The following is a 57,671-nucleotide window of genomic DNA, read 5'->3' on the forward strand; positions in this document are numbered from 1 at the left end:
GCTCGAACAGCGTGCCGGCGCCGGCCTTCTTTACATGACCCTCACGCCATTCAAAGTCCTTTTAGATCCCTTTCGACTCTCATTCGACCACTCTTTTCGAGTAGGCTCACACTCGTTTCCAAGTCAACGACGAGAAGGAGTCGACATGGTCGCGATCGTGGTCGCAGAGAAGCCGAGCGCAGCGAGGAACATGGCCAGCGCCCTCGGCGGGACGAAGGGCAGCTACAAGGGCACGGCCTACGAGGTGGCGAGCCTGAGGGGCCATCTCTACGAGTTCGCCCAGCCACACGCGATGGTGGACTCCTCGCTCGCGGACGCCTATCAGACGTGGGACCTGGGCAACTTGCCGTGGAACCCGCAGGATCTTTCGTGGAGGCGCGAGCCACAGAAGAACGTCGCAGACGTCATCAAGGCTTTGCGTGCGGCGCTCGGCCGCGGTGCCGAGATCGTCATCGCCACGGACCTGGATCCGTCCGGCGAGGGCGACCTGCTCTTCTGGGAGGCGATCGACGAACTCGGCTTCCATGGCAAGCGGTTCAGCCGCATGGAGTTCACCGACGAGTCGAAGGCCTCGATCCAGAAGGCCTTCGAGCAGCGCCGGCCGGTGAAGTCCATGCAGGACGAGGGCGACTACCGCAAGGCGATGTACCGCTCGCAGTGGGACTTCCTCTCGATGCAGTTCACCCGCATCGCCACGGCGATGGGTCGCCAGTCCGGTCAGGACCTCGTGCTGCGCCAGGGCCGGCTGAAGTCGGCGATGGTCTCTCTCGTCGGCGACCAGCAGAAGGCTTATGACGCGTACGTGAAGAAGCCGTTCTTCCAGAACCGCTTCCGCGACGAGAACGACGTCATGTACACGAACCCTGATGAGCCGCGGTTCGACCAGAAGGGCCAGGTGCCGCAGCAGTACGGCCCCTCCCCTGTCGTCCTGGACAGCAAGGCGGGCAAGAAGACCGCGCCGCCGAAGCTGCTCGATCTGGCGTCCCTGTCCTCGATGCTCGTCGGCAAGGGCGTGAAGGCGAACCTGACGCTCTCGACCTACCAGAAGATGTACGAGGACCAGGTCGTCTCGTACCCGCGCACGGAGGACAAGACGATCACGCCCGAGCAGTTCAAGGACCTCGCCCCGCTGGTCGACAAGATCGCCGCCGTGGTCGGCGTCGACGCTGGGCTTCTGACGCACCGCCAGCCCCGGTCCACACACGTGAAGCCCCAGGGCACGCACGGTGCGAACCGTCCGGGCCTGAAGGTGCCTTCTTCGCTGGACGAGGTCGAGCACAAGTACGGCAAGGCCGGACGACTCATCTACGAGATGCTCGCGAAGAACTACCTGGCCATGCTCGCCGAGGACTACCTCTACGAGCAGCAGAAGGGCCACGTGGAGAAGTACCCGGACTTCGTCGGCATCGCCAACGTGCCCAAGAGCCCCGGCTGGCGTGCCGTGTTCGATCCGGACGCCGGCGACGACACGGCCGAGGGCGACGAGAACGAGTCCAGCAAGGGCCTGGGCCGGAACGCTGAGCCGTTCATCTTCGAGGGTTCGAACAAGCGCCCGGAGCACCCGACCATGAAGTGGCTGATGAAGCAGCTGGAGAAGCGCGACGTGGGCACGGGCGCGACCCGTACCTCGACGTATTCGGAGGTCACCAATGGCAAGGCGAAGTACCCGCTGCTGACGGAGAAGGGCCGGAAGCTCAGGCTCGCGCAGGCCGGCGAGATGAGCTGGCGGCTCCTGCCGGGCACGCGCATCGGCGACCTCGGACTCACTGAGAAGGTCTACGCCGACATGCGCGACATCGCCGCCGGGACGGCGACGGCCGAGGAGCGCCTGGCCGTCGTCGCCGACTGGGTACGCGATGACATCGTCACGATGACGAAAAACGCCGCGTCCATGCGCGCCGAGCTGGGCTTGAAGGAGCAGGTAGTCGCTGCGCGCGCCGAAGGTGTGTGGCAGGCCGCTCCGGGCGAGCCGAAGAAGGTCGCCTTCAAGAAGGTCTGGTCGGGCCACGAGTTCAGCGATGACGAGGTGGCGAAGCTGCTCGCGGGCGAGACGATCTCGTTCGAGGCGAGGTCGAAGGCGGACAAGCCGTTCACGGCCACCGGTGCGCTCGGCGGCGGCGACTTCAAGGGCCGCAAGTTCGTCGGGTTCCAGCTGGAGGTGCCCGACAAGCCGACGAAGTGGTCCGGCCGGACGTTCACGCCGGCGGAGGTCACGGCGCTCCTGGCGGGCCAGGCGCTGGAGATCGACGACTTCGTCAGCGCGAGGACCGCCAAGACCTTCGGCTGCAAGGTCAGCTGGGACGCGAAGGCGAAGAAGATCGTCCCCGACTTCGGCTCTGGCGACGAGCCGCCGCGGTCCTGGTGCCAGGTGACTTTTACCGATGCGCAAAGGCGTGACCTGGCGGCCGGCAAGACCATCCAAGGCACGGGGTTCGTCTCGTCGAAGGGTAAGACCTTTGACGCGAAGGTTGCCTGGAAGGAAGAGGGCGGCAAGAAGAAGATCGTGCCGTCGTTCGGCTGATGCCCACACAGGCACTGACGAGCAGCAGCGGGTCCCGGACCTGGGGACCGCTGCTGCCTTTTCACGACAGCGACCGCTGTTATCTAGGGCTGGGCGCAGTTCTCGCAGGTCAGGCAACCGTGGCTGTTGCAGGCACGTTAGGCACGTCGCTGCACCGCTGTTGAAACGATGTCGGACCACCTTGGTTCGGCCGAACCAAGGTGGTCCGACATCGTTTCAGTCGAACATTTCCGACCGGACTGCAGCACAGAGACCCTTGCGCTTCCTATTTTAGGAAGCTACCTTGTTGGTGTGAGATCAGGGGAACAGCCCCAGATCCAGCACCGGAAGGACCCGGGCCCATGCGCATCCTCACCACCTCCGCCGACCTCGCCGCCTTGATGAACACCCACGCCCCGGCAACCCCCGAGGACGCGGCCGAGACTCCCCTCGACTGGACCGGCGGCTTGTGGTTCGGCGGCGACACCTACGAGGTCGACGCCGTCGCCACCACCGCCGACACGCTGGTCCTCACCAACGGCGCCGCAGTCCGCTTCTCGCCCGCCGGCCAGTACTGCGGCGGCGAGGACGCCGGCTGCGGCCACGTCCGCAACGGCGCGGTCGCCTCCATGGCCGCCCACTGGATCCCGGCCGACTTCGAGAAGTGGGACGACGACACGGACTGCACCGAGTGCAACGAGGCCACCTGCGGCGTGATCCGCGACTACCGGTCCGTCACTGTGTGGGACGGCGACGGCTTCAGCCAGCGCGACGTCTACGACACCGTCGAGGACGCGAAGAAGGCTTACGCCGAGGAGGTCCAGGAGGTGACGGAGATGTCCGCTGAGACGGGCCGCCACGTCCACACCGACGAAGACTGACCATCCCACCACCCCTCTCCCGGCCCGCCCTTTTTCCGGGGCGGGCCTCTGCCTTGGAGCCTGTCATGACCGAGCACAAGAAAACCCGCCGCTACACCGACCCGCCGGGCATGCCCGAGGACGAGCGGATGACTCCCGCGGAGTTCAAGGTCGTACGTGAGTTCCTGGGGCTGACCGGTGACTGGCTCGCCGAGCACCTGGGCGTCTCACCTCGAACCGTGCGCCACTGGGAGCAGGGCAAATACGCTATCCCTGATGGCGTCCGCCTGGAGATCGAAGACCTCGAACGGCGCACCGGTGAGTTCGTGACGCGCATCGTCGAAGCGTTGATGGACCTGCCGGACCCGGGCGTAGTCACCTACCGGGACGATGCGGAGTACCACGCAGCACACCCGGAGTCCGAATTCCCCGCGTCCTGGCACCGTGCCGTCGTCGCTCGCGTCGCCCAGGAGGTTCCGGCCCTGTCCATCGCCTATGCCTCAGACGTGCGGGAGCCGGTCGCGTGATCACTGAAGAGTGTGACGCCCCCGCGACAAGCTGCGGGACTGCCACCGGTTGGCGGAAGGGGGGGCGTTGCGTGCGCTGCCGTATCGCTCACAACGCCGAGGCGGGCCGATATCGTGGCCTGACCTCCCAGCAGCGCGAGCACTTCCTTTCGCTGGTGCGAGCGGGACACAGCATCAATGAAGCCGCGACCGCCGCAGGAGTCACGCGGCGTCGACTGGCCGCCGTCAGTGGGACCGATGGCGAACTACGCGCGGCTTTGGACGGGCGCTCCCCGGAAATCCAAAGAGCCGCTCGGTTGGGAGACTATCTGGCCGCCTTGACGCGGACCGGCGGCGACATCCCCCTGGCTGCGGAGGTCTGTGGGATTCCGGAGGGGAGCCTGAAGTACTACCGGAAGACGTAACCGCACTTCGTGGCGGCGGAGGATGCCGTGCTGAGGATGGTCGCGGACTCGGGACCGGCGAATGGGCGTGTGACCGACGCCCAGCTCGACAACATCGCCGAGGCGATCGCAAGCGGTGTGAGCATGAGCCAAGCTGCCCGCGCCAATGGTGTGAACAAGTCGAACTTACGGCTTTACGCGAGGAACCATCCGCGCTTGGCCGCCGTGCTGCCGCCGATTCGTCCCCAGAACAATCGCAGCTACAAGAAGAAGACCCCTGAGCGACTGGAAAGGTTGCGGGAGCTCTGGTCGGACGAGAACCTACCCGTCGCGCAGATCGCGACCGAGTTGGACGTCAGCAAAGCCACCGTGCAGATCTGGGCCGCGGAAATGGAGTTGCGCAGACGTGGAAAGCGCCAGCGTCGCATCGGCGCGGCACCGGCCAGAGGGAGGGCGCTATGACCGCCGCTCCCGGTGTCCAGCCGGAGGAAGACGGACGTGTGCAGTGCCTGGAGTGCAGGCAGTGGTTCCGAGCCCTGCCGGCGCACCTCAACCGGCGTGAGGGCCTGACGGCCGATGAGTACCGTGAGAGACACGGCCTGGCTGCCACGCATCCCCTGGTCAGCAGCGACCTCTCCGAGCGGTGGCGGCAGCAGACCACGGCACGACTGCACGCAGGAGACGTGGTGCCGATCGCCGAGCGGATGCCTCCTGAGGGGAGGGCCGCCGCCGGGCGGGCTGGCACCGCCCGGCATGTAGAGACCTCGTCCCGGCCGGAGGTGCGCGATCGCCACCGCGCTGCGGTCGCCAAGGGCCGTTCCATGGCGCACGCCAACAAGCGCGCGGCCCTGGACGCGCTGGCCACCACCCGGGGGTACACCGACTGGGGGGACCTGATCCGCAGCACCCTCCACCTGAGTGTGAACCGACTCGGGCAGAACGTCGGCCGCGACCCACGGACGATCGCGTACTGGCGCAACGCGATCGTGGGACCCGGCTGGAAGGACCGTGGCGGTCGGCTCCACCCCAAGCGCCAGGCCGCCTACGACCGGCTAGACCAACTGTTCACCGATCGAGGTTGGGGCGACCTGGAGGCTGCCGTGACGGAAGCCGGCAGCCTCAACAAGCTGGCGCGTCTGCTCGGGACCGGTGCGGCCACGCTCCGGGCATGGCAGCTGCACCGAGGCGGCCCACGAAGTGGTTCGGCCGAAACACCTAGCTAGGAGCGTGGGTCAGTAACAGGCAACTGGTCGGGTGGCCGTGAGCGGTGGGATCAGTCGCGGTCGTCCGGTCGGTGCCTGTGAGGCCGGGATGGGGTTCTGCCCGTCGGGTGTGCGGCCTGGTAGGGCCGTGACGGGGCCGGGGCCCGGCTGGTCAGCCGGGCACGGTGGCGAGTCCGGCGGTTCCGGCGTGTCGGAAGATCTTGCGGAGGTTGTGGCAGGCGGCCAGCAGGCGCCACTCGCCGCGGGCGCCGTCTTCGCCGCGTAGGAGGAGCTGGCGGCCGTTCCGGCAGGTCATGATCTGGCCGAAGACGGGTTCGACGATGGCCTTGCGGCGGCTGTAGGCGGTCTTGCCGGGCTTGGTCCGCAGCTTGCGGGCCATCCGCTCCTTCAGTGTGGCGTTCGCTGGTATCCGTCCGCGCGGTGCGGGCGGGACCTGCTCGTCGTGTGCCAGTCGTCCGGTGGCCATGAACGTGTCGGTGCCGCAGGCCAGTTGACGGTCCCTCGCGGCGTTGAGATTGGCCTCGGAGCAGTAGCCGGCGTCGACCAGCGTCTGCTTGGGGTGGCGGCCGGTGTTCCGGGCCGACTGGTCGAGCATGGTGGTGTAGTTCAGCACGTCCGAAGGATTGGTCGTCACGTCGGCGGCGGTGATGACCTGGTGCTTCTCGTCCACGACGGCCTGGGCGTTGTATGCCTGGATGTAGGCGCCGTCGCTGTTCTTCATGATCCGTGAGTCGGGGTCGGTGAAGTTGGCCTGTGCCTTGGGCTTGGGACGCGCCTTCGCGGCGGCCTTGTCCCCGGCGTCGGTGACGGCCTGCTCGTCGCTGATGCCGCCACGTTCCTGACGGCGGCGTTCCTTGTCCTGGGCGTGGGCGCGGGCCTTGTCGGCGGCCTCGGCCTCGATCTGCGCGCGAGCGGCCTGCAGTTTGGCCAGGCGCTTCTCCCGGCGGTCCAGCTCGGCGGGCAGGTCGGTGTCCTTGCCGTCGGCGCCGAACATCTGGTCCTCGGCTTCGTCGGTGGCCTGCGCGTCGGCCAGCAGCGCCTGGGCCTGGGCCTCCAGGGCTGCTGTCTCGGCCTCGATCCGCTCCTCCTTGTCGACCAGACGGCCGTAGCTCATCGCCTTGTGCCTGGAGGCGCCTGCCTCCAGTTTCGTGCCGTCCAGGGCGACGCGGCCCATCGTGACCATGCCGAGTTTCTGCGCGAGGTGCAGCGACTGGGTGAACAGGTCGGCCAGCGCGTCCAGGTGGCGGCGGCGGAACCGGGCGATCGAGCGGAAGTCGGGGGCCTGGTCGGCGGCCAGGAACCGGAACGCGACGTCGTCGGTGCACTTGCGCTCGATCGCCCGCGAGGACCGGACGCCGGTGGTGTAGCCGTAGATCAGCAGCCGCAGCATCAGCCGGGGATCGTAGGGCGGGTAGCCGCGCTTCTCGGTGTAGTCCGCCAGCACCGGACCGAAGTCGAGCACCTCGTCGACCAGGTCGGCGACGAACCGTGCCAGATGGTCCTCGGGCAGCCACTCGTTCAGCGACGGCGGCAGCAGCAGGACCTGGTGCGGGTCGAAGGCCCGAAACGTCTTGTCCACCGCCGCCGGACGGCCCTGCGGCCGCTTCTTCTCGACCGGTTCAACCTCGAACAGTCCGTCCCCACCACGCATATCGTGATCATCTCGCAAGGGAGATCACCAGATCCATGCACCTTGGAGAACTGGTCGCCCGTCTCATCGGTATCTGTCCTCTCAACGCCCGCGCTTCCGGCGCTTGCGCTTGGCCTGCGCCAGGGCGTATTTGCGTTCAGCCTCGTCCTGCCTTCGCTTCTTGGCCTCAGCTGCGGCCGACGACTTGCGCTGTTCAAGTTCCAGCCGTAGCGCTTCCTGAGACGCAGTGCTGTGTCGCCCCTGGGCAACTCTGGCAGCCTCCCTGGCGGCCAGCCTCACGGCTCGCTTCGGGTTATGCCGCACCGGGCGCCGGGTCTCCACGGGAACCGCAGGGTTGGCCTGCGCACGTTCCAGCAGCGCTGTGCCATGGCGTAGCAGGAACTGATACAGCTCGGCGTCCGTGGGTTCACTACCGAACACATGCCGAGTGGCGCGGACCTCGCCTGCCTCGGCGATCTCAAGAACTCCGACCCAGAACGGGGCATCAAAGCAGATCGTCAGGGTCACAGAGGTAGTCATAGAACTCTCCAGTGCATGCCAGCCACCGGCCTGACGAGGCCGGATTCCGGCACACCGGACATCCCTGGAAAGGGCGGATACAGACTGCCGTACTACGACAGCAGCGTCCGGGCTACCAACCGGACCGCGATTTCGTGCGCACGATCAGGCTACCGGAGAATGACCCCAGCACCGCTTCCTGTCCCACCCCCTTCAAGGATCGGAGTCTCTTACTGACCCACGCTCCTAGCTAGTCGACCTGCCAGAACCTCGTTTCGGCCGCAACATAGTTGCTCGCCGAGTGACCGTCAGTCGAAGCGGAAGGCGGAGGATCTGCCCAATTTGTGACCTCGTTACGGTCGTAACGAGGTTGGGCTGAACTCGTGCCTCACGTACCGAACTTGCCTGAAGGAACCAGCAGATACCCGTTAGGCATGTACTCCTGGAGCTACTTGCCAGACGTGCCTAACGGTCAGAGGACACCCCTAGATAACACTCCCTGTCATCGAGCACTCTCCGGAGTCAGGGTGGGTTCCTGGGCAGGCATAGCAGAGCCCTGGGGACGCGACGATGAGGTCGGTCTCCAGGGCTCTCGGGGTCGTACGGGGTGAAGCTCGTTCACCAGCCGATGGTCAACCGGGTGTCCGGGCGAGCGACCCTGGCGCCGACGGCGAGTGAGTCGTCTGCTGTAGTGGCCGGGTGCTAGAAAGTGCGGACGGATTCGATTGTCAGTGGTCTGCACGACCATGGCGTCCATGACGCCGGAACCCTCCCGCTCCGCTGCCGCGCGGCAGATCCCCGTCTGGGCCGCCACCGTCGGACCCGGATGGGCCACTCTGCTCGACCGGCTGCACCACGGCCTGCTGGCCCTGGACGCCGACTACCGGATCGAGTCGTTCGGCACGAAGTTCGGCAGCCTACGCATTACCGTCGCCGACCGCTTCATCAAGGGCGAGTTCGATGGGGAGTTCGCCGACCGGGCCACCGCGCTGACCGACGCCGCCGAGACGGACTCGGAGCACACCTGTGAAGCCTGCGGCGAGCCCGGCCGTATCCGCCTGCGCGGCGACGGGCCGCGGATATGGATGCAGGCCAGCTGCGGCAACTGCCGCGTCCCTGCCTTCTCCCGGTCTGCTTCGCCACCCGGGGCCAACGGCCCAACGTGAAAGGGCGACGTCGCGTCCGCAGCCATCGGCCGGCGCGGTGGGAATCAGGTAGGCGTGTTTACTCCCGGGTCGCCTGTTCGCGGCACTTGCGCTCCTTGTACTTGCGGATCAGCTGTCAGGGGTGGGGGGTTGTAGGCCAGGTCACGGCGGGCAGCGTCCAGGAAGGCGCTCATGGTCTCGGCGCACTGATCGTGCTCCGTGGCGAAGTCGTCCCTGGGGAGCGTGGCCTTGGTGTCGTGAGCGTAGAAGCGCGGGATGGCGGCGAACAGGTCCTCAGCGGCGGCCAGAACAGGAGCCGGGGCACACAGTCGTATGCGATGTTGTCGGCGTCCGCTGAATCCAGAGTTCGGCCGTCGTCGAGAGATGTTGTACAACGGCCGGGTCCGTCTGACTGCCGGAGCAGCTACCGGTTCAGTTGTCCTTCTGCCACCTGTAGTTCGGCGAGGCCCCCTCGGGAGCGGGCAGTTCGGAAGATCCCAGGCCGGAGCCAGGTGCCGACGCTGACGTCCGCGCTGGGCGCTAGCCACACCGGCACCTTGCGAACATCGACCGATGCATGCGGGTGCCGGCCGGACGTGGTGCGAGGCGGAGCTGCCCACGGACGAACATCCGGCTAAGGGGACGCCGTGCGTCGCCGGGCACTACCACTTCCGGCACTCGAAGCGGTCCGTGCTCGATGGGATTCAGGTGCGTCAGGAGATCCTCGACCGGGATGGCCCGGCTGATGCGCTGGCGGTGCTCGACCTGGGCGACGACGTTCCGCGCTTCGAGGCGGTAGCGATGGGCTGAGCGCCTCTGCTTTCGCTGCGCGACTGATCTGTCAGCCGCTCAGACGACACCCGATGACTGGTACTCGCCAGTCCAAGTCATCGGATGTCGCCATTCAAGCACCTTTCATCCTCGATTCAAATGACCTATCTGAGATAGGATGCCATCTACACACCTCATGTATGAGGACTTTTCGATAGAACGAGTAATGGCCATTGAAGTCGCAGGGGGAGTTGAGAGATTCATGGCGAAACTGTCCTATAAGGTGCCGAGTTCGCTGAACAGGAGCTTCCTCGACCACGAGATCACGCTGAGCAAGGGAGGTTGGGCGGCCAGGCCCTCCCCGATCAAGCAGCTGCTCTTCTTCGGCGGCGGCATCCTCGCCGTGCTGTGGTTCAGCACATCGACGTTCGTCGCGAGCTCGGGCCCAGTCGCCATCACGTTCTTCGTTCTTTGGGGACTGGCGGCGATCGCCTACTTCGGCGGGCTGGTGAAGACGAAGGAGCTGCGCATCATGCGCGTGCCGGCTTTCCTGGTTTACCTGCCGCCGAAGGCCCGTCACGTCTTTACGCGCCGCAGCTCGAACCCCACGGACTTCTACTCGATCGTCGGCATCGACGGGATCGACGAGGACGGGCTGATCCGCTTCTCCGACGGCGGTGAAGGCCAGGTCTACCTGGTAGTCGGCTCGGCGAGCTATCTGCTCTTCGACGAGGACCGGGTCGGGATCCTCGATCGGGTCGACTCCTTCTGGCGCAAGGTCGAGACGGCCTGCGAGCACAGCTTCATCACGACGAAGGAACCGCAGCGGGTCTACCACCAGGTGGCGAACCTGGAACGGCGCAACCAGGCCCTGCAGGTCCGCGATCCCGATCTGATCGAGCTGCAGAACGAGCAATACGACATTCTCACGCAGCACGTGGGCGGGAAGTTCACCTCGATCCACCAGTACCTGCTGCTCAAGGGCAAGAACGCCGACGCACTGCGCAAGGGGCACCAGGTCCTCCAGGCCGAGGTCGGCGGCTCGACTCTGATGATCAAGGAAGCCACGATGCTCGACCGCGAGGAGGCCCTGCCGATGCTCCGGGTCTTCTATCAGGGCATCGACGACGAACTGCTCAAGCTCAAGGCGTCGCTGAACTGACCAGCGCCAGGCCGACCACCACGACGAGGAACGAACGAAGGACACCATGGCGCTGATGACGAAAGTCCGGGCACAGCTCGGCATTCCGGGAAAGAAGCCTGACGAGACGAATGAGACCGCGGAGCTTGTGGTCGCTGATCCGCGCGCGGACGGTGCTGCTCAGGCTGAGGGCGTGCAGGACACTGCGGCAGCTGACGGCGCAGCAGATGAGGCCGCCGAGGCGAAGAAGAACTGGTGGCAGCGCCGCCGGGAGGTGAAGCACCTCCAGGGCACGTTCGACGCCTACCCTCACCTGCTCGCGCTGAAGCCGAAGGAGAAGTACCTCTTCCGCTCCGACTACTTCGAGGTCGACGGCTCGGTTGCTTGCATCCTGGCGTACTTCCACGACGACGCCGCGCACGACAACTTCGCCGCCTTCTGGGGTATCGACCGGATCCCGGACGGCCTGGACGAGCGGGTCACCGCCGTCGTGCTTGAGCAGGTCAAGCGGATGGATGAGAAGTGGATCGACTCGTACACCAAGCAGTCGGAGAAGCTGGACCGGCTGGATGCGAACGAGCAGGAGGAGACGGGCACGACCTCCTCCAAGCGCAAGGCCGCGAAGATTTCCGGTGACTTGGGGATCACGATCGCAGAGATCCAGGACGGCGCGAGCTACCTTTCGGTGCACAACCGGCTCTTCCTCAAGGCCCCCGATCTCGCGACCCTGGACGACACGATCGACCGGGTCACGCGTCTGTACATCGACCGATTCGGCACGCTGAAGGCTGCGCCCTACGCAGGCGAGCAGCGTCAGGAGCTCTCGGGCCTGTGGAAGAACAACGAGAAGAAGAAGGGCAAAGGCTTCCACTTCACCTCGACCGAGCTGGCCGGCTCGTACTCGCTGGTGACCAATGGCCTCAACGACAAGGGCGGCGAGTACGTCGGCTACATGGTCGGCGACGTCAACAACAGCGCAGTGCTCATGGACGTCAACGCCTACGACCACCACGCGATCGTCGCCGACACCACGCTCAGCGAGTACCTCGACCGCCAGCGGGTGGCCAACATGTGGTGCTCGAAGATCTCGCAGGCGGCGCTGCTGAACAACGGCCAGGTCGTCCACCTCATCCTCGACGGAGCGAACCTCGACAAGCTCGGCCCGAAGTTCGAGCGGCTCACCTCGCGCGTGGACCTGAATCAGGGCGACGTGAACATGTTCGAGATGTTCGGCGAGGAGGAGGACGAGCTGACGGTCTTCTCCGCCCAGATGGAGAAGCTCAAGCTGATGTTCGAGCAGCTCTACGAGACCAGCGACGGAGCGATCGGCTCGATCATCCGCAGCGCCCTCGAAGACACCGCGACCGATTTCTACATCGAGCAGGGCATGTGGCGGCATAACGCCAAGGATCAGCGTCACCGCCTGCGCGTGGTGAACATCCCGCACACCCAGGTGCCGCGTCTTCAGATGTTCGTCTCCTACTTGGCAACCGCGCACAAGGCGCTGCTGAACTCCAACAAGACCGACCCGGACCAGCTGCGCGCCTACAACGTGCTCAGGGGCATCGCCAACGCGATGCTGAGCACCAACGGCGACCTGTTCAACAACCACACGGCCTCGGCCGTGGACGGGGTCCGGGATTCGCGGCGCGTGGTCTACGACTTCTCGCGGCTCATGCGCCGCGGCAGGGGCGTGGCGATGGCGCAGCTGGTGAACATCGTCGGCTTCGCCGTTGGCAAGCTGGGGCTCGACGACACGGTGATCATCCACGGCACCGAGCACATCGACGACCGGGTGAAGAAGTACATCAAGGGCCAGTTCGACCATATGCACGAGCGCGGCGGCCGGGTGGTCTACAGCTACAACGACGTCGACACGATGCTGGCCGACAGCGACTTCAACAAGTTCGACGCCGCGGACTACACGCTCTTCGGCCCGATGCGCGACGGCACGGTGGCGGAGTACCAGAAGCAGCTGCACCAGCGGATTCCGCCGGATCTCGCCCAGCTCATCACGACCAAGGGCGAGAACCTCACGTACCTGCGCCGGGGCGTCTCCAACGTGGTCTTCCACCTGGACCTGGCACTGGGGATCAACCCCTACCGCGAGGCCCAGCGCAGGCAGGTCCGCCTGGAGGCGGCCAGGGCCGAAGAGGCTGCGCGGATGGACGCGATCATGCACGACAAGCCGGCACCGGGCGCGAACCTCACCAGCATCCGGAAGCACAGCGAGGGCGGCGACGGCGAGGCTGACGCGGGCCAGAGCGACAGGGGCAAGCGCCGCGACGGCAAGAAGAACCTGCAGCAGCCCAAGGACGGCGCAAGGCGGCCAGCGAGGAAGCCCAAGCCGAAGAAGCTGCTCAAGGCATGAGCGAGGTCAGCACTGATACGAAGGCGAGGAGTAGGGGAGAGACGATGAACGGGACGATCACGGCGGTGGCACGGCTGCGTGCCTGGGTCGGCCACGGCGGTGGCGGAGCCCGCCAGGGCAGGCTCGCGCGCGGGCTCGCCCTCGTGCTCCTGGCCGCGCTGTTCGTGCCGGTCCTCATGATGGCGAGCTCTTCGCCGGCGTCCGCGGACGACGAGAAGGAGCGCGACAACTACAGCCTCTACCAGCTGGCTTCGAATGCGAGCTCGTACTTCAGCGAGGAGAACTCGCCGTCGAACGACGAGGACATGCATGAGAACTGGAAGCCGGTCACGAGCCGTCCTTCTTCGGGTGGTTCCATGCTTGGCTACGCCGACCCGGAATTCAGTCTGGGCAATATCGTGGGCTGGTTTTTCGCTGAGGTCTCGGGGTCCTCGCAGACAGTCACGTACGAGACCCTGGCAGCGAAGGACGACAAGGGCAACGCGAAGTACTCGGGCATGCTCGACTACGCGCACTTCGGGGCGGCGAACGCTGACCTCGGCCTGGACACGATGTCCTCGGGCATCGGCGGCCAGATCGTCAGCGTGATCGGAGGCTCTATCATCTGGGTCCTCTACGCCCTGGCGCTGGCGGTCGGCACGCTGTTCTACGTCGTCCTCCAGTTCCTGAAGCTCATCAACCCCTTCATGTGGTTCTACCAGGCGGTCAGGGCGGTCAATCCGACCTTCGCCGACGGGATGACGGGAGGTGACACCGGAGGCGGCGCGCTCTCGGGCCTCCAGCACTGGATCAGCGGCTGGTACGGCCTTCTCGTCGACATCTCGTGGCAGGCGCTGGTGCCGATCTTCATCGGCTTCCTGCTCATCGGCCTGGTCATGTTCAAGAAGATGGACCGCGGCTCGGCGATCAAGAAGCTGATCGTGCGCGTCGTCTTCATCGGCGTCGGCCTGCCGCTCATCGGATCGATGTACACCAGCGTGCTTGACAAGTTCGACAACTCGGTTCTCGGCCAGCATGCCGGTCCGACGCGCGTCGTGCTGAGCACCTATGTCGACTTCGAGGCGTGGATGATGAACGACCGCCTCGGGATCCCGGACCAGGCCACTGTCTCCTGGAACGGCGACCAGGCGAGCTCTGACGCGGTGATGTCGGTGCGCACGAGCGCGCTGGCGATCAACAAGCAGTCCCACGGAGCGACATTCAACGGCATCGGCATCGGCACGAAGGCCAACGACGCCGAGTCGGCCTGGAAGGACGGCACGGTCTCCGTCGGCACCGGTGCGTCGGATGACTTCAAGGCGGTGTTCTCGACCTTCGGGATCATCGGCAAGTACATCGGCAGCAACGAGATCGCAGCTTCCGACTTCGAGTCGGGGATCAAGACCTCGATCACGCAGCTGGACGAGAGCGCGGATGTCAAGAAGAGCTGGTTCGTCGACAAGGACAGCTACGGCGACGTGGAGGAGTTCGGTGAGGAGGAGGGGCCGAAGCCGGTTGATCACCCGGTGATCTCGACCGACGGCACGGGCCTGACCTCCTCTCGTCCCGGCAAGGACTCGACGGTCTTCACAACGACCGGGACGAAGAGCAACTGTGGCTTCACGGTGGGCAAGACGCCCTCCTCGTGCAACCTGTCTCCCCTAGCGGCGTACAACTACCTCAACACCGGGTTCAGCCCCAGCTCGCTGAACATGTACAGCTCGAACAACGCCACGTCCGGCTTCACCCGCGAGAACCACATGGCCGTCAGTCAGGTGGGCACGGGGCCGGCGAAGTTCATGTACTGGTCCAACGCAGCCATGGTCCTGGGTTCCATCGTCCTGCTCGGCTTCTGGTACGCCATCGGCATGCTGGCCGGCGCGATCAAGAGGACCTTCGGCCTCGTGGCAGCCGTGCCGTTCGCGACGCTGGGCGCGATGGCCGCGATCGCCAAGGTAATCGTCTACTCCATGGCGCTGATCCTGGAGGTCCTCGTCACGCTGTTCATCTACCAGTTCGTCGGGGAGTTCCTGATCTCGGTCCCGGACATCATGGCCGGGCCCCTGTCGAGCCTCATGAGCCCGGGCGGCCTGTGGGGCAGCGCTGCGCTCGGCGGGATCATCGTAGTGATCCTGACGCTCATCTCGTCGCTGCTGATCATGGGCATCACCTTCGCTCTGCTGCGGGTCCGCAAGACGGTGCTGCAGGCGATGGACGAGGTGGTCACCAAGCTCGTGGACAAGTTCCTGGAGACCAACACCGCGCCGAAGCCGGACAAGGGTGGGCTGATGCCTGCTCTGGCCACAGGTGCAGGGGCTGGCGCGGGTATGGCTATGGGCAACAAGCTCGCCAACGGGTTCAACAGCAAGACCAGCGGCCCGGCGTCTCCGAGCACGGGCAAGCCCGCGGGCAAGACGGCGTCGACGAACGCCGGTGGCACGAACGGCGACGCCACGGCTCTGACCGCGGGCAAGCAGGCGCTGGCCCTGGAGGGCGGCGAGGGTGGCCCGGGCGATCCGAACAGCCCAACGCTGGACGGTGGTCCTGGTGGCGGTGGCTCCGGTGGCGGAGGCAGTCCTGCTGGTGCTCTGGGCGCGTCTGGCCAGGGCGACGGTCCCGACGACAAGGGCGGTCCGCTGCAGTTGACCAATGGCGGAGCGGGCAGCTCACACTCGGACAAGCAGACGGCACAGAATCTGAGCAATCAGGGCGGCCTGTCGAATCTCGGGTACAACTCGGGCGGCGGCAAGGTCATCCCGGGTGAGGTTCTGGCCTCGTCCACGGAGCCGTCGAGCTCGCGCGGTGGCGCTCAGGGGCAGAGCAGCGCTGACAGCGCTGGTTCTGTTCCGACCAGCGGAGGCCGTAAGGCCGTCGCCGGTCAGACGGGCCCGACGCAATTCGGCACGGGTACCCAGGGTGCGCAGAGCCAGCAGGGCAGCAACCAGCAGGCTGCACCGCAGCGCTTCAGCGGCGGAGCTACTCCTGGTCTTGTGCCTGTCTCTGCTTCCGGGCAGCCGGCCGCGCCGAGCACGCGTCCGACACGCTCCGCTCAGGGCACCCCGGCTCCGAGGCAGCTGGGAGCCGAAACGTCGGCTCCTCGTCCCGTGGCCGCTCCGGTTTCGGGTCAGACTCCGGCTGCGCCTGGTGCGCAGACTCCGGCTCGGACGCAGGCAGCGCGTCAGCCGGGTTCGATCCAGGAGTCGACGCCGACGCCGCGCCAGACGCCCGCCCCGCGGGCTCAGGCTCCGCGGACGTCGGCTTCTGCACCAGCTCCTTCGCCGCAGCAGGCTCCGGTTCCGCGCCCTCGTCCCCGTCCGCGCCGGGTGGCCGATCCGGCTCCTCAGAGCGTGGAGACCCCGGAGCCGCAGCAGCGGCCGGCCGGCGGTCTTCGCCGGGGCCGGCGCGAGAAGCCGCAGGGCTGACCGGGCGAGCGTGGAGGGCTGACGCACCCGGTGAGGACGACCATTGCGATCGTCCTCACCGGGTGCGTCGTCTTTTGCGCGGCAGGAGGAGAAGGGGAAGAGCATGAGACTCGGATCGAGGCTTCGCGGCGAGCTCCCGCGCGGCTGGTGGCGCTCGGCGCGATGGTGGATCACCGGGATCCGCGACCTGGCATTGAGCACTGCGGCGGCCTTGGCCACCGTGGTGTTCGTCGGCGAGATGATGCGCGCTGTGCGGCATCGCGACGAGCCGCGGACTCTGGCGCGCCTGTCCGGCACGTTCGAGGGGTACGTGGCCAGCCTCTTGGTCAACAACGCAGGCTTGGTCGTTCTGGCCACCGTGGCGATCGAGGACGGTCCGCCTGTGGTGCTGACGACGTTGCTGGCTGGGTGGTGTCTGCTCAACATCGCCATCGGTGCCACGGTGTTCGTCGTGGTGGCCCGGTCGAGGATCCGGCAACCGGCAGCGTGGGCTGAGCTGGATTTCGTCGAGCAGCACGCGCCGAAGTACGGCCGGCCACCGGAGACGATTGAGGAGTACCGGGCGCAGCAGCTCCAGGAGTAGGTGTCAGAGAAAAGACAGAACCCCGTGGACGTGATATCCACGGGGTTCTGTGCTGCCTGGGTGGTGCTGCAATCAGCTGTGCTGGTCGCAGTCCTTGGCCATCAAGGCCTTCGCCTGGTCGCTGTCGGCGGGGATGAGCTGGACCTGGTCGATCGAGTAGGCGAAGGTGTACCCGAGTGTAATCATGCTGTTCGACATCGAGATCGAGCCGGTTCCCGGGTCAGTGCCTGTCTGGTCGGAGCCGTTGACGTCGTCCCAGAGCACACTGGTCCGGCTGTCGTTGATCGTGCCGGTCGAGAGAACCTGGTACCGACCCTTGTCGGTCTTGCCGTCCTTGACGATCGAGCCGTGCTTGATGTCGTCGAGGGCCTTCGTGGTCAGCTGGCACTGCTGGTCGCCAGCGGTGACGTTGATGTACGTGATCTTGTGGCCGTCGATGGCGGCGACGCCGCCGCGCGCCCCGTCGGTGATGGAGATGTAGGCACCGTCGAAGCTGGAGGCCTGGCTGCTGCTGGGGCTCTGCGAAGAAGCAGCATCGCTGCTCCCGCTGCAGGCGGTGAGCATGAGAGCACCCGCGGCCAGGGCCGCGGCGGACACGGCGATCCTGGTCCGCGTCGCACGTGCGGTCCTGGTGGAGTTCATGATGTTCTTCCTTCGCTGTGGAGGCTGGGCTGATGGCGTCGGCGGAATCGTAGGCATCTGACGCGGCGACAGCAGGATGAGGACCGCAGCAGCCAGCATCACGACCGACAGCAGCGCCAGGAGCACCACGCTCGCCCCGACGGAGATGTAGCGGGCGCCGCTAACGGCGCTCATGGTCCCGAAGCCGTCGATCATGCCGATCAGGCCGGCGACGATGCCCACGACTCCGGTGGTGATGCGGGACCAGTTCGCCTTGCGGATGACTGCCACGACAGAAGCGGCGATGGCCACGAGCATGATGAAGAGCAAGAAGCCACCCTCACCTCCGGCCTCGTCGCTGAAGTAGTTGACCGAGAAGCCCATGGCTGAAGCGACCGGCATGAACAGCGAGATGATCGCCAGGAATGCCGCGGCGGGAAGGGTGAAGGTGGCCAGCCCCCTCAGCTTGGCCAGTCCCGGACGCGAGGTGCTCTGTTGCATCGAGCGCGCGGCGCTCTGCGCGGCGGGGGCAACGCGGTTGCTGAGGAACTCCTTGGCTCCAGAGTTCTCGACGGCCGGCGCGACCTTGGTGTTGCAGAAGTCCCGGGCACCGTTGACGACTTGCTTGGCTCCGTCGGCCATCTGCTGCATTGACGGATCACGAGGCCGGCGCTCGGGAGCGATCAGTCCGGCATGAACGGCGGCCTGGTACTCGGACATCGTCGGCTCGCGGTGATGCGTCTGCTGGAACTCGGCACCCCACTGCTCGACCGTGACAACGGGCGGAACCTGCGGTCGCGGCGGCACGACCTGTGTTGCTGTTGCATGGCCCTGTGTCGGCTGCTCGGGTAACTGAGGCTGATCCTCAGTCATGATCGCCCCGCTTTCTCTCGTTCAGTCCTGCGTGTCCAGGTGGTGCCCTCTTCACAGGGACCAGCGTCTCGGCTCCACAGTTCCACACTGCATCCCCGAGCCCCGGATCTCGGCCACGCCCGGGAGCCGAAGCTGGCCCCCTTGAGGACCACCTGACCGATTTCCGAGCTTTCTTCTCGTACATCAGCACTTGCGAAGGCATTCGCAAGTGCACTATCAGTATTGCAGATTGATGTACCAGATGTACCACCTTAACGACAGAAAGCCAGCCAAAGTCGCCTATGGATAGGCGACTTTGGCTGGCCAGGACTCAGCTGTCAGGCGTCTTCTCGGAGGTTGTCGAGTCGATGCTCAGTCAGCGCCAGTGCGACTTCGGACTGGTTGAGCGCGTGCTCGCCGTCCTGGATGCGCCACTGAAGACGCTGCATCGGCGGGGCGTCTGCTTCCTGGAGCGCTAGGGCCTGTCCGACGGATCATGTGACTTCTCACGCTCCGGCCCGTTGGCATGTTCATGGGGCGGGGAGATCTTACGAACGGAGAGTGGGCCCGGTTGAAGCCGCATCTGCCGAAGTCCGGGCAGCGCGGTGGCCGTTGGGTCAGTCACCGAAGGGTCATCAACGGGATTCTGTACCGGAACCGGACTGGGGTGCCGTGGCGGGACCTGCCTGCCCGTTTCGGGAAGTGGAAGACGGTATATGAGCGGCACAGACGTTGGTCGGCGGACGGCACGTGGGACAAGATCTACGCGGCCGTCCTGGCCGACGCGGATGCCGAGGGCCGCATCGACTGGTCGATGGTGAGCGTGGACTCCACCACCTGCCGGGCCCACCAGCACGCCGCGGGAGCACGCAAGAGATCCCCGCGGGTGCCGGGAAAAGACGCACGCCCCGGCAGCACCGCCCCGATGAGGGACTCGGACGCTCCCGGGGCGGTCTCACCTGCAAGATTCACCTCGCAGGGGAAGGCGGACGCCGCCCTCTGGCCTTGCTGATCACTCCGGGCCAGTGGGGCGACGCCCCGCAACTCATCCCCGTAATGGAACGTATCCGTGTCGGTCGGCTCAGCGGCGGACGCCCCCGCACCCGACCGGACCGCCTCGGCGGCGACAAGGCCTATTCCTCCCGGCGTAACCGCCGCTACCTGCGGCGACGGCAGATCAAGCACACCATCCCCGAGCCGAAGAACCAGCGGGCGAACCGCCAACGCCGCGGCAGCAAGGGCGGACGGCCCGCCGGCTTCGACAAGACGATCTACAAGCGCAGGAACGAAGTGGAGCGGACGATCAATGCCCTCAAGAACTCCCGGGCCGTGGCCACGAGGTTCGACAAGCGCGCCTACGTCTTCCACGGCACCGTCACCGTTGCCGCGATCCGACTGTGGCTCAGGACGTGATCAGGCGGCCGGGATTCAGAGCCACCGCTGTGCCGACTCGACGCTGTCCCCGACACTGGTGTTGAACGCAATGGCGGCCTGGGGCGCATGGCGCCGGATCAAGTTCACGATCTGTTCGAAGAGCGGAAGCAGCGGCTCGGTCTTGCGGATCCCGCCGCCGACGACCACGACATCCCACGGCTGCTTGGTCAACGATGCGACGAGGGTAGACTCGGCCGATTCGTCGAACACGATCAGCGTCATGGCCGCGTCGATGCCGTGCTCACCGAACCGGGCCAGCTCCGCATCGAGCGCCGCGCGAAGAGCCTCTCCGTCGACGCCAGGTATCGCTTGCGGGTCGTAACCAACAATAAGTGCAGAAGACATGCGGCCAACCTACCGAGCCCTACCCGAACATGATCCGTCGGACAGGCCCTAGGTCACCGAGCTCGCGCAGCTCCGCGTACGCACCCTGCAGTTGCTCCTCGTGGTGCGCCGACCGAACCCTGAGGCGGGCGACCCGCTCTTTCCACCAGCCCACACGCGACTCGCGGTCGAGCGTGGTCTTTCCTTCGAGCCAGGCGCGGAGCTCGACCTGGTCGACGTCGCCGGGGAGCCCGGTGGCAAGGGGTCCTTCGGGTTCCGGCATGTCGATGGGGATGTGCGACAGCAGCATCGCGGGGGTCGTGTCGAGCGCATAGGAGATCGCGACGAGGTCATCGACGGTCACAGGACGAGCGCATCGCTCCATCTCCGCGAGGGCGTCGGCCGAGATCGGGTGATCGAGCATCCGGAGCACATAGGCCAGCTCGTCGACGGTCAGCTCGCGCAGCTGGCGGTAGTGGGTGATGGCGTCGGACACAGCAAGGGACGTGGGAAGGGACGACGGCATGCATCGATCATAGGCGCGCTCGGCGCGGCCCCCGGGTGAATCGTCACATAGTCCTGAGTCGTCGCCACATAGACGCACGACAGATTCCGGGAGTCGTAGCCTCCGCGTTCCCTCGGATTGAGGGTGGGTGCCACAAGAGGCGCAGCTTGGCGAAGAAGCTGAGGTCGGTCTTGTCGTCGCAGCCAGTTCTGCGCATGTCCCGCTCAGTGGCGCTCATTGAGTCGCAGTCGACTATCTATTGAATGACATTTCGACTCGTGTTTTAATAGAGCGACAATAGGCATTCGGTTCACTCTATACAAGGCAGGCAACATGTTCAGGCGCGACTCTTCCGCTGATTGCGGCGCGGTCGTGACCGAGCATGCCTCCTTGCCGAGTCGAGTGCGAGTCTCCACCGCCGCGTCTCGCGCAGTCTCGCTTCGTCCGACATCGCCTTACGGCGCGACGCCATGACGACCGAAACTCAGGCCCCGGCCGCACACCGGAGGAAGGCCGCGTAAAACCACCGGCGCGGGGAGGGGGCTACTCGGACTGCGCATCCGTGCTGCGGTCCGCTTCCACCAAGACTTCCGACCGCGCGTCCGCCGGCCGGAATCCACCACAGAAAACCCAGGAGGGTTCATGAGGTCTGTCATGCGCAGGGCCGCCACCGCAACTGCGGCTGGCGCGCTACTGCTTGGCGGCGCCGTCACCATGGCGCCAGCAGCGTCCGCGGCCCCCGGCAGTGGAAGCTGCACGGGGAAGCCGCCGTCTATCGATGTCCACACCTACGTCGAGTCGTCGAACGTGAAGTTCAGGACCGGGCCCGGCACCAAGTACACGGCCAAGGGTCTGCTCACCAAGGGCACGAAGGTCTACCAGCCCTGCACCAGGGGTGCTTGGTCGTACATCAAGGTCAAGACCGGTCCCCACAAGGGTGAGAAGGGCTGGGTCGCGGGCCGGTACCTCGCGATCCACATGGAACTGCCCTAATCCAGCTCAGCCCTACGGATCTGCTGTCGGACCGGGCGCCGGAGTCAATGGGAGTGACTCCGCCCGCCCGTCCTTGAGCGGTCTGCCCCCGCCGGGTGGGCGCGGCCAACAGCGTTGTCTACAGCTGGGCCCCGCCTCGTCTCAGGCTTCCAGCCCCCGGTGCTGCGAGCACCGGGGGCACCGCCTCTCGCCACACTTACGACAGGAAACCTCTCATGCGTCGCGCAATCCTGACCCGCACTCTGACCGTGGCCGGCACTCTCGCCGTCTCCGGCATCGCTGCCGCGCCGAGCGCGCAGGCCGCCGCGTCCGCGTGCAGCCATGACTGGTCCGGCCCGCAGATCTGCATCACCACTGACGGTGACTCCGGGTCAGAGAACCCTGGCCACGTCACGACGGCCTGGACCAACCCACCGAAGTCGCGGAAGACCGCCACCGTCTACATCACCCAGCCGGACGGCTTCACCTACAAGATCAAGGCTAAGCGCTCCGGCGGGCAGATCATCGGCCACACGGTGCCAGGAGCGCAGCGGAACGGGAAGCTCTGCGCCCGATACAAGGGTTCCAGCCACACGGCGTGCGTAGAGATCATCGACCGGAACTGAGTCCGTTTCCCCGCAGGCCCGTCGCGGACCACAAGCCGCCAGTGGGATCGCCAAGGAGGAATGGAGGGCGCGACCAACGCTGCGAGGCAGCACCCGCGCCCTCCCCTCCCCTCCTCTCCATGGCCGCCGAGCATGCGGGCGAGCCGTCGGAATCTCGTTCTACCAAAGCTGAAAGGGGCCCCGATGCCCTCTAAGTCGCTGACCCCGCCGGTGTCGCAGGTGGACTCCGCCACCGCGGACGCCCTGTCCAAGCGATTGTTCGACTCCGAGGACTTCGGGCAGGTCCACGAGCCCTGGCGGCAACTGATCGCCACACCCGAATTCCGCTACGAGCCCGGCCTGTCCCCCCAGCAGCGCACCGCGCTCTCCTATCGACGCCTGCGGGCCGTCAACGCGATGCTCGCGCACTCCACCGAACTGGCCAGCGACGCGGTGCGTCTGGCCGGGGCTCACGAGTGGATCGCGGCCGTCGACCCGACGTGCGCTTCCCTCATCTCTATCCATCACAACCTCTATGTGGGTTCACTCGCCGAGGCGGACGAGAATCCCCTCCGCGTCGTGGACCGTGATCGTATTGGCGTGTTCCTGACCACCGAGACGGGTGCAGGAAATGACGCCGCGGAGCTACAGACGACGGCGACGTGGGATCCCGATAGCGACACATTCGAACTGCACACGCCACATGCCGCTGCGCAGAAGCAGATGCCCAACACATCGCCGCTCGGTGGGGGTAAGGACGGGGTGGTGGCCGCCCGGCTACGTACCCACGACACTGACCACGGCGTGCTCCTTTTCCACGTCCCCATAACCGACGATGACGGTCGCCCCCTTCCCGGGATCCGCATCCGCCAGCTGCCCGACCGATCCGGCGATCACCCTCTCGACCATTGCCTCACCTCTTTCGACCGGGTCCAACTGCCGCGCCACGCACTGCTGGAAGGCGACCACGGGCGACTTGACGCCTACGGGCGATTCACCAGCAGCGTCGAGAACCCGCGGGCCCGGTTCTTGGTCAGCATCCGCCGCGTGACCGCCGGCAGACTCGCGATGAGCGCCAGCAGCATCAGCATCGCGCGAACCTCGCTGGACATCGCGACGCGCTACGCGCACCACCGCTACATCTCAGGCCGCCCCAACCGCGTCCCCATCGCGGCCCACCGCACGCACAGCGCACCCCTTATCTCCCGCATCGCCCAGGCGTACGCGATGACCCTCATTCACCGTCAGGTCCTGCACTCCTGGGCCCAGCACGACGAGCATGACCGCGCTCCGATCGAGCGAGACATCGCCATCATCAAAGCCTGGAACACCTGGAGGGCCAGGGAGATCGCCACCGAATGCAGGGAGCGCTGTGGGGCGCTCGGGCTCTTTCCCGGCAATGGCATCGCCGGACTCGCCTCGGCCGTTGACGGAGCGATCACGGCTGAAGGTGACAATGTCCCCATCATGGTCAAGGCCGGGGCCGAGATGCTTTTCGATCACGAGGTGCCACCCGCCGCCCCTGCGGTGACCTCGTTGAATGAGCAGCTGACCGGCATGCCGGAACTGCGCCACCTGCTCGCTGTGGCCGAGGAAGCGACTTTTGCCCGCGCCCGCGCCCGCTTCTGTGAGCACCCCCGCGGGCTCGCCCGATGGAACCGGGCCGGGCTGCCTGCTGTGGAGGCGATGAATCTCCATGCTGCCGGCATGGCAGGTGACGCCTTCATCTGGGCCGCCGAGGCATGCCGGGGCCCACAGGAACGGTATCTGGTCGGGCAGTTGGGCCGCCTCTTCCTCCTCCAGCAGCTTGCGCCTCACACCGGGCCGCTCATGGCCGATGGGCACCTCACTGGCGACGCCGTCAAGACGGTGCCCGACGCGATCGAGGAGTGCATCGCCGCGCTGACCCCTCACATGCTCACCCTCACCACAGCGTTCATGACCCCCGACGGCTACCTCGCCGCTATCCCCATCGCCCACCCCACCTACCAGCAGGCTCTTGACGACCCTGAAGCCCACTGGAACCGCGGCACCGGCACCACGCAGGACGCCGACCTCCCCGCCCGGGAAGCCACCCCGTGGTCTCTGCTCGCAATGCGGGCCGGCACAGCGAGCCCGAATGCCCCTCACCGGAGCCGGTCTGTCGCGTGACGCCGCCCACGGCCCGTACAGCTGAGCCCAAACCCACAGCCTTCGCCAGCACAACCATCGCCTACGTTACGGAGACCACCACCATGAGGACCCTTCTGCACAAGACGGCCGCCGCCGCGGCCACGGGCACCCTGCTGCTCGGCGGCGGCATCGCCACCGCGACAAGCGCAAACGCTTCCGACGCCGCTCCGACGGCCAAGGCGGATAGCTTCAACCAGAAAGTGACCTGCACGAAGGGAGCCGTACGGTCGAAGCCATATGGCAAGGGCAGCGTCAGGGGGCACGTGTACCAGGGTTCGGGCGACTGGGGCCACATCACGGCCTCCGCACTTTTCAAGAGCGGTGAGATGAAGGGCACCATCGCCTACTGGTACGGCACCTGGCACCACGGCAAGAAGTCCGCCAAGGGCTGGGTCTACCTCAGCTGCGCGGACCCACGCGAGGAATCCTGATCCCGCACCGAAGCCTGTGCCTTGGTCCGTCTACCGATCGGGGCACAGTGCTTGGGTGTGCCAATTGGCACACCCAGCGGGAAGCCGGGGTCGAGGCCACGCCGCAGTCGCGATGCACCGTCACGCGACATTAGCGGCACGTACCAAGTTCAGGACCCGCTCCATCCTCCAGACCGCCCACCTTGGAGACACACCCATGACCACTCCGCCGCCCCAAGGCGCGCCCTACGGCCCTTCGCCCGCGTACCCGACCGGGCACCCCGCGGACCTGTCGGCGGGGCAGCAGCCATCCCCCTACGCGCACCCCAGCTACGGGCACGCGGCCAGATATCCGGCCCACCCTGCCCCCGTGCCCGGTTGCCGGAGCTGCGGGGCACCGGCCGCAGTGAACTTCTCCGTCCGTGCCCATGAAGGTCTGCTCGTGGTGATGCGGTTCCACAGGCTGGACGGCCCCTTCTGCCGGAGCTGCGGGCGCTCGGTCGTACGACAGATGACGACCAGGACGCTCGCCCTGGGATGGTGGAGCCCGCTCTCCCTTGTGGCGCTCGCGCCGTTCACGCTTCTCTGGAACCTGACCGCTTACCGCAAATTCAGCAAGCTCCCCCCGTCCACACCCACACCAGGCCGAGAGTCGATGGACGAGGGTCCACCAGTGCTGCGACGGCCGTTGGCATATGTGGCACTCATCCCGATGGCATGGGCCCTATGGTTCGCCACCGGGATGATCACGCACTACAGCTGACGCGCCTGACACACCGCCGTCTTGACCTGCCGCATCTGCGGTGCGCAGCCGACCGCCGCTGTGTACCTCCGTGCGGACAGCCGGTCCTGCATCGGCCGTCGACGCACGTCGTGCTCGTCACTGATCTGGGCGCCGCCTGCATTGGAGTTGATGTGTCAATGAAGTTGTTTATGCAGCGGACAAGTAGCGCACTCCACTATGTGGGCAACATTCTAGGGACATCCATATTGGTAGGGGGTTACGTGCTGGCCGCTATAGCAAATCGGAGATTCTGGCAACGCTCAAAGCGACACCCTTCTCACTAAGCGTCCAGATAAGGCAGAGTTGGTATTCTAGACCGAACGGAGGCTATAGGTCATGCAACCCCAGCACTCTCTCCCACAGAATGCAGCGCTCGCCCAAAAATCAGAGCAGAGCCAGTTCGTACTTGCATTGAGCGGCATCGGGCCGGCACAGGCCGTTGGTCCACTTGGAGAAGGCGTCCAGGGCGGCCGGGTAGTACTCGCGGAGCAAGGATCGTAGCTGGTTGGAAAGCTGCTGCCGGTTCCAGATCGCGTCCTGCTGGGCGCGGGCCAGGACGGCGACGGCGCGGGCCAGGTCCGAGTCGTTGGGCAGGGCGCGGTGGGCGTGCATGTCCGTGCGGAGGATGTTGGCGAGGACGAGGGCGTCGCCGGGGTCGGACTTCTTCCGCGAGACCGAGTGACGATCTCTGTACCGGGCAGCTGCCATCTGGTTGATCGCGAACACCTTGCGCTTGCCGGTCCGCAGCACCGCAACCAGCAGACCCCGGGACGTCTCGATCGCCACCGGGATCGGGTGGTCCTCGGTGTCGCCGTACTCGGCGAGCAGGTCCAGCAGGATCCGATAGCCAGCCGCATCGTCGGTAATGTGCCGCTTGGCCAGCAGCTGGCCGCTGTCGTCGACCAGGGCGACGTCGTGCGTCTTCTCGGCCCAGTCGATACCGCAGTAGATCAAGTTGCTCCTCCCCTGAGCAATGGATGTTTACGCTGGTCACGAGCACATGCGGGCCACGCAGCGACCTAATCCCAGGACTCGACACCAGGTCGGTCCGCCACCTCAGCAGCCGTTCGTGGCACCAGCTCACCCCACGGGCCTCGGTCTATCCGGGAGCTCGATCGGCTCGGGCGTAACGAGAGATCACCGCGCGGCGGGCTCGCACCACGAAGATCAACGAGCGAGCGCAGCAGTAGGTGGTGGCGGCCACGAAGACGCCGAACGCCGCCGATCTACACGTAGACGTCGATCGCCTGGTTCTCATAAGGCATCCGCCCGGCGCCCACACGACCGCCACCACCACGAGCACCAGGACCGCGCACCCTGTCTACGTTGAGGCATTGCCTGCCCGGCTGACCGTAGATGTCACGATCCGGCACTCGAACGTCCCGAGAGCCAACTGCTCCCTGCGGGACACCCTTAACTACGGATTAGGTACTCATCTGCAACCACCTCCAGGACGACCTTGGCCCGGAGCCAGCATGCTGTTGGATCTTGGTGGATAACTCGCCCGCTGTGGATAACTCGGCCGCCCTCGAAGGTGACGTACGGGCATAGCGAAGCCCCCAGCCCGGTGCGCGGGCTCCCCCTGCTCACCCGACTCTACGGTCCGGCTCATTTCGCCGAAACACGTCCCGAATGGAAGATCACTGTCACACTGGGGAACCCCGCCGACCTCCCCCAGTCGGCGGGGTCTCAACGCATCAGGCGGCCTTCGTCCACGGGGTCGAGGAGCGGGCTGCCTCCGTCCACAGCGAGAGGAGACGGAAGTACTCCTCGGTCCGCCGGGCGCAGACGGGTTCCTCCATGAGGCGGCGAATCTCCGCGTTTACCTCGTCCAGCGCCGGGCTGCACGGCCGGGAGGGGATAGTCATGGCGCCAACGGTACGGGCGTGCACTGACATTGGCCCGAGTCTGGGCCTCGACCTATGCCCGGTCCGTGACGCCCTCGCCCCTCTGAGTCGCAGGGTCGCGCGCGGCGCATTTTGGCTTGACTCAAGCACCCCGTCCTAGGAATGGCGGTTGCTGCAGAGGGCACGAAAGAGACCCGCGACGGCAGTATTTGGTTATATGCGGGTTCGTACAGGACATGGTGCGGATGGCCACAGCGGCCGGAGTGAAGCTGTCCGAACCACAGCAAGAGAAGCGGCTGCACGAACTCGGACCGACGCCCTGCAGTCGCCGGTCTTAGGCCGTGTCCGGTGGGTCTGGAGCCGTTCGCCTGACACCCATCCACTCCGTATGCACGTTTGGTGTCCGCTCCTTCACGTAACGCTGCACTTTGGCGTGTAATGGATCTTCAAATCCGCTGGGAGTCGAGCAAGGGTTGCTCTTCCGCGGCCGTCTCGTGGCCCGGCTTCCAGATCGCCCAAAGAGGAACTCATGTCTATCGATGACCTCGATAGGATTGACGACCCGCGATATGATCCATCACCCCCCGCCGAGCCCGCCCCCTCCAACTGCGCCAAAGAGCACTACGAGTATCTGGACGCCCAGGACCAAGCCGTCGCCGTGCGCCAGGAAGCTGCCTCCGCGCGCCAAAACCTCCAAACGGCGTTGCACGACCGGAAGACCCTCAACGACGCAGTACAGCCCGGCCTCGAAATCTTCGAAGCGGTGACCCACCACCAGCCGAGGGGGAAAAAGGAGCACGACGCCTTCCACGCCGTGGTTAAGCAAATCGAGGAGCAGAGGCTCGCCGTTCCCAGCGCGGCCAGCAAAGACGACCACGCAGCCTGCGCCGCTACACTGTGCAAGGTCATCGCTGCCGGAGAGGTAGCACAGAAGGAGGGCGTGCCGGCGAACGTCGGCGACTCACGGTACTCCCTGCCCCAAGCCTTGGCCATTGGCCGTGACGCGGCCGAGAACGCGGAGAATGCCAAGCTGGCCAAGGAAGTCCCGGCCTTGCAAGCAGCCGTCGCACAGGCCGACGCCCGCATCGCCGAAGCAGAGCAGGCGATTGCGGACGCACGGACCCGTCTGAAGGAAGCCCTGAAGCAGGCCGCTGGAATCTAGCCCGTCGTTCCGGTGGGTCATGCCATGCTGAGCGGAATGATCACGGCCCGCCGCAGCCACACGACCCACCGGACACGTCCTAGAGGTCACACAGACGACTCGCCGGAAGCAGAGCCGTTACACCAGGTCAGAGCATCCGCCTTGCCCGTGGCCTGTTTGCAGCTCGTGACACCGGCGTTTCGAGGGGCCCATGAGGGCTAGTGTGGGATGCTCCGCAGAGCTGAACTGGAGTGTCCTGCCCCATGGTTGACAGTTTCGTCCACCTGCACAATCACACCGAATACTCGATGCTTGACGGCGCCCAGAAGCTGAAGCCGATGTTCGCCGAAGTCGACCGCCAGGGCATGCCCGCGGTGGCTATGAGTGACCACGGGAACATGTTCGGTGCCTACGAGTTCCACACGGTGAGCAAGGGCTTCGAGAACGTCAAGCCGATCATCGGGATCGAGGCGTACGTTGCCCCCTCCTCGCGCCACAACCGCAAGCAGGAGTTCTGGGGACCAGGCGGCCAGCGGGCGATGTCTGACGACGGTGAGGGGTCGAAGGACGTCTCCGGCGGCGGGCGCTTCACCCACATGACGATGTGGGCCGAGAACGTGCAGGGCTTGCGTAACCTCTTCTACCTGTCTACCGAGGCCAGCTATACCGGGCAGTTCCCTGCCGGCAAGCCACGCATGGACATGGAGCTGATCAGTGAGCATGCCGAGGGCATCATCGCGACGACCGGATGCCCCTCCGGTGCCATCCAGACCCGGCTGCGCCTGAATCAGTACGACGAGGCCCGTGAGGTCGCCGCCGCCTACCAGGAAATCTTCGGCCGGGAAAACTACTTCCTGGAGCTGATGGACCATGGCCTGTCCATCGAGAAGCAGGTCCGGGACGGACTGATGCGCCTGGCCAAGGAACTTGACATCCCGCTCCTGGCCACCAACGACGCACACTACATCCACGCGGACCAGGCCGACGCCCACGACAACCTGCTGTGCATCGGCGTTGGCAAGAACAAGGCGGACGAGAAAAGGTTCCGCTTCTCGGGCAACGACTACTACCTCAAGACTGCGCAGGAGATGCGCAGCTTGTTCTCCGAGCTGCCCGAGGCGTGTGACAACACACTGCTGATCGCGGAGCGCATTGAGTCCTACGACGAGGTCTTTGACAACGTCGATGAGATGCCGCAGTTCCCCGACGTGCCGGAAGGGGAGACGCAGGAGTCGTGGCTGCGCCGGGAGTGCCTGAAGGGCCTCGCCATGCGCTACGGCGACCCGATCCCGGCCGAGGTCATGGAGCGGTTCGAGACCGAGATGTCGATCATCGGTCCGATGGGATTCTCCTCGTACTTCCTGGTGGTCGCGGACATCTGCAAGTACGCACGAGATAACGGTGTGCCGGTCGGCCCTGGCCGTGGTTCGGCTACCGGCTCGATCGTGGCGTACGCGACCCGCATCACCGAGCTGTGTCCCCTTGAGCATGGCCTGCTGTTCGAGCGTTTTCTCAATCCGGAGAGGATCAACCCGCCGGATGTCGACCTCGACTTCGACGACCGTCAGCGCGACAAGATGGTGCGCTACGTCACCGAGAAGTACGGTGACGCCTACACGGCCATGGTCAACACGTTCGGCAAGATCAAGGCCAAGAACGCGATCAAGGACAGCTCGCGCATCCTCGGCTACCCGTTCCAGCACGGCGAGCGGATCACGAAGGCCTTGCCCGACGACATCATGGGCAAGTCGATCCCGCTGGACGGCATCTTCGACTCCGAGCACCCCCGTTACGGCGAGTGCGGCGAGATCCGGGCGATGTACGAGAACGAGCCGGACGTCCAGAAGGTCATCGACACAGCCAAGGGCGTCGAGGGCCTGACGCGTGGCACGGGTGTCCACGCTGCCGCGGTCATCTTGTCCAAGACCAAGCTGACCGATCGCATCCCGCTGCACATGCGGGCCAAAGATGGCGTCAAGATCACGGGCTTCGACTACCCCAGTTGCGAAAACATGGGCCTGGTCAAGATGGACTTCCTGGGTCTGCGCAACCTGGGTGTCATCGACCACGCCATCCAGAACATCCGCGAGAACCGCGGTGTCAAGCTGGCCACCGTCGACCCCGGAAACGGCGACGACAGCGTCACCGTGATCCCGCTTGACGACAAGAAGACCTTCGAACTCCTCGGCCGTGGCGACACATTCGGCGTGTTCCAGCTCGACGGCGGCGGCATGCGCGCCCTGCTCAAGCTGATGGAACCGACCCGATTTGAAGACATCGCGGCAGCCCTCGCCCTGTACCGGCCCGGCCCGATGGCTGCCAACGCGCACACCAACTACGCGCTGCGCCAAAACGGCAAGCAGAACCCGGACCCGATCCACCCGGAGCTCAAGGAAGTCCTCGACCCGATCCTCGGCAGCACGCATCATCTGCTGATCTTCCAAGAGCAGATCATGGCCATCGCCCGAACCCTCGCCGGGTACACACTCGGCGGCGCCGACATGCTGCGCCGCGCGATGGGCAAGAAGAAGGCCGAGGTACTGGAGGCCGAGTGGCAGAAATTCCACGACGGCATGAAGGCCAACGACTACTCGGAAGAGGCCATCAAGGCCATCTGGGACGTCATGCTCCCGTTCTCCGGGTACGCCTTCAACAAATCCCATACAGCCGGATACGGACTGGTCTCCTACTGGACCGCGTACCTCAAGGCAAACTACCCGGCCGAGTACATGGCCGCCCTCCTAACGTCCGTCGGAGACGACAAGGACAAGGCCGGCATCTATCTGGCCGACGCCCGCAAACTGGGCGTCACCGTCCTACAGCCCGACGTCAACGAATCGGTCGCCGAATTCGCAGCCGTCGGCGACGACGTGCGCTTCGGCCTCCGCTCGGTGCGCAACGTCGGCGACAACGTCATCGAGGCGATCGTCTCGGCCCGCAAGTCCAAGGGCAAGTTCAGTAGCTTCTCCGACTTCCTTGACAAGGTCGAGTTGCCTGCACTGAACAAGCGGGCGGTTGAATCACTGATCAAGGCCGGCGCTTTCGATTCGCTCGGCAACACCCGCAAGGGGCTGACTGCGATTCACGAAACGGCTGTCGACGCGGTCGTGCCACTGAAGAAGGCTGCCGCGTACGGGCAGGACGACCTGTTCGCGGGACTTGGTGGAGAAGACGGCGATGATTCAGCCGGGTTCGGCATCGACCTCAACATCGATGACAGCGAGTGGCCGCGCAAGCAGCTCCTCTCGACCGAGCGGGAGATGCTCGGGATGTATATCTCGGCGCACCCTCTGGATGGCACCGAGCACATCCTCTCGGCTAATCGGGACACCACGATCCCCGAGCTGCTGGCCTCCGGCCGCACCGAAGGTGTGGTGCGCCTGTCGGGCCTGATCACCAGCGTTCAACAGAAGATGACCAAACAGGGCAATGCCTGGGCGATCGTCAACCTTGCCGACCGTGACGGAACCATCGAGGTGCTGTTCTTCCCCGCCACATACCAGCTCGTCATGGGCGCTCTGGTCGAAGACAGCGTGGTGTCCGTGCAGGGGCGCCTGAATGACCGTGACGGCTCGATCAGCATCTTCGGTCAGGAAATGCAGGTGCTCGATGTCGCCTCAGCCGAGCGCACCGGTGCCGCACCTGTCCTGCTCAAGCTCCCCTACCACCGGATCAACGAGCCCGCGATCAAGGAACTGAAGAGGATCGTGCGAGCCCACCCGGGGGAGAACCCGGTCCACCTCTCTGTACGAGGGCCACAGAAAACGATCGTCTACCAACTCCAGTCCTCTGTGGACGCGACCACGATCGCCTCTGACATCAAGGGCTCCTTCGGCCCGGATGCCTGGCAGGGCATCGCGGGTTGATAACTCGACGCACAACGGCACGGGGCCGGCGCCACTACGGCGTCGGCCCCGCGGTCTTTCCTGGTCCAACTACTCCTCGGAGCCTCCATCCGGGACGTCATCCGGCGGAACGATGTCACCGTCATCGTTCTCGGCTGTGCACGACATGTTGTACGGCCTACCGCAGTCCGAGTCGCACTGTGCGGCGTTTTCGCCGTTCACGGTCCACAGGTCATCGAAGACCATGAAGCCCGCGGCCTTCATGGCACGCGCGCTGGCCTTGACAGCCTCCACCGTCCGGCCTCCGCCACCGGGACGCGGGTTGTGGTGGATCAACCGGCCGGCGTACTGCTGGCAGAACTCCCCGTATTCCCTGGTGTGCAGAATAAACGCGTGGAGACCATGATCCACATCGTCGCTCGGGACCATGGGGACTGTGGCCGCGGTCGCCGTGGCGACGAAGGCCAGCGCCTGGTCCGTGATGCGCTCCGCTTGCTCCGGGGTCTGCCCGAAGTGGACTACCGTGAAGCGCGCGATGCTGTCGAACAGCTCATCGTCGACGAGCGCTCGACCCGTCCGTAAGTCGTTCAGGGTTTCCGTCATGGTGCGTGTTCCCTCCTTGGTTGGAGTGGTGCACTGCACTTGCTGACCCAGCCGACTGCCACTGTCCATTGAGTTGAGTTCATCCTGAACGTGCAGGTCACAGGGGTGGCGTGGGCGGGTGACGATGTGCTCTTGCTGGTCGTCAGGGCCTGTCTGGTGTGAAGATCGTCGGTCAGCGGGCGATTTCGTGCTGGTTCAGGATCATCAGCGCCCGGACGAGCCGGGTGGCCCACTTCACGTCGAGGCGGAGCCTGGTCAGCACGCGCCAGTTCTTCAAGTGGGCGAACGCGTGCTCACAGACCGCCCGTTCGGCGGCGATCAGCTGGTTGACCAGCTTCTTCGCGGGCGAGAGCTTCTTACCCTTGGGCTTCTTGTAGCCGGTAATGACCGCCGGATCGCCGGTGTCGTCGTCCAGGCCGACGAAGCCGAGGTCGGCGACCGCGGCCAGGCCCGCCTCGCGCAGCCGGCTGACGAGGCCGTCGTGGCGGCAGGCGGTGATCTCCGAGCCGCGCGCCGGGCGGGCGGTGGAGGTCCACAACAGCCGCCCTTTGATGTCGGTCAGAGCGATGACCAGCAGTCCGTGCCGTTTATGCTTGGCCGACCAGCGGCGCCGCATGGGCAGTCCGGTGCGGCGCTGGGTGGACATCAGTGAGCCGTCGAGGAGGACGACGCTGCCACCCTCGCGGGCGATTTTCGCCAGCACCCGCTCCAGCCGAGGGGCGCGGGCGGCCAGCAGATCGATCATCTCCTTCAGCCACCGGTCGACGGTGGTGCGCGAGACGGCGTTGCCGCCGGCGAGGTCGGCCAGGCGCTGGTCATGACGCAGCGCGGCCAGCACGATCACCGTGATCCTGCCGGTCGGGAGCTTCCGCCACCTCGACTTGATCTTCTTGAGGTGGGCACCCAGCAGCCCGGTCAGGTAGCGCAGGGTCTGCGTGGACAGCGGCAGCCGGCACTGGTAGACAAGCTCGGTGTGGTTCCCGGCCGGGACGGTTTTGGTAGGCATGCCTCACCAACTCGCGCCGGGGGCCCGCTAGTTACGGCCTGAAGAGCGCGGATCACAGTCGGCTGGTGAAGGTGCCGTTCGGCACCTTGTGCAGCCAGCTCCGCCCGGCCAGCTTCGACAGCTTCCCGCGCAGCGGCTCCAGCCGGCCCGGCATCGCCACCTCGATCCCCAGCTCGGCACCGACGTCCTTGACCATCACCGGCCCGCCCGCCGCCTTCACGATCTCAAGCATCCGCTGATAGTCGGCAGGCAGCGCGGACGCATCCGGCACCTCGCTGCGGTGCGGCACCTTCAGCACCGGCCGGCCCGCGACCTGCACCCGCTGCGGTGGACCGGCGTCCGGCCCGGCCGCTGCCTCGGCTTCCTGCTCGTACAGGCGGCGCAGCACCCGCTCCGCGACCGCGAGTTCCTCGCGCTCGGCGTCCACCTCGGCCAACTGCTTGGCCAGCGCCTCCGCAAGCTGGTCCAGCTCAGCGCGGCGAGCGGCGATCTTCTCCAGCGACGACACGGCTTCCCTCCCGAACGACCAGGCATCCCGTCCGCGATCGTAGGAACCTCGCCGGCCGCAGCGCGGCCGAAACCGCAAACCGCCCACTCCGACCCGTCAGATGATCTACGCTCCAGACTCCCGCCCCCGACCAGGGCGAGTATGCCACCGGTCTCCCACGCCAGACCCGCTGACCAGCGGCGATTCAGGTTGTGCAGATATCACTGTCTTCTCCACAGCTTCGGCGAGGTTGCGCCACAAGTGCCATCCGTCGGCGATCTGCGCTGCCTGTGGAGCTCCGGTCCGTGCCCCCTCGGCGTAGGTGCCTGCCCGGTCCCGGCAGATGATCTCCACCTCAGGGTGGCCGGACAGCCATGCGGCCAGGGGCTCGGCATCCCGTCCTGGCAAGACGTCGATGAGCCGGCGAGCCTCCAGGTCCACAAGGATGGTGGCGTAGGAGTCCCCCTTGCGCAGAGCGAAGTCGTCCACCCCCAGTACCCGTACGGGTCCGACCTTCGGCTCGGGGACGGTGCGTAGCAGGTGAAGGAGGGTGTCCTTGGCGGCACGGACCCCGAGCGCAGCCGCCATTCGGGCTCCCGGGCGGCCGGCCATCGCCACCGCAATCGTGGTCAGGATCCGCCGAAGCGGCGGCGTGTACCGCGCGTGTGGAGCGGTCAGTCCCTCCACCTGCTCGGTGAACGTGACGGCGGAGCATGCGGCGTTCCGGCACAGGAAACGGCGGACCAGAAGCTCAATGATCACTGCTCTGCCACCCAGCGCCGCATCGGCCAGCCGCCGAACATAGCGACCGTGTACCTGGCGGGGCATCTGACCGCAATGTGGGCACTCTCCCTCGACCGCACGAGCCCGGGCATGAAGGACTATCCGTTCTACCGTCCTCTGCACGAACTCGACTACTACACCGGCAAGATGAGGAAGAACGAGCTCAAGGCTCCGCGAATCACACCCTCCGACAACGCAACGGGTCACCCTGCAGGCACGGACCCGACCACAAGATCATCGCCAGAGCCGAATTACGTGATCGCTCACAGCATCACATCCCGCACCGTCTCGCCTGCCGGGTTCTGGGGGTGTCGGAGTCCTGGTTCTACAAGTGGCGCGACAAGCCCACCACTACCCGCGAGATCCGGCGCGGACAGCTGACCGAGGCGATCAAGCAGATCTTCGAGAACTCGGGAGGCACCTACGGCTCCCCGAAGATCTGGCTCACCCTGGTACGGCAGGGCTGGCACGTCTCGGTGAACACCATCGCGCGGCTCATGGCCGAACTCGGCCTGGCTGGGCGGAAGGTCCGCCGACGGCACGGGCTAACGAGGCCCGGCAAGCGCCCCGCGGCCCCGGACTTCGTCCGCCGGGACTTCACCGCCACCGAACCTGACCAGGTGTGGTGCGGCGACATGACCGAGTTCGAAACTGGTGAGGGGAAGCTATACCTCGCCACCGTCATCGACCTGTTCTCGCGGCGTCTGCTCGGCTACGCGATGGGCAAGCATCACGATGCCGAGCTCGTCGTCGCCTCGCTGCACGTGGCCGCCACTACCCGCGGCGGCGACGTGAAGGGAGTGATCTTTCACAGCGACCGCGGCAGTGAATACGGCTCCCGGCGCTTCCGCCAGGCATGCCGCCGCCTGGGCGTGACCCAGTCCATGGGCCGGGTCGGCTCGTGTTTCGACAATGCTGTCAGCGAGGCGTTCAACAGCGTGCTCAAGGTCGAGTACGTCCACCGGCACACCTTCGCCACCCGCACAGAGGCCCGACTGAGGATCGCCACGTGGATCACCGGCTTCTACAACACGCACCGGCTACACAGCGTGTGCGGGTACCGGAGTCCGATCGACTATGAACACGAGCACCGAGCCAACCACCGAGCCAACTCCGCCTTGGAGCTGGCCGCATAGAAGACCTCCACAGTTCGAGGGGATTGACACATCCGACTGAACCCTCCAGAGGGAACGGCGCAAGTAGCCATCCCGCGAGAGCATGTGGAGGAGTTTCTCAAGCGGACAAAGGCCATGGTGCCCTTCGGATTGGAACACGAACATCTTGACGTCAAGTTCCACGACCTGGAGGCGGAACTGAGCCAGCTCACCCGCTTCCCAGGAGGAATGCTCTGAGAAAGATCCGTTCGTGCAGGCGCTGCCCGAGAGCTCAGAGGGCTGATGTTTTCCGACCCAGGGGCAAACGACCACCAGTCCGCTGCCCGGAGGGGCGACCAGACGAGACGGTTGAGCGTTGTTGATCGGGCGACCCGCAGGTGAGATTCCTGCGGGCCACCCCGACCAACAGCGTGGCGGCCAAGACGCCAAGAGCCGCTGTGCACACGCCTGACCCGGCCGGCCTCGATGGCGCCACTCACGTTCCTGGGGGGAGTGGTCAGCGTGTGTGCTGGCAGCCGGTCTGAGGGCGGCGAGCGGCCGGTGCGGCGCATGGAGGTACGGTGCTGGTCAGATCGGGGCAGGCGCGACGTCCTCGTTGACATCGACGGCGTCGGGTTCTTGGGCTTCGATGCCGCTTTCAGGTTCGGGTGCGGGGCGGGAGTAGAAGACGCTCCTACCTTGCTTGCTGCGGTGTGCCAGGCTCTTGGCGACGAGTGAGTTTTCCAGGGTGTTGCGTACGGCGGTCTCGGGCGCAGCGTGTTCTGGGTGTTCCTGTGCTAGCAGCTTCGTCAGCTCCGAGACCGTGCGTGGCTGTTCGTTGAGTAGCCCGAGGATGCGGTCGGCGCGAGTGGGGCTCTTCTGCCGTCCTTTGCCCTTGACTTGCTTGGCCTTTCGCGGCTTCTTCGCGCTTCCTGCTGCCGCGGCCTTCTTCGTCGGCCGGGCAGCTTCCGGGCGTCGTGCGCGAGGCACGGTCGGCTTCGTCACTTCGATGTCGGCCTCCGAGGACTGTGGTGTGGCGGTTTCGTCCAGGGGTCCGGTTCCGAGGTGGTGCTGGAGCTCCTCCAGCTTTGCCTTGAGCTTCTGCAGATCGTCGATCTCTTTCGCGATGCTCTTCAGCTTGGCAGCCACCTGCGCAGCGAATTCCGAGTCTGACATGGCACAGCCTGCTCTCTACGCCTGATCGATCTGTGGTTGGCTGGATGTTACTCTTCCTTCTCCGAAATTAACCCAACTCTCCTCCAACCCCATCGCCGGGCACATGCCATATGCGTTCGGGTCTCCACCCGAAGGGGACCACCAGCATGGGGGCGTTCAGGGGATCCGCAGCACGGTCTGTTCCTTCCAAGGAAGGGATGAAACGCGTCATTGCTGGAGATGCCCCACGGTTCCGCGCCCTGCGAATCGATGAGTCGGCGTGCCAGTAGCGGGCTGCCGCCGGAACCTGGGAGCGCATGTTCACGGCTCTGATGGCCCAGTGAAGTTCCCCCGGTGAGCTGGGCACCTGGACACTGGGACGAGTGAGCCCAGGGAAAGCAGTGCCAGGTGGGAAGTAACTACAAGAAGCGGTATACGGCGGAGTTCAAGCGGGACGCGATCGCGCTCGTCGACTCGTCCGGGAAGACGGTGACCGAGGTCGCCCGGGAGCTGGGGGTCAGCCCGGAGTCGCTGCGCGGCTGGTACCGGCAGGCCAGGATCGACCGGGGTCAGGGCCAGGCCGGCGAGCTGACCAGCGATGAGCGTGAAGAGCTCAAGCGGCTGCTCAAGCTCGCCGCCGAGCAGGCCCGGACGATCGAGGTCCTGCGAAAAGCGACGGTCTTCTTCGCGAAGGAGAGCGATCGGTGAACGAGGTGTACGCGTTCATCGAGGCGGAGAAGACCACCCACCCGGTCGCTTTCCTGTGCCAGCTGCTGAAGGTGGCCCGCTCCTCCTTCTACGCCTGGCAGGCCGCGGCCAAGGCCCGCGCGGCCCGGGAAGCCGCCGACGACGCCCTCGCTCACGAGATCACCATGCTCCACATCGCCTCGAAAGGCACCTACGGTGCCCCGCGCATCCACGCCGAACTGCGGCGCCTGGGCAAGCGGGTGAACCGCAAGCGCATTGAACGGGTCATGCGTGAGCGGGGCATTGCCGGCCACACCCGCCGCAGGCGCCGCGGCCTCACGAGGCAGGCAAAGAGGGCTGTGCCCGCTGCGGACCTGATCGGCCGCGACTTCACCGCGCACGCGCCCGGCACGAAACTTGTCGGCGACATCACGTACATCACCACCGGCGAGGGCTGGCTCTATCTCGCTTCCTGGCTTGATCTGGCCACCCGCGAGGTCGTCGGCTACTCGATGGCCGACCACCACCGGGCCACGCTCGTGGTCGATGCACTCAAGATGGCCGCCGGACGCGGCCGCCTGAAGCCCGGATGCATCACACATTCGGACCGCGGCAGCGAATACACCTCAGATGAACTGTGCCGTGAGATACGCCAGTTGAATCTGAGGCAGAGTATGGGAAGAACGGGTTCCTGTTACGATAATGCCGCGGCCGAGAGTTTCTTCGCCGTGCTGAAAGAGGAGATCGGAACCCGTTTCTGGCCCGACCGGGCCACCGCCCGCGCGGAAATCTTCTCCTTCATCGAGACCTTCTATAACCGCCGCCGGCTGCGCAAGCACCCCGAGTGGGGCTACCTCACTCCCCTGGAGATACGGCAGCGGCACGAGCAAGGTCACGTCCTCGCAGCGTAAGGATCGAGTGTCCAAGATCGCGGGGGAACTTCACATCCTGGTGACCGGCTCGCCATAGGTAGTGGATCTGCCCGTTGATCTTGATGAAGACCTCGTCCAGGTACCACTTGTCGCCCGGCCTGGGGCGGCGCAGGCGCAGCCCGTTCGCATATGTTTGCCCGAACTTGGCGCACCAGCGTCGGATCGTCTCGTACGAGACGACCACGCCTCGCTCCAGCATCAGCTCCTTGACCTCACGGAACGAGAGCGGGAAGCGGAAGTACAGCCACACGCAGTGGGAGATGACCTCGACCGGGTAACGGTGTCCCGTGTACGACGGTGACACCACGGTCTCCACAAGCCGGCTCCCCAAGACGGTCGACGCGAAGATCATCTCACGGGCCCCGCCGCCAACGTGACAGTGCCTTCGGCGGCCACAACACCGTCCTTGCCTTCCGCTGCGCCTGAACGGCCGAACCCGCTCCCGCTGACGCGCGGGGGGATATCGATATACCCTATGCGAGTCCTTCCGCAAGGCTCTACGGCATCTTCGGGAGCGCTGCTGCCGCGCGTCCAGGGGAAACAACGCCGCAGAACGCACGGCGGGTTGGCTACGGATCAACTCAAAGACGCATCTTCCGCAGCCGGCCACAAATGCCCTCAGGCGCCCTCCGGATGAACGGGCGGGCAGCAGAAGGGCATCGAAGTGGCCTCCAGGTATACGCATCCGCGTGCGGAGGGAATCGCGAACCACGCTTTCCGAAGGTTCCCACTTGGGACCGCATGCGCCAAATACGTCACAGTCTTTTCAGGCGTCCCCAGGTCAACAAAATCCATCAGCTTGGGCAATGATCACCGAACGGGCAGGTGGCAGGAAAGGTCTCTCGTCAGGCAACTCTCCAACTTCAGACCCTCATTGCGAGGCATCTTCAACACTGGATCAGTGTGCCAGATTCTTTTCATTCCACAGCAGGAGCTTCTCGAAAATACGCTCTACGCGCTTAATCCTTGTGGAAACGTTCACGGAGTGGTCACCCTAGAAGAGGTGCATGCGTCACCTCACTATGGCGGCATCGATCAGTGGCTGCGAGGAGCTCGAACTCGCGTCCACCTCAGAACTCTCATTCCTCGATTCCAGCAGGGCGGGTTCGATCAGCTCTTGGAGTCACCAGCACCAGGAGAGTGATATGCCATCCGAAGAGATGATCCAGAGTGGCGCGCTGGAGAATGCCACTGAGTCGAAGAAATCAATGCGCCCGTGGCAGCGTCGACTGACCTGCCTGAGTGTCTATGGGCTGTTCACGGCCGTGGCCGGTATGGCAGTCCTGGCCGCACCGCAGGTGCCCCGGCCACGTCGTCGCAGTCATCGTTCAGCACGTCGGCCGCCTCCATCACGTGCGTCCATGGCATGGGTAGCGTCGCGGTCACTGAGGACCCAGGGGAAGAAGGCAAGTCCGTCAAGTATGCGGGACCGGAAACTGTACGGTCTCAGGCACAGAAACCGGCAAGGCCACCGGTGACGTCCAGTTCACCATCGCGCGGAACAACTGTGTCAAAGCGACGACCACCGTGACCCGGGACAATCAAGTGGCCGTCCGGGGCGACCAGCACGGTAGAGGTCACGATGGTGTGGACGGCCACGGCCAACAAGGGCATCACCGCCAACATCAGCAGCGGTTCCATCGCCAGCGGTGCCTACGCAGGTGCCGTGGCGGCCGGAACCGGGGCAGCGCCCAAGCAGCTCCGGCTCAACTGTGTGAGCAAGGGACGTTTGACGGTGCCACCGCCACGTTCAGGGGGCAGGTGACCGGGGCCTGACACCCACCATGCGGTGTGTGCCGGAGGGAGTCGGCACGCCCACGTCCGGCACACGCCGTAACGCCCGCTCCGCCAACCGAACCGGCGACGTTGTTTTTTCGGCTGTGATACGGAGCGCTCTGGACAGACGAAGACGCTGCGCGTCCAGGGGCCCGGCTTCCCTGTCCGGGACGGCGTTACCGTCTGCCGCCGTCGCTGGGGGCTGAGGTTGAGGCGGTCGAATGGGCGGCGGGGCTCGCCGTCCGATCCTGAATACGGTTTGTGCAGCTTGTCTCAAGGTAGGTGACGGTGTGTCGAGTACTGTCTCGTCGGCGATGGGGCCGTGTCCAGGCGTTGAGCCGCGGCGGACGTGTTGTGGCGCAGCCGACGAAGCAGGTTGAGAGGGCGGTGTGCTCGTCGTCGAAGGCCCTGTGTCCCTTCGGGCCAGCCAGTACGCCGTAGTGCGTGCAGGGGTGCTCTGACCAGCGGGAGGGCGGCCCTCCTCTTCCCAGCTGCGCTCGATCGGGGCTCGGCTCTTTTGTGAGAGGGCAGTGCCGGATGACCGTGAGGAGCTGGTTCTCCGCGCTTCGCCCCTTTGCGCGGTGTTGCTGTGCTGTGTGGCTCCGCAGAGTCCGCGGGGCCTACGGATGCCGGTCGTGTTGGGCAGGGAGCCGGGGAGGTCGGGATGTTCGCGAGGCTTGGCCGCATTGTTGCTCGCCGCGCGTGGGCCGTTGTTCTGGTGTCGCTGACGGTGGCTGGAGTGGCTCTGTTCGCGGCTTCGGGCGTGGGCGATCGGTTGAGTTACGGGGGGTTCATCCCCTCTGATGCGGAATCGAACCGTGCGGCTGTCGCGGTGCGGGAACGTATCGGGCGGGGTGGGGCGGACGTGGTGGTCCTGTACCGACATCAGCGCCGCACCGTTGATGACCCGGCCTTCCGCCGTGCTGTGGAGGAGTCGCTGTCGGCGGTCCCGGCCGGGGCCGGCGTCTCCACGATGACGTATTGGTCCCGTGAGTTGCCTCTGCTCGTCTCCCGTGACCGGCACGCCACCGCGGTCGCGGTGATGCTGGCCGGGTCGGACGACACCCAACGGGCGCACAGCTACCAGCGGTTCCGCAGCGCCCTGCGGGCTGACGGCTATCAGCTCCAGTACGCCGGCCCCACTGCCCTCGTTGACGAAGTCTCCCAGCGGGGCTTGAGCGATCTCGAGAAGGCCAAGTTCATCGGGTTCCCTGCCGTTCTGCTCCTCCTCGTCATGGTCTTCCGCAGTCCCGTGGCCGCCGTGTTGCCGGTCGTCATCGGCGGACTGAGCATCGGCATTACCCTGGGGTGCCTGGTGCTGCTGCGGGACGTGGTGGAGACCTCGTTCACCACGTTGATCGCGGTGACAACTCTTGGCCTGGCACTGGACGTGGATGCCGCCCTGTTCGTCGTCGGCCGGTTCCGTGAGGAGCTCGCCCGACGCGCCACCGTGCCCGATGCCGTGGAAACCACCTGTGCCACCGCCGGGCGCACGGTGTTCCTCTCCGGTGTCACCATGTGTGGCATCGCAGGAGGGGTCTTCTTCTTCCCCATCGACGCCCTGCGCGCGTTCGGCGTGGGGGCAGCTCTCGTCATCGCGGTGAGCGTCGTGCTGAACGTCACCGCGCTGCCCGCGGCGCTGTTCCTTCTCGGCCATCGGATCAACTCCATGAGAGTGCCCTGGTCCCGGCCGGGCGAGGCCAGGGCCGGTGGCGGATGGGCCCGGCTGGCCCGGTCGGTGATGAACAGACCGGGCCACTACCTGGTCGGAGTGCTGCTCGTCCTGGCGGCGCTGACCGCACCGTTCTTCCACATCGTCCTGGGCGTCCCGGACCAGCGGGCGCTACCTGCCGACGCATCGGCCCGGATGGCCACCGACAGCCTGCAGCACGACTTCCCGGTCAACGGTCTGAACGCCATCCAGGTGGCGGTGACCGTGCCGGAGCGGCTGGACACACCTGCCGGACAACGGTCCCTGACAGCCTGGGCCAGTAGGGTCGTGGCCCTGCCTGACATCGGCGGCGGCCTCATCGCCGCCAAGTCCCAGCACAGCGCCGTGGTGTACTTCGACAGCTCCGGCAACCTCGACGCCGCCGGCACGCGCGCGCTCGTGCGGGACATCCGCGCACTGCCGCCCCCGGGCAAGGGGAAAGGCGAGGTCCTGGTAGGCGGAGTGGCTGCCATGGCCCTGGACACGCTTGAGATGCTGAACCGCCGCCTTCCCTGGGCACTGCTCTACATCACGGCCTTCACCTTCGTCTTCCTTCTGGTGGCACTGCGGTCCATCGTCCTGCCCCTCAAGGCGCTCGTCATCGGCGCCTTGTCCATGAGCGCGTCGTTCGGCGCACTGGTGTGGATCTTCCAGGACGGCCATCTGCTGTGGCTCGTCAACGGCTCCCGCACGGGGTACGTCGATGTCGTTCAGCCGATTGTCCTGCTTCTGCTGTTGGCCGGGGTCTCGATGGATTACGAGTTCTTCCTGCTGTCACGTATCCGCGAACACTACGACGCCTCCGGGGACAACACCGCCGCAGTGGCACAGGGGCTCCAGCAGTCCGGACCGGTCGTCTCAGTAGCGGCCCTGGTGGTACTGGTGGTCTCGGCAATCTTCGCAAGCAACGGCGTCACCACAGTGAAGCAAGTGTGCGTCGGGATGTTCATCGCCATCGCTCTGGAGGCCACCTTGATCAGGGCATTGCTCGTGCCGGCAGTGATGAGACTGCTCGGCCGAGCCAACTGGTGGCTGCCCGGGGCCCGAAAATCACGGTCCCAGGCACTGAGCGGTCCAAGCGGGCCCACGTCCTGAGTGCGAAAGGGCCGGCGCCCAGGAGCATCGCACGGCCTCCTCGGCGACAGGTCGGAGCTGGTCCACAGTGTCGGCGAGCGGCAGGTTGAGGTGCCGTCCCACGAGGGCGCACTGGCAAGTCACCCGTATGCCGTGCTGGTCGGGCCGTTTGTCCCCGGTACCCGTCTCGGCGGACCTTCGCGTGCGCCGTGAGCAGGCTCAGTGGTGCGGCCTCGATGAGCACCTCAGTTTACGTATTGTGGCTGGTTGGGGACCAGGCGGGCGTCCGTGGTATCTGCGAGCCCCGGCGCCACCGATGTAAAGCTCACCGTTAGCGCCGATCGGCAGCGGGCGGAGAGCCTCGTCGAGCACATACAGTCGTGCACCCGGTATCGGGCAGCTGATGGAGACGGCCCCGGAGTGTCGAATCGCGCGTAATCAAGCTATGCAAGGCCCTCATGGACCTCGGTGCCGCGGGCAGCCTGGGCCGAAACCCACCCACACCGCTCAGAAGCCAATGACTGCCGGCCAGCACCCGCGCGTTGCCGCGCAGGCTGTACCCGGCCGCCTTCAGCAGGGCCGCGACGGTATCGCGGCCCACCTTCCTGCCCTGGATAGCGAGCTCGTCCACGAGACGGCGCAGCGACTTCGTCGTCCACGTCAGCGGCCTCATCGGATCACCCTGCGTACTGTCCTCGACCAGCTCCAGCAAGGCCGGCACCAGCCCCGGGTCCTTCTCCGCCAGGGCCGAGCGGCCGGCCCCCGGACGCCGTAGCCGCCCGCCCGGCTCCTCGTCCGCGTCGAGTTCGGCCAGGCCGCGGCTGACACAGCCCTTCGAGACCCCCGCGGCCCGCGCCACCGCGGCGATCCCACCATGCCCCAGCTGCCGGGCCTCCGCGCCGTACAGGATCCGGCGCTGCCGCTCGTTCAGATACGGCGTCACCGCCTCGAACTTCGCCCGTAACGAATCCATCGATCCATCAAAGCGCCCCATGCCACATCAACGAGCCCAACTGCCGCAAGCAAGGGCTGGCGCCACCGCTAGCAGGAACCCGACGTTTTCCCAGGTGCTGGCGCACCGAAGTCCGCCCGTGGCATCGGCACCGGCCCGACCGGCAAGCACCGAGCAGATCCTGTATAGGACCCCACCCCATCGCCCACCGGGCGGACGCCGCGCGTGATCGGCGTCGACGACTTCGCTCTGCGCCGGCGTCACCGCTATGCCACCGTGGTGATCGACGCCGAGACCCATGAGCGGATCGACGTGCTGCCCGACCGCACGGCCGACAGCCTGGAGGCGTGGCTGCGCGAGCATCCGGGCATCGAGGTCGTGTGTCGTGACGGCTCGGCGACCTATGCCGAGGCCATCCGCCGCGCCCTGCCCGACGCAGTGCAGGTCGCGGACAGGTGGCATCTGTGGCGCAATCTGTGCGAGGCCGCCCTGAGCGAGGTCAAGGCCCACAGCACCTGCTGGGCCACCGTCCTGGACACGCCCCTCTACGACGGGCCCCGCGCACAGACCACCCTGGAACGCTGGCACCAGGTCCACGGCCTGCTCGACCAGGGCGTGGGCCTGCTCGAATGCGCCCGTCGTCTCCAACTCGCCCTGAACACCGTCAAACGCTACGCCCGCGCCGACCGGCCCGAGCGCATGCTCCGCGTCCCCAAATACCGCGCCAGCCTCGTCGACCCCTACCGCGAGCACCTGCGCAAACGCCGGGCCGAGGACCCCGCCGTCCCCGTCAAGCACCTCTTCGAAGAGATCAAGGCCCTCGGCTTCACCGGCTGCCTCAACCTCCTGCACAAGTACATCAACCAAGGCCGCGCGGACGCCGACCGCAGCCATATCTCCCCGCGCCGGCTCGCCCGGATGATCCTCACCAGGCCCGACAACCTCAAGACCGAACAGCGCGACCTTCTGGCCCGTCTGACCGCCGCCTGCCCCGAAATGACCCAACTGGCCTCCACTATCAGGGGATTTGTCGAACTCTTGACGCCTTGCGCCGGAAATGCCGACAGGCTCTCGCGCTGGATCGCCCAGGTCCGCGCAGCCGACCTGCCCCATCTGCACGCCTTCACCCGGGGTCTGGACAAAGACCGCGACGCCGTGATCGCCGCGCTCACGCTTCCGTACAGCAACGGCCCCACCGAAGGTGTCAATACCAAGACCAAGCGGATCGCGCGCCAGATGCACGGACGAGCAGGCTTCACCCTCCTCCGCCACCGAATTCTCCTCGGATAGCAACACTGTCCGTCACCACCGAATGTGAGACAGGGCCGTTAAATGACACACCCGCCAGCAGCGCCATGCCGAGCTGCAGGGCCTGATCAGTGGCTACTTGGGGTGAGAGCGAAGCGGAGAGAGGTGTGGTTGATGGTGTGGGGCAGTGGGACGGGCGGGGCGAGGGGGCGGCGGGGGAGCAGCAAAAAGGCTTTATGGCCGCGTAGGAGGGAGGCGAGGAGAGTTGCGGCGGTGAAGAGGACGAGGTCTTGACCGGGGCACTTCGCAGGACCGTGGCTGAAGGGAGCCAGCGCCCAGTTGTCTTTGTTGCGTCCGTCCAGCCACGCGTCGGGCTCGAACTGGTCGGCGTGGGGGAGGTGTTGGGCGTCGCGGTGGAAGAAGGAGCTGTAGTAGACGACACCGGTGTCGGCCGGGGTGGTGGTGCCGTTGTGCCAGGTGGTCTCCGCGGTGGTGTCGCGGAGGATGGCCAGTGAGGTGGGCCACAGGCGCAGCGACTCCAGGATGCAGGCTCGCAGGAGGGGCAGTGCGTCGGCGGTGGCCGGCTGGGTGGGGTCGGTGGCGTCGATTTCGGTGCGCACGCGGTCGGCGTGTTCGGGGTGGCTGGCCAGGAGGGCGAGGGCGCTGTAGGTGGCGATGGCGGCGGCGTCGTAGGCGAAGAGCCAGTGTGGGATCTGCCCTTCGGGTTTGGCCGCTTCGGTGCTGGGGGTGGCGGCGACCAGGGCGGCCAGGCTGTCGGGCTCGGCACTGTCCACGTATGCGCGTACGCGGGCGAGGAATGCGTCGCGTGTCCGGTCCTTCGGCTTGAGCAGGTTGAGCCAGTTGGCGTCGGCGCGCAGTGTGGCCAGTAGTTCGGTGATGCGGTGGTCGTCGCGGGCGGCGTCCCCGAGGACGACACGGCGGATGATGCGCCAGAAGGCCGCGGAGAAGTCGTCCCAGTCCAGGGGCCGGCCCGAGCTGTGGTGGAGGGCGAGGAGGGCTTGGGCCTCTTCGCGGATGCGGGGGGTGAGGGCTGGGAAGAGCCGGTGGGCAGGGGTGTCCCAGTCGAGGACGCTCTCGTTGAACGCGCGGCGCTCGGGGCGGTCTTCGTTGGGGGAGATGAGGACTCCGTCGGGTTCGAAGTGGCGCAGGCCGCCGGTCTTTTCCCGGTTGGCGGGGGTGAGGGTGGCAGGGGTGGAGGTGAAGAGGTGCCGGGCGTCTTGCGGGGAGAGCAGCAGGAGTACCCGCCGCCCGGGGATGGTGACCGAGACTGGGCCGGCGCCGTGGCGTCGGCGCAGACGTGTGAGGGTGCGGTTGGCCCGGCGGTTGGTGTCGAATCTGGCGGCAAGGCGGACCATGCGGGGGCGGCGCAGGATCGCCCCTTGGGCGAGGGTGGGGATGAGGATGTTGGTGCCCAGCAGAACCGTTTCCAGGATCGATGCTCGTGCGGGTGGTCGCTGTTGCATGTCGCTGCCCTTCGTCAAGACCGCACCACGGGTGGGTGCGCTTCCGGCAGAGGTTCCGGAGTGTTCAGCGCTGGGGGTGCGGCGCGGGATGTGCGGGAGTGGCGGACGGCTGGGTGGACGGGTCGGCGGCCGCGGCTGTGGGCTCGGTGGCGGCTGACGCCTGGCCGTCGTTCAGGCCGAGGTGCAGGTGCAGCAGGGTGGTGAGGCCGTCGATGGTGCGGCCGCTGCGCAGGAGTTCCATCGGGGGGATGTCGACGTCGAATTGGTGGCGCATTGACGTGAGGAGTTCGGCGGCCATGAGGGAGTCGATCCCGTACTCGTCCAGTCTGCGGTGCGGGTCCAGGGTGTCCGGGTCCATCTGCATGACCTTGGCCAGCAGCTGGGTGATGGCGTCCTGTACCGCGGCGCGGGCCTGTTCGGGGGGCAGGGCAGCCAGCGCGGCGAGGATCTCTTCGCGGGATCGGCCGCGCGTCTCGCTGGACGAAGGCAGTAGCAGGCTGTGGCGTGGGGCGTTGAGGGTGGGGAGGAGATCGCGGGTCCGGCCCCAGTTGTAGCGGCCCGCTCCGGTCACCGGGGTGTCGCGGGTGAGCAGATCGTCGAGGGTGGCGAACGCGTCGCGGAGGCTGAGGGGTTCCAGGCCGAGGGCGGAGAGCTGGGCGGTCAGGTCGTTGCGGATGACGTATCCGGTTTCGCCGAGTGCTCCCCAGGCGATGGCCTGGGCCGGGAGACCGGCTGCGCGCCGCTGCCGTACCAGGGCTTCGACAAAGAGGTTGCCCGCGACGTACGGGGCCTGGTGTACGTTGCCGGCGTACGCGGCGCTGGAGGAGATGAGGAGGAACAGGTCGAGCCGGCGGTCGCGGGTGAGCTGGTCCAGCACCAGTGCACCGCCCGCTTTGGGGGCCAGCACGGCCGCGAAGCGCTCTTCGGACAGCTCGCTCAGGGGTGCGTCGTCGAGGTGCATGGCGCAGTGCACCACGCCGCGCAGCGGATGTCCTTTGGCGTCGATGCCGTCGAGCAGGGTCCGCATGGCCTCCATGTCCGTGCAGTCGGTCGCCTGCGCGGTCGCGTGGACTCCGCGCCGGGTCAGTGCGTCGAGAAGGGAGGGGGCCTCGGGGGCGGCCGCCCCACGCCGGCTGACCAGGACGAGGTGGCGGGCTCCTCGGTCGGCCAGCCAGTGTGCGGTGGCTGCCCCGAAGCCGCTGAGCCCGCCGGTGATGAGGTAGGTGCCCTGCGGGTCCAGGGTGGGCCGGGCGGGGTCGGCTGCGACGGTGACGGGTTCGTCGAGGGGGTCGAAGGCGACCACGACCTTGCCGATGTGGCGGGAGTGCTGCATCAGCTCGAACGCCTCACGCACCCGGGCCGCCGGGTACACGGTGTGCGGCAGGGGCCGGTAGGCACCGCTGCGCACGCGCTCGCCGACCTCCTCGACCAGGGCGAGTGCCTCGTCGGGCCGGTGCGTCAGGGAGAGCAGGTCGACGCCGAAGAAGGCGAGGTCGTTGCGGAACGGGGCGAGGGAGAGGGGTTTGTTCTCGTAGATGTCGCGCTTGCCCAATTCGATGAACCGGCCGCCGGGGCGCAGCAGTTCCAGGCTGCGGCCGATGGCTTCGCCGGCGAGGGAGTTGACGACGACATCGACGCCGTGCCCACCGGTGAGGGGCTTGACCTCACTAGCGAAGTCGAGGCTGCGGGAGTCCAGCACCTGCTGGGCGCCGAGGGAACGCAGCAGGTCGCGTTTGGTCTCGTTGCCCGCGGTGGCGATGATGTGCGCACCGCGCGTTCGGGCGAATTGGAGTGTGGCCAGCCCGACACCGCCGGCGCCGCCGTGGACCAGGACCGTCTCTCTTGGCCGGAGCCGGGTTAGGTGCTCCAGGCTGTAGTGCACGGTGGTGAAGGCGACCGGAAGGGTCGCCGCGGCCTCGAAGCTCATGCCGTCAGGGATGTGCTGCAGCCCCTGGGCCGGGGTGGTTACGTGGGAGGCTAGTGCCGCGGGCGCCAGGCCGAAGACGCGGTCGCCGACGGCCGGTGTGCTGACACCGGGCCCCACGGCGGTGACGATGCCGGTGCACTCCAGTCCGGGTGTCGCGGCCGGGGTCCCTTCGCTGGCTTCGGCCGGCAGCAGTCCCGTTACGTACATGATGTCGCGATAGTTCAGCGCGGCGGCCCGCACGGCCACCGTGATCTCCCCGGCGCCTGGTTCCCGGGGCTCGGCCGCCTTCCAGCCGAGGGTGTAGGAGAGGCCGGGGCTGTGGACGTCCAGGGCGTAGTGGTCCGCGGCACGGGCGGGCGTGGCGGGTAGCGGCATCTCGCGGGGGACGAAGCGTCCTCCGCGGGTGAGGAGGATCTCGTCTTCGTCCGAGGGCGCGAGCAGTTCGCAGGCCAGCCGGTATGCGTCGGCGGACGGCTCGTCGGACCGGTGGAAGCTGATACGCCGGACGGCCAGGTCCGGGTACTCGTTGTCCAGTGTGCGGGCGATGCCCCAGGCCGCGGCGTCAGCGGGGGCCTGGGCGCGCTCGGGAGCGGGGAGGGCGCCGCTGGGACGGGTCACCAGCCACAGCGACGTGCGGCGGTGCGGGAGGCGGCCTTCATGGGCCTGCGCCAAGCTGCGCAGCACAGTGGCCCGTTGGGCGGTGTGTTCGGTGAGTTCGCCCACGTCGGAGGGTGCGCTGTCGGCCAGGATCAGCACCAGGTGGAGCTCCTCGACCGTCTTACCGATGCCGCGTTGCCACTCCTGTACGTCCTCATCGGCCTGGACGAGGCGCACCGTATGCCGTCCGCCGGCGGCGAGCAGCTCCGCTACGGAGTCGGCGAGCGGCTCCTCGGCGGGCTTTTCCGTGACGATGACGAAAGCCGCGCTTTCCGGACCGGCGGGAGGTGCGGGCGGCAGTGCACGAGGCCTTTGGGGAGCGGTGGCCAGCACGACGGAGGCGGAGGTGAGGTCCGACGCGCAGTCGTCCCCGGTCTGGACGATGTCGGTGAAGCCGCACCGCTCCAGCAGCGGCGGCCATTCCTCCCGGGGCAGCAGGCCGGAGCGCGGGCGCAGCTCACGGTCGGTGTGGTGGTGCCAGAAGCCGTCCACGGCCCAGAACCAGGGGAGCAGCATCGCAGGGTTATGGGTCTCGAAGCTCAGCAGACGGCCACCGGGGGCCAGGAGGGCGGCGATCCGCTCCAGGGTGGCGGTGAGGTCCTTGCAGGTGTGCAGGGCGTTGGCGGCGACCACGAGGTCGAAGCCGCCCTCGGCCAGGTCCTGCTCTTGTGGATCCACGTCGAGATCGAAGGTGCGGTACTGCACGAAGTCGTAACGCGCGAAGCGCTGTTGGGCGGGCGAGAGGAAGAACGCGGACAGGTCTGTGTAGAGGTACGTGGTGCGGTCGGCCGGCAGAACGGGGAGCAGGGCGCTGGCCAGGCCGCCGGTGCCGGCGCCGACTTCGAGGACGCGCAGCGGGCGGTCGGCCGGCCAGCGCCGCGCCATTTCGCCGACCAGGGCCTGTGCGATGCGGTTGTGGAAGCGGCAGAAGGGCGCGGTGTCGTAGAACAGCTCCAGAATGTATCCCGCGCCCTCGCCGGTCAGCGTCTCCAGCGGGTCGCATTCTCCGCGGAGCAGCGGCATGATCTGCGCACCATTGCGCGCCCCCAGCGCTACCTCGTTACCGAAGGCGGGAAACTCCGACAATCCTGTGTTGAGTGTGTCCGGAGACGGACGTTCGGCGGACGTCAGCTTCCAGTGGCCAGGTGCCGTGCGGGTGACGAAACCGTGCCGCTCCAGGACCGGCAGCTCCAGCTCCAACAGGGGAATGTGCTTCTCCAGCACGCCTGCAGCGGTCAGCTCCGCCACTGTGAAGGGCTCGGCAGGATCGGGCAGGAGGTCCGCCACGGCTCCCGCGAAAAATGTGGCGAGGGCCTCCTGGGCCCATTCCACCACCTCGGCGCCCCTCAACGGCCGCCAGGCCCGGCGCAGTTCCCCGATCCATTCCTCGCACGCATCGACGATCTGCCGGGAGGCGGGCAGCGGGCTCGGCGCGGCCGGGGTGTCGGTATGCGGGGCAGCGCGGAGCACGGTGTGATGCCGGGTCACCGGTGCGTGCACGGGGCTGGTGAAGCGGCGCAGCCGGCAGCCTTCCAGCTCGACGGTGACCGTGCCGTCCTCGTCGGTGACAGTGATGTCCCAGCACACCTCAGCCGGGGCACAGGACCGCTCGCGTACGTGCACAAAGCCCTTGGCGGCGGGAGCACGCCAGACGCGCACGGCTTCGAAGGCCGACGGCAGGTAGGCATCGCCATCGGCCGTGATCCCCTCCACCAGCGGTGCACCGGCCTGGAGCGCGCCGTCGAGCAGTCGGGGGTCCGCCGTGAACTGTTGCCTTGTGTCGGTCTGTTGGTAGGCGGCCAGCACCTCGCCCGACCCTACGTGGAGCTCGGTCAGCACCTGGAACATGGGACCGTACATCAGCCCTCGCTGCGCCAGCGCCGTGTACTGGTCGGCGGCGGCGATGTGGCGCGTGCAGCGGGCCCGGGGGCCGGTCAGGTCCACGGGGCCGGGGGCGCTGCCGATGCGTTGACGGACTCGGGCGCGCACGTGCGGCCGCGGATCGCGGGCGCCCTCGTCGGTGCTGGAGATGGTCACCACTCCGTCATCCGGGTTCAGTGCGAGCTGAGTGTGGACGCTGGAGGCTTCGGCCCAGGGCACGGTCAGCGGGCTGCTGATGTCCATACGGTCCACCGACACCGCCGTCCCCAGCGCCCGCTCGCCCGCCGCCAGGACCATCTCCAGATACGCGGCGGCGGGCACGACGACCGACCCGGCCAGCTTGTGATCGGCCATCCACGGCACCAGCGCCGGCTCGACGGCGCCGTGCCACACCGGGTGCGGGCCGGGCATCCGCTCCCCCAGCAGGGGGTGCTCCACCTGGCCGTCGCCGCTGCTGCGCACCCAGTCGTGCGGGGTGCCGTTCCAGTGGCGCTCGCGCTGCCAGGGGTAGGCGGGGAGGTCCACCACCCGGCCCGGGCGGGGGAAGTACCCCGTCCAGTCGATGTCGGCGCCGGCGGCCATCGTCGCCTCAACTGCCTCGTGCAGTGCCGGGCCGCCGTCCGTCGCGCGCCGCAGCGTGGGCACGACGGCCAAGGTCCGGGCGCGAGTGCGACCGGTGGCCCGGCGCAGATACGGCCGCAGGACCGGGTGCGGCCCGACCTCCACGAAGATGTCCACACCGTGCTCCACGGTGGCGTCGACCGCGGAAGCGAACTGCACGGGCTCGCGCTCGTTCCGCCACCAGTAGGCGGCATCCAGCTCGGTGCCGTCGATTCGCTGTCCCGTCACCGTGGAGTACAGCGGCACGCGGGTCGGTGAGGGCGCCAAGCCGTCCAGGGCCCGCAGCAGCGGCTCGCGGAGGGAATCCATGGCGGCGCTGTGGAAGGCGTAGTTCAGCTCCAGCACGGTGCAGGCGGTGTCCTGGGCGCGCATCTCGGCGGCCAGGCACAGCAGTTGGGGTTCGGGTCCTGAGATGGTCACGTCCCGGTCCGAGTTGACCGCCGCCACCGCCAACTCCGGGTAGCCGGCGAGGACCTCGGCGGCCTTTGCCTGCGGCAGAGCGAGGGCCGCCATCCGGCCGCAACCGGCCGTTCCCGCCTGGGCGCGGGAGCGCTCCGCGATGACCCGCGCCGCCTGCGCAAGGCTCAGTGCCCCAGCCACATGGGCGGCGGCCACCTCGCCCACGCTGTGCCCCAGCACGGCGGACGGGGTGATACCGCGCTCACGCAGCACGGCCGCCACGGCGACCTGCACGGCGAACAGCAACGGCTGGGCGACCTCGGTCGCCGCCAACTCAGCCTGGGTGACCGTGCCCAGCTTCTCCGCCACCGACCAGCCCAGATGCGGCAGCAGCGCCGCATCCACGGCCGCGAGGGCTGCGGAGAAGGGCCCGTCACCGTCCACGAGGTCGGCGCCCATGCCCGCCCACTGCGACCCATTGCCGGAGAAGACAAACGCCACCCGGCCGTGCTCCGTCGCCTCTGCGACCGCCCCGCCGCTCTCCCCGTGCGCCTCCTCGGCCTCTTCTCCCGGGAACACCGCCGCCAGCCGGTCGGCCGCCTCCCCCGGCCCGTCCGCGATCACTACCGCCCGGTGCCGGTGCGCGCCGCGTCGCATGGTCGCGGTGTAGGCGAGGTCGTAGAACCGATCCGGCCCGGTCTGCGCCAGCCGCTCGGCCATGCGGGCCACCGCCTCGCGGAGCGCCTGCGGGGTACGCGCCGATACCAACACCGGCCGGGCTGCGCCCGTGGCCTCATCCGCTGTGCCCGCGCCGTCCGGTACCGCCGGGGCGGCGCTGACGATGACGTGGGCGTTGGCACCGCCGAAGCCAAAGGAGTTGACGCCCACCACCGGGCGCGACGAGGCCGGTAGCGGCAGAGCGTTCGCCACCGGTGCCAGGTTCAGTCCGGCGAAATCGATGTCAGGATTGGCCGGCTGGGTGTGCAGCGAAGCCGGCGCGGTGCCGTGGCGCAGCACCAGCAGCGCCTTGAGCAGCCCGGCGATGCCGGAGGCGGGTTCCAGGTGGCCCAGGTTCGACTTCACCGACCCGATCGGCAACACCCCCGCCCGCCGACGGGCCGCCAGCGCGCCCCCGATGGCGCGGCACTCGGACGGATCCCCGACCAGAGTGCCGGTGCCGTGCGCCTCCAGATACACCAACTCATCCGGCAGGATGCCTGTTTGGTCGTACAGCTCGCGCAACAGGTCTTCCTGAGCTTCGGGGTTGGGCAGGGAGACGCCGGCGGTGCGGCCGTCGTTGTTAGCGCCGCTGCCGAGGATCACCCCGTGCACCCGGTCACCGTCGACCTGCGCGTCCGCCAGCCTCTTGAGGACCACCAGCCCGCCGCCCTCGGCCCGTACAAAACCATCCGCCTCGGCGGAGAAAGCCGCGCACTTGCCCTGCTTCGAGAGCATGGACGCCTGCGAAAACCCCACATAGTGATACGGGCTGAGCAGCACGTTCGCACCCCCGGCCAGCGCCGTACGACTGGTCCCGTCCCACAGCGTGCGGCACGCGCGGTCCAGCGCCACCAGCGAGGACGAGCAGGCCGTATCGATCGCCATACTGGGGCCGCGCAGGTCCAGGCAGTGCGAGAGGCGATTCGCCGCCAGCGAGGACGCGGCCCCCGCCATGGTGTAGGCGTTCACCGAGCGCAGCCTCATCATCTGCAGAGCACCGTACGAGGCGTCACTGATCCCGATGTAGACCGCGGTGTCCGAACCCGCCAGCGCTCGCGAGGCGATCGCAGCGTCGTCCAACGCCTCCACCGCCAGCTCCAGCAGCAGCCGGTGCTGGGGGTCCATCTGCACGGCCTCCTTCGGCGTAATACCGAAGTACTCGGCATCGAAGGAGGCGACATCGGACAGGAAACCGCCCGCAGCGGTGTAGCTCTTGCCAGCGCGCGGCATGCTCGTATCGATGAACCGGCTGGCGTCGAACCGTTCGGCGGGCGCTTCACCGACCAGGTCCCGGCCCTCTTCCAGCGCTTGCCACAACCCGTCCAAATCGCCGATGTCACCAGGCAATCGGCATGCGGCTCCCACAATGGCGATCGGCTGGAACCGGCCAGGGACGTTGATGGCGCTCATATGCGTTTCCTTACGTGGTGCCGGGGGTCTACAGAGCGGGAAACCAGCGGCTCTGAAGGCTCCGCCACTCCTCCCATGTCAAAGGCGTGCCCTCGGAGACGGAGACTTGCATGGCTCGGCACCACCGCTGCCCAGGGGTGCCGACAGTGCAATGCGCGTCGTGACCAGCGGTCCCACCGCCGCAACCGTGGCAGCTCAGGCGGCAGGCCCCTGGTTTCCAGCGGGAGTTGTACGCGCGCAGGAACGAAAACTGGCGGAGCATCAATGCGCTCAAGGACTTTTCGGGCCGGAGTGACCAGGTGCGACAAAAGGGCCTATGTATCTCAGGGCTCCGTCACCCTCCGCAACGGTGCGTCTGTGGCTGCGAGCGTGACTCACCGGACACGCGTTAGTGTTCTCTGTCAGGACGTCAGTCGCCAGCGAGACGGCTTACGCTCGCGTGGTCCAGGCCCTGCACGAGGAAGCCTGTCCTTCCGTAAGCCCAGACAGCTCCCGAGAACGACCAGAGAGTCTCTGACTCAGGTCAGTAGATCTCCATCATTCTTTGCAGCGTCCGAGTCGCGGCGAGGTGTGTGTCGCACCTATCAGGTACATGTGAGTGTGAAGGGCGGGATGTTGCGGCTGTCGACGGTCATGCTGCACCCGTGGGTTCCGCCCGGGGAGGTTGTGCTCGTCCCGCTGCCGCTTCCGGTGATGACCGGGGGCGGGCCGGCGCTGATGGATCCGGAGCCGGAGGTGGTGAACGAGCCGGTGAACGGACCGGCGGCGCCGCTACCGGAGCAGGTGCCGTTACCTGACAGCGTGGTGCCGAACAGGCCGAAGGTCCCGGTACACGAGCCGCTGCCGACGCCCTCAATGGTGATCACACCGCTGGGCACGTGAGCTGCCATCGGGATTCTGGTTGCAGCCCTGGACACTGAGAGCCGGTGCGCTCACTGGGTTGGCTGAGGCTGCCGGAGCAAAGGCCAGCGCGGTTGCGAAAGCGGTGGTCACCAGGATCGATGGAAGCGCGACCAAGTTTCGTATCCGCCGCATGACGACTCCTCTAGATCGGTGAATTTCCCGCTACAAAGATTGTGAGCAGGTTGCCGGTCTCTGGCCAGATGAATGGACGGGGCGCAAAGAAGTGCGGACCAGGCTTACAGCAGTTCCCGCGCCCTTAGATCGAGCAGCCATCACGGACTTGGCCTATCGTACTGTTCAGATAATAATTTCTGAGTATCCTCGTGACATGCCGCGTGCTGGGTGGGTGAAGCCATCGCCTGATGCGCGGTTGCCGGATTCGGTGTCGGTGGGGCTGCTGACGCGGTCGAGGCGTGAGCACGTCGCACAGACGAGGGAGGGGCCCGCACCGATTCAACCTGCCATGGTCGAGAATCTCCCGTCAGCGTGCGAGATCTACGACGGGTACCGTCATGTGGTTTCCGAGGCGTGCAGCAACCAGATCATGAACCGGCGATGAGCGGCCGATTTCGATATCCCGAAGCACGGCGGCAAAGCTCGCCAGGCGCAGCCGCTGCCCAGCAGGTAGGCGATCGCTGCGAATGCCGTCTCATCAGGCATGTCCTGTGTCCCGCCGCCCGTGGCCACACCTTCGACGACGGGATCAACGGCTTCGTGATCTCCCACAATTCAACTCCACGTATCCCGCCCATATACGGATCATCGTCCGCCTCACCACATAAGGCACGGTCAAGTGGCCAGTGTGGCTGAGCAATAGAACAGTTCTCCTTTCGGGGCCCTCCGGCCTCAACTCTCACCTTTTTAGGTTCCCGTAACGCTGGATTCTTTTGTTAAATTCCAGCAGTTCCTTACCAGTTGAGGGGAATTCGAAAAGAAGTTCTACATGTTTTCCCTGTGTTAAAAGGTCCATGTCTGATATTAGACTGGACGGCGTCGCTCTTGCCGTCGCTCTGTCGCGGCGGCGATTGACGGCTGTGAGGTGTGTGAACCCATGTTTCTCATTCACCTCTCATTCCTCGAATCCATCAGGGCGGGTTCGGGGGGTTTTGCCACTGTCAGTGATACCGGGAGGGTGGTATGTCAGCCGAAGAAAAGGACCACAGCGGCGTGGTGGAAAACGCCGCCGAGACGAGGGGCTCCGCACGCGGATGGCGGCGTCGCTTCACCTACGCAGGCATCTATGGACTGTTCGCAGCTTTGGCCGGTACCGCGGTCCTGGCCGCAGGTGCCCCGGCCGCGTCGTCGCAGTCGTCACACGGCACATCGGTCGTCTCCATCAGGTGCGTCAATGGCATGGGGAGCGTCGCGGTCACCCAGGACGCGCACGAGCCGGGTAAGCCCGTCAAGTATCGCGGGACCGGAAACTGTGAGGTTTCCGGCACGGAGAACGGCAAGGCCAAAGGTGTCGTCACGTTCACCATCGACCGGAACAACTGCGCCAACGCGACAACCCAGGTCACCGGGACGATCAAGTGGCCGTCCGGGCAGACCAGCACGGTAGAGCTCACGGTGGAGTGGGTGGCCACGGCCGACCG

Annotated in this window: 39 protein-coding genes and 7 pseudogenes (1 of these 46 only partly in view); 27 read left to right on the forward strand and 19 right to left on the reverse strand. The window is 66.5% G+C overall.

Going from position 1 to position 57,671, the window contains the following annotated elements; translation table 11 throughout:
• Nucleotides 1-145: 145 nt before the first annotated feature.
• From K9S39_RS05275 to K9S39_RS05295, 5 genes are all read left to right on the forward strand, one after another.
• Nucleotides 146-2,521, forward strand: coding sequence for a DNA topoisomerase (locus tag K9S39_RS05275; protein ID WP_248862201.1), 2,376 nt, complete (start codon nt 146-148; stop codon nt 2,519-2,521).
• Nucleotides 2,522-2,862: 341 nt separating this feature from the next.
• On the forward strand, nt 2,863-3,381 hold the full coding sequence (locus K9S39_RS05280; RefSeq protein ID WP_248862202.1) for a hypothetical protein: 519 nt from the start codon (nt 2,863-2,865) through the stop codon (nt 3,379-3,381).
• Nucleotides 3,382-3,446: 65 nt separating this feature from the next.
• On the forward strand, nt 3,447-3,887 hold the full coding sequence (locus K9S39_RS05285; RefSeq protein WP_248862203.1) for an Aca2/YdiL-like domain-containing protein: 441 nt from the start codon (nt 3,447-3,449) through the stop codon (nt 3,885-3,887).
• A gap of 473 nt (nt 3,888-4,360) precedes the next feature.
• Entirely contained in the window at nt 4,361-4,732 is a 372-nt protein-coding gene (locus K9S39_RS05290; RefSeq protein WP_248862204.1) for a MerR family transcriptional regulator, read from the forward strand.
• Entirely contained in the window at nt 4,729-5,493 is a 765-nt protein-coding gene (locus tag K9S39_RS05295) for a MucR family transcriptional regulator (protein ID WP_248862205.1), read from the forward strand. The genes K9S39_RS05290 and K9S39_RS05295 overlap by 4 nt, the downstream gene beginning before the upstream one ends.
• Nucleotides 5,494-5,644: 151 nt before the next feature.
• Here K9S39_RS05295 and K9S39_RS05300 read toward each other — a convergent pair whose 3' ends face one another.
• Together K9S39_RS05300 and K9S39_RS05305 are read right to left on the reverse strand one after the other, a co-directional pair.
• Nucleotides 5,645-7,072 (reverse strand): IS1182 family transposase, encoded by a 1,428-nt coding sequence (locus tag K9S39_RS05300; protein WP_454896374.1) that lies wholly within the window; start codon nt 7,070-7,072, stop codon nt 5,645-5,647.
• 153 nt (nt 7,073-7,225) lie between these two features.
• A complete protein-coding gene (locus K9S39_RS05305) occupies nt 7,226-7,651 on the reverse strand; it encodes a YjdF family protein (protein WP_248862206.1) in 426 nt (141 codons plus the stop codon).
• A 746-nt stretch (nt 7,652-8,397) separates the two neighbouring features.
• Here K9S39_RS05305 and K9S39_RS05310 point away from each other — a divergent pair.
• The 6 genes from K9S39_RS05310 to K9S39_RS05335 all read left to right on the forward strand — a co-directional run bounded on the left by K9S39_RS05310 (nt 8,398) and on the right by K9S39_RS05335 (nt 17,054).
• Nucleotides 8,398-8,808: a hypothetical protein gene (locus K9S39_RS05310; RefSeq protein ID WP_248862207.1), complete on the forward strand. Its 411-nt coding sequence runs from the start codon at nt 8,398-8,400 to the stop codon at nt 8,806-8,808.
• Between the two features lie 552 nt (nt 8,809-9,360).
• Complete coding sequence (locus tag K9S39_RS05315) at nt 9,361-9,597, forward strand: hypothetical protein (RefSeq protein ID WP_248862208.1); 237 nt, start codon at nt 9,361-9,363, stop codon at nt 9,595-9,597.
• 223 nt (nt 9,598-9,820) lie between these two features.
• Entirely contained in the window at nt 9,821-10,720 is a 900-nt protein-coding gene (locus K9S39_RS05320) for a hypothetical protein (protein ID WP_248862209.1), read from the forward strand.
• A gap of 55 nt (nt 10,721-10,775) precedes the next feature.
• Nucleotides 10,776-13,070: a hypothetical protein gene (locus tag K9S39_RS05325; protein WP_248862210.1), complete on the forward strand. Its 2,295-nt coding sequence runs from the start codon at nt 10,776-10,778 to the stop codon at nt 13,068-13,070.
• A 44-nt stretch (nt 13,071-13,114) separates the two neighbouring features.
• Nucleotides 13,115-16,471: a hypothetical protein gene (locus K9S39_RS05330; protein WP_248862211.1), complete on the forward strand. Its 3,357-nt coding sequence runs from the start codon at nt 13,115-13,117 to the stop codon at nt 16,469-16,471.
• 103 nt (nt 16,472-16,574) lie between these two features.
• Nucleotides 16,575-17,054, forward strand: coding sequence for a hypothetical protein (locus K9S39_RS05335; RefSeq protein WP_248862212.1), 480 nt, complete (start codon nt 16,575-16,577; stop codon nt 17,052-17,054).
• A gap of 72 nt (nt 17,055-17,126) precedes the next feature.
• Here the strand turns inward: K9S39_RS05335 and K9S39_RS05340 are convergent, their stop codons facing one another.
• Nucleotides 17,127-18,548: a hypothetical protein gene (locus K9S39_RS05340; RefSeq protein WP_248862213.1), complete on the reverse strand. Its 1,422-nt coding sequence runs from the start codon at nt 18,546-18,548 to the stop codon at nt 17,127-17,129.
• 511 nt (nt 18,549-19,059) lie between these two features.
• On the opposite strand from K9S39_RS05340, the gene K9S39_RS05345 reads away from it, so the two are divergent.
• Nucleotides 19,060-19,940 (forward strand): IS5 family transposase gene (locus K9S39_RS05345; protein ID WP_248861923.1). Its coding sequence is split into 2 segments (ribosomal slippage): nt 19,060-19,420 and nt 19,420-19,940, totalling 882 coding nucleotides; the frame shifts between segments, so codons are not numbered across the junction.
• A 15-nt stretch (nt 19,941-19,955) separates the two neighbouring features.
• Here K9S39_RS05345 and K9S39_RS05350 read toward each other — a convergent pair.
• Both K9S39_RS05350 and K9S39_RS05355 read right to left on the reverse strand, forming a co-directional pair.
• Nucleotides 19,956-20,306 carry a hypothetical protein gene (locus K9S39_RS05350; RefSeq protein WP_248861924.1) on the reverse strand — a complete coding sequence of 117 codons (351 nt, stop codon included), beginning with the start codon at nt 20,304-20,306 and terminating at the stop codon, nt 19,956-19,958.
• Between the two features lie 19 nt (nt 20,307-20,325).
• Nucleotides 20,326-20,811, reverse strand: coding sequence for a DNA-binding protein (locus K9S39_RS05355; protein ID WP_248862214.1), 486 nt, complete (start codon nt 20,809-20,811; stop codon nt 20,326-20,328).
• A 621-nt stretch (nt 20,812-21,432) separates the two neighbouring features.
• Between K9S39_RS05355 and K9S39_RS05360 the strand changes: the two genes are divergently transcribed.
• The 5 genes from K9S39_RS05360 (at nt 21,433) to K9S39_RS05380 (ending at nt 25,712) form a co-directional block, all read left to right on the forward strand.
• Complete coding sequence (locus K9S39_RS05360; RefSeq protein ID WP_248862215.1) at nt 21,433-21,783, forward strand: SH3 domain-containing protein; 351 nt, start codon at nt 21,433-21,435, stop codon at nt 21,781-21,783.
• 215 nt (nt 21,784-21,998) lie between these two features.
• The gene (locus K9S39_RS05365) at nt 21,999-22,388 is read left to right on the forward strand and encodes a hypothetical protein (protein ID WP_248862216.1); all 390 of its coding nucleotides are present in this window, start codon (nt 21,999-22,001) and stop codon (nt 22,386-22,388) included.
• 183 nt (nt 22,389-22,571) lie between these two features.
• Entirely contained in the window at nt 22,572-24,518 is a 1,947-nt protein-coding gene (locus K9S39_RS05370; RefSeq protein WP_248862217.1) for an acyl-CoA dehydrogenase family protein, read from the forward strand.
• Between the two features lie 83 nt (nt 24,519-24,601).
• Entirely contained in the window at nt 24,602-24,970 is a 369-nt protein-coding gene (locus K9S39_RS05375; protein ID WP_248862218.1) for a hypothetical protein, read from the forward strand.
• A gap of 196 nt (nt 24,971-25,166) precedes the next feature.
• Complete coding sequence (locus K9S39_RS05380; RefSeq protein ID WP_248862219.1) at nt 25,167-25,712, forward strand: hypothetical protein; 546 nt, start codon at nt 25,167-25,169, stop codon at nt 25,710-25,712.
• Between the two features lie 438 nt (nt 25,713-26,150).
• Here the strand turns inward: K9S39_RS05380 and K9S39_RS05385 are convergent.
• Together K9S39_RS05385 and K9S39_RS05390 are read right to left on the reverse strand one after the other, a co-directional pair.
• A pseudogene (locus K9S39_RS05385) lies at nt 26,151-26,687 on the reverse strand (IS110 family transposase); the annotation flags it as partial.
• 743 nt (nt 26,688-27,430) lie between these two features.
• Nucleotides 27,431-27,601 (reverse strand): AAA-like domain-containing protein, encoded by a 171-nt coding sequence (locus tag K9S39_RS05390; RefSeq protein WP_248862220.1) that lies wholly within the window; start codon nt 27,599-27,601, stop codon nt 27,431-27,433.
• Nucleotides 27,602-28,109: 508 nt separating this feature from the next.
• Between K9S39_RS05390 and K9S39_RS05395 the strand changes: the two genes are divergently transcribed.
• Nucleotides 28,110-28,742 carry a hypothetical protein gene (locus K9S39_RS05395; protein WP_248862221.1) on the forward strand — a complete coding sequence of 211 codons (633 nt, stop codon included), beginning with the start codon at nt 28,110-28,112 and terminating at the stop codon, nt 28,740-28,742.
• A 242-nt stretch (nt 28,743-28,984) separates the two neighbouring features.
• A complete protein-coding gene (gene dnaE / locus K9S39_RS05400) occupies nt 28,985-32,587 on the forward strand; it encodes a DNA polymerase III subunit alpha (protein WP_248862222.1) in 3,603 nt (1,200 codons plus the stop codon).
• A 141-nt stretch (nt 32,588-32,728) separates the two neighbouring features.
• Here dnaE and K9S39_RS05405 read toward each other — a convergent pair.
• From K9S39_RS05405 to K9S39_RS05420, 4 genes and pseudogenes are all read right to left on the reverse strand, one after another.
• Nucleotides 32,729-33,169, reverse strand: a pseudogene (locus tag K9S39_RS05405) (hypothetical protein); the annotation flags it as partial.
• 172 nt (nt 33,170-33,341) lie between these two features.
• Nucleotides 33,342-34,175 (reverse strand): transposase, encoded by an 834-nt coding sequence (locus tag K9S39_RS05410; RefSeq protein WP_248862223.1) that lies wholly within the window; start codon nt 34,173-34,175, stop codon nt 33,342-33,344.
• 52 nt (nt 34,176-34,227) lie between these two features.
• Nucleotides 34,228-34,683 (reverse strand): hypothetical protein, encoded by a 456-nt coding sequence (locus K9S39_RS05415; protein WP_248862224.1) that lies wholly within the window; start codon nt 34,681-34,683, stop codon nt 34,228-34,230.
• A gap of 105 nt (nt 34,684-34,788) precedes the next feature.
• Nucleotides 34,789-35,568 (reverse strand): ISL3 family transposase, encoded by a 780-nt coding sequence (locus K9S39_RS05420; protein WP_283112283.1) that lies wholly within the window; start codon nt 35,566-35,568, stop codon nt 34,789-34,791.
• On the opposite strand from K9S39_RS05420, the gene K9S39_RS05425 reads away from it, so the two are divergent.
• Nucleotides 35,502-36,581, forward strand: coding sequence for an IS3 family transposase (locus tag K9S39_RS05425; protein WP_248862226.1), 1,080 nt, complete (start codon nt 35,502-35,504; stop codon nt 36,579-36,581). The genes K9S39_RS05420 and K9S39_RS05425 overlap by 67 nt on opposite strands.
• Before the next feature lie 36 nt (nt 36,582-36,617).
• On the forward strand, nt 36,618-36,797 hold the full coding sequence (locus tag K9S39_RS42770; protein ID WP_406708124.1) for a hypothetical protein: 180 nt from the start codon (nt 36,618-36,620) through the stop codon (nt 36,795-36,797).
• A 330-nt stretch (nt 36,798-37,127) separates the two neighbouring features.
• Here the strand turns inward: K9S39_RS42770 and K9S39_RS05430 are convergent, their stop codons facing one another.
• Nucleotides 37,128-37,688, reverse strand: coding sequence for a helix-turn-helix domain-containing protein (locus K9S39_RS05430; protein WP_248862227.1), 561 nt, complete (start codon nt 37,686-37,688; stop codon nt 37,128-37,130).
• 414 nt (nt 37,689-38,102) lie between these two features.
• Between K9S39_RS05430 and K9S39_RS05435 the strand changes: the two genes are divergently transcribed.
• Nucleotides 38,103-38,402 (forward strand): transposase, encoded by a 300-nt coding sequence (locus tag K9S39_RS05435; protein ID WP_248862228.1) that lies wholly within the window; start codon nt 38,103-38,105, stop codon nt 38,400-38,402.
• Nucleotides 38,399-39,292 (forward strand): IS3 family transposase, encoded by an 894-nt coding sequence (locus K9S39_RS05440; protein WP_248862229.1) that lies wholly within the window; start codon nt 38,399-38,401, stop codon nt 39,290-39,292. Before K9S39_RS05435 ends, K9S39_RS05440 begins: the two co-directional genes overlap by 4 nt.
• A 34-nt stretch (nt 39,293-39,326) precedes the next feature.
• Here the strand turns inward: K9S39_RS05440 and K9S39_RS05445 are convergent.
• Nucleotides 39,327-39,665: pseudogene (locus K9S39_RS05445) on the reverse strand (IS6 family transposase); the annotation flags it as partial.
• Between the two features lie 1,094 nt (nt 39,666-40,759).
• The gene (locus K9S39_RS05450) at nt 40,760-40,954 is read right to left on the reverse strand and encodes a hypothetical protein (RefSeq protein ID WP_248862230.1); all 195 of its coding nucleotides are present in this window, start codon (nt 40,952-40,954) and stop codon (nt 40,760-40,762) included.
• A 799-nt stretch (nt 40,955-41,753) separates the two neighbouring features.
• Between K9S39_RS05450 and K9S39_RS05455 the strand changes: the two genes are divergently transcribed.
• A complete protein-coding gene (locus tag K9S39_RS05455; protein ID WP_248862231.1) occupies nt 41,754-43,895 on the forward strand; it encodes an MMPL family transporter in 2,142 nt (713 codons plus the stop codon).
• 499 nt (nt 43,896-44,394) lie between these two features.
• Here the strand turns inward: K9S39_RS05455 and K9S39_RS05460 are convergent.
• Nucleotides 44,395-44,847: pseudogene (locus tag K9S39_RS05460) on the reverse strand (ISAzo13-like element transposase-related protein); the annotation flags it as partial.
• A 183-nt stretch (nt 44,848-45,030) separates the two neighbouring features.
• Here K9S39_RS05460 and K9S39_RS05465 point away from each other — a divergent pair.
• Nucleotides 45,031-46,116, forward strand: a pseudogene (locus K9S39_RS05465) (ISL3 family transposase); the annotation flags it as partial.
• An 86-nt stretch (nt 46,117-46,202) separates the two neighbouring features.
• Here K9S39_RS05465 and K9S39_RS05470 read toward each other — a convergent pair.
• A complete protein-coding gene (locus K9S39_RS05470) occupies nt 46,203-47,558 on the reverse strand; it encodes a cytochrome P450 (RefSeq protein ID WP_248862232.1) in 1,356 nt (451 codons plus the stop codon).
• Between the two features lie 64 nt (nt 47,559-47,622).
• The gene (locus K9S39_RS05475) at nt 47,623-55,173 is read right to left on the reverse strand and encodes a type I polyketide synthase (protein ID WP_248862233.1); all 7,551 of its coding nucleotides are present in this window, start codon (nt 55,171-55,173) and stop codon (nt 47,623-47,625) included.
• 159 nt (nt 55,174-55,332) lie between these two features.
• Here K9S39_RS05475 and K9S39_RS05480 point away from each other — a divergent pair.
• Nucleotides 55,333-55,546 (forward strand): annotated as a pseudogene (locus tag K9S39_RS05480) (IS5/IS1182 family transposase); the annotation flags it as partial.
• A 211-nt stretch (nt 55,547-55,757) separates the two neighbouring features.
• Here the strand turns inward: K9S39_RS05480 and K9S39_RS05485 are convergent.
• A complete protein-coding gene (locus tag K9S39_RS05485) occupies nt 55,758-56,063 on the reverse strand; it encodes a hypothetical protein (protein ID WP_248862234.1) in 306 nt (101 codons plus the stop codon).
• Between the two features lie 550 nt (nt 56,064-56,613).
• Nucleotides 56,614-56,829 (reverse strand): annotated as a pseudogene (locus K9S39_RS05490) (transposase); the annotation flags it as partial.
• 384 nt (nt 56,830-57,213) lie between these two features.
• On the opposite strand from K9S39_RS05490, the gene K9S39_RS05495 reads away from it, so the two are divergent.
• Nucleotides 57,214-57,671, forward strand: the 5' portion of a protein-coding gene (locus K9S39_RS05495) for a hypothetical protein (RefSeq protein ID WP_248862235.1). 172 nt of this gene lie beyond the right edge of the window; the window shows 458 of its 630 coding nt (coding positions 1-458); the start codon lies at nt 57,214-57,216; its stop codon lies off the right edge, out of view.

This window comes from Streptomyces halobius, assembly GCF_023277745.1.
In the GTDB taxonomy this organism is placed as follows: domain Bacteria; phylum Actinomycetota; class Actinomycetes; order Streptomycetales; family Streptomycetaceae; genus Streptomyces; species Streptomyces halobius.

Coding starts and splice junctions, on each gene's coding strand:
- K9S39_RS05275 (WP_248862201.1), top strand. CDS start 146: ATGGTCGCGATCGTGGTCGCAGAGAAGCCGAGCGCAGCGAGGAACATG.
- K9S39_RS05280 (WP_248862202.1), top strand. CDS start 2,863: ATGCGCATCCTCACCACCTCCGCCGACCTCGCCGCCTTGATGAACACC.
- K9S39_RS05285 (WP_248862203.1), top strand. CDS start 3,447: ATGACCGAGCACAAGAAAACCCGCCGCTACACCGACCCGCCGGGCATG.
- K9S39_RS05295 (WP_248862205.1), top strand. CDS start 4,729: ATGACCGCCGCTCCCGGTGTCCAGCCGGAGGAAGACGGACGTGTGCAG.
- K9S39_RS05310 (WP_248862207.1), top strand. CDS start 8,398: ATGACGCCGGAACCCTCCCGCTCCGCTGCCGCGCGGCAGATCCCCGTC.
- K9S39_RS05315 (WP_248862208.1), top strand. CDS start 9,361: ATGCATGCGGGTGCCGGCCGGACGTGGTGCGAGGCGGAGCTGCCCACG.
- K9S39_RS05320 (WP_248862209.1), top strand. CDS start 9,821: ATGGCGAAACTGTCCTATAAGGTGCCGAGTTCGCTGAACAGGAGCTTC.
- K9S39_RS05325 (WP_248862210.1), top strand. CDS start 10,776: ATGACGAAAGTCCGGGCACAGCTCGGCATTCCGGGAAAGAAGCCTGAC.
- K9S39_RS05330 (WP_248862211.1), top strand. CDS start 13,115: ATGAACGGGACGATCACGGCGGTGGCACGGCTGCGTGCCTGGGTCGGC.
- K9S39_RS05335 (WP_248862212.1), top strand. CDS start 16,575: ATGAGACTCGGATCGAGGCTTCGCGGCGAGCTCCCGCGCGGCTGGTGG.
- K9S39_RS05340 (WP_248862213.1), bottom strand. CDS start 18,548: ATGACTGAGGATCAGCCTCAGTTACCCGAGCAGCCGACACAGGGCCAT.
- K9S39_RS05350 (WP_248861924.1), bottom strand. CDS start 20,306: ATGTCTTCTGCACTTATTGTTGGTTACGACCCGCAAGCGATACCTGGC.
- K9S39_RS05355 (WP_248862214.1), bottom strand. CDS start 20,811: ATGCCGTCGTCCCTTCCCACGTCCCTTGCTGTGTCCGACGCCATCACC.
- K9S39_RS05360 (WP_248862215.1), top strand. CDS start 21,433: ATGAGGTCTGTCATGCGCAGGGCCGCCACCGCAACTGCGGCTGGCGCG.
- K9S39_RS05365 (WP_248862216.1), top strand. CDS start 21,999: ATGCGTCGCGCAATCCTGACCCGCACTCTGACCGTGGCCGGCACTCTC.
- K9S39_RS05370 (WP_248862217.1), top strand. CDS start 22,572: ATGCCCTCTAAGTCGCTGACCCCGCCGGTGTCGCAGGTGGACTCCGCC.
- K9S39_RS05375 (WP_248862218.1), top strand. CDS start 24,602: ATGAGGACCCTTCTGCACAAGACGGCCGCCGCCGCGGCCACGGGCACC.
- K9S39_RS05380 (WP_248862219.1), top strand. CDS start 25,167: ATGACCACTCCGCCGCCCCAAGGCGCGCCCTACGGCCCTTCGCCCGCG.
- K9S39_RS05390 (WP_248862220.1), bottom strand. CDS start 27,601: ATGACTATCCCCTCCCGGCCGTGCAGCCCGGCGCTGGACGAGGTAAAC.
- K9S39_RS05395 (WP_248862221.1), top strand. CDS start 28,110: ATGTCTATCGATGACCTCGATAGGATTGACGACCCGCGATATGATCCA.
- dnaE (WP_248862222.1), top strand. CDS start 28,985: ATGGTTGACAGTTTCGTCCACCTGCACAATCACACCGAATACTCGATG.
- K9S39_RS05410 (WP_248862223.1), bottom strand. CDS start 34,175: ATGCCTACCAAAACCGTCCCGGCCGGGAACCACACCGAGCTTGTCTAC.
- K9S39_RS05450 (WP_248862230.1), bottom strand. CDS start 40,954: ATGGAACCGCTGCTGATGTTGGCGGTGATGCCCTTGTTGGCCGTGGCC.
- K9S39_RS05455 (WP_248862231.1), top strand. CDS start 41,754: ATGTTCGCGAGGCTTGGCCGCATTGTTGCTCGCCGCGCGTGGGCCGTT.
- K9S39_RS05470 (WP_248862232.1), bottom strand. CDS start 47,558: ATGCAACAGCGACCACCCGCACGAGCATCGATCCTGGAAACGGTTCTG.
- K9S39_RS05475 (WP_248862233.1), bottom strand. CDS start 55,173: ATGAGCGCCATCAACGTCCCTGGCCGGTTCCAGCCGATCGCCATTGTG.
- K9S39_RS05485 (WP_248862234.1), bottom strand. CDS start 56,063: ATGGCAGCTCACGTGCCCAGCGGTGTGATCACCATTGAGGGCGTCGGC.